The sequence below is a fragment of the Methylobacterium sp. Leaf93 genome (genome assembly GCF_001422345.1).
In the GTDB taxonomy this organism is placed as follows: domain Bacteria; phylum Pseudomonadota; class Alphaproteobacteria; order Rhizobiales; family Beijerinckiaceae; genus Methylobacterium; species Methylobacterium bullatum.
This window is the reverse complement of sequence record NZ_LMMS01000014.1, coordinates 1-41,630: the sequence shown is the minus strand read 5'-3', so window position 1 is coordinate 41,630 and position 41,630 is coordinate 1. Positions and strand designations below refer to the sequence as shown.

Sequence of the window (41,630 nt, the reverse complement as noted above, 5' to 3'; positions counted from 1 at the left end):
CTCAAAGACTTCCGTCGTATCGCCACCCGATACGACAAGCTGGCCCGCAACTATGCCTCCGCCGTCGCACTCGCCGCTGTCATCGCCTTCTGGTGCTGATTGAGTCCAGACCCTAGAGGAAGATCGTGGCGACGAACAGCGCGAGAAACGCCGTCGCTTGGGACCATCCGCTCAAACCGGCATGCCGGGCTCCGTCCGCTGCCATGGTCATTGGTCGAGCCCACTCCGTTTCCGCCTGCCGATTAACGGAAGAGGCCATTAAATTGTGGTTGCTCCGGTAAAGGCGGATCGCTCGCGGACGTCATGATTCGTCATGGACGGTACTCGTCCGACCGGCATGGACGACCGGGGGACAAGCGATTTGGTCGAAGCGTGCGGCCGATCCTTTGCGGAAACCTCGCCCGCGACGTCGAGGTGGATGCCGGTTCGGCGAAAAAGAGCGCGGCACAGCAAAGGCCGGGAGACGTGCCCCGACCCAACGTGGTCGGGCGCAGCTCTCGCCGGACGCACGCTCCGCGCGATTGATCTCAAATGGCCGATACCGCCGTTCGAGGGTGCGCGGAGGCCGGCTCGTGCCAGGACCATTTGCGCCCATATGCGCTGATTGGCGCCTCCACGAGACGCGTCAGAAGCCAGCCTACGGCAACGCAGACCGGCAGGGCCGCGACGGTGACCCCCCATTGCGCCGCCGTTCCGACATCAGGTTTTGTGCCGAGAACAAGCCCGTGCATCAGGCCCAGAACCGGCATGTGCGTCAGGTAGACGGCGTAGGAGGTGGTGCCGAAGAAGCACAGGATCGGCGAACGGAAGCGTATCGCTTCGGGTGCGCCGCGCACGAGGGTCAGTAGAAAGGCAGTGCATCCCAGTGAAACGGCGAGCGGCCCGAAGACTTGGAAAACGATGCCTTGTTCGCTGTCCATCAGCTTCAACAGGCAAGTGACGAGGAGAAGCAGCGGCGCGGCCAGCCGCAGCGGCAATTCCAGGCGTGCGCCCAAGGTTTGCGGCGAAGCTATCGCCAGTGCGCCGAGCACGCCGCAGATGAGTACGTCGGCCCGGGTGGGCAGGAAGACGAGTGTCGCCATCCGCCAGTCCGGCACCAGGAGAAGAATGCCTGCCCGAGCGCACACCGCCGCGAGGATGATGATGCAGAGCACTGCAGCGAGGCGGCGACGCGGCACGAGCAGGCACAAGAGTGGCAGCGCAAGGTAGAAGTGCTCTTCGAGGCCCATCGTCCAGGTCGGACCGAGCCACTCATGTCCAACGTCGTTGCGGGCCGCCATGAACACGTTTTGGCTGAAGGTGAGGTAGGACCAGAGCGGGAAGGTCGTGTCGGCGTGTGCCCAGGGCCGATCGACCAAGCTAACGAGACCGAAGATCGCGAGAACGCACAACATGTAGATCGGCAGCGTGCGGCAGGCCCGACGCACGTAGAAGACGGTCAGAAAGTTCCGCGCGTGGCTCTTGTCGAGGATCAGCTTGCCGACGAGGTAGCCGCTCAGCACAAAGAACATGTCCACCGCAAGCCAGCCCACCATGAAGACGGAAAGGCCCCCCGGCACTTCCCCGAAGTAATGCGAGATCACAACGAAGATCGTCATGAGACCTCGAAGACCGTCGAGAGCGACCACACGTCGATCAGGGCTGAAAGGGCTGGCAGGATCGCGGCGGCTCATCGTGACAGTCGCCATCAGTTCAGTTGGCTGCATGAAGACTGCCTCGGTGATGAGCTATTCTACCGCGGAAGCGTCAACGCAGTCTAAAGGCACTCATTGATGGGCGGGAGCCGGCCGGAGCGTGTCCGGGGGGCTTCAATAATGCGGCGGGGGCGGCTCCGGAGCGCCGGTGCCGGTGCGGGCGCCGGCCTCCTCGACCTGCTCCACGAGCTTGGCCAGATGCCGCGTCAGGGCATCGATCTGGCGCCATTGCGCGGTGATCGTCGCGTTGAGGTCGTCGATGACCACGTCCTGTTCGGTCAACCGCATCTCCAGGGCATCGATGCGGGCGGACAGCGTGTCGTCGTCGGTCATGGCTGGTCCCGCCTCATCGCAACGTTTCGGGATCGTGGTCCGGCCGCTCGACGAGGCCGGGTCCGAGCGCGATGCGGTGGTCGAAGACGAAGCAGTCGCCGCGCCAGCGGCTCTCCGCCTCGGGGATCGTCTCGAGATAGCGCAGGATGCCGCCCTCGAGATGGTGGACGGTTGCGAACCCCTTGGCGCGCATGTAGGCCCCTGCCTTCTCGCAGCGGATGCCGCCGGTGCAGAACATCGCCACCGCCGGATGCGCGGCGGGGTCGAGGCCGTCGACATAGGCCTGGAAATCCGAGAACCGCGACAGGTGTGGGTCGGTCGCCCCCTCGAACGTGCCGAGATTCACCTCGAAGGCGTTGCGGGTGTCGAGGAGGAGCAGGCCCGGCGTATCGAGCAGCGCGTTCCACGCCTCGGGCGGCACGGGAATCCCCGCCTCGCCCGCATCGGTGGCACCGTCGTCGAAGGTCACGATCTCTCGCTTCACCCGGACCTTGAGGTGGCCGAACGGCGCTGCCTCCGCGCTCGAAAGCTTCACGTCGAGATTGTCCAAGCGCCCGCCGAAGAGCGGGCCGTCCCGCATCTCCGACAGGAGCGTGGCCATGCCGGCCTCGCTGCCCGCGATGGTGCCGTTGATCCCCTCCCGCGCCAGGAGGAGCGTGCCGAGGATGCCGAGTTCCGTGCAACGCCGCTCCAACGCGTCGCGCAGGTCTGCGGCGTCGGGCAGGGGGACGAAGCGGTAGAGGGCGGCGACGGTGTAGGGCATCGGCGGCAGGGCCTATCAGGCGTGGTCGTCAGGGGGAACCGCTGGGCGCCCCGGCCTCGATCCGGCGCAGGACGAAGGTGGTGCCGACCTCGGGCTCGCGCCGCCAATGGTTCTCCCCCGCCGGCACCAGCCCCACCACATGGCCGCGCCGTGCCACCAGGGTGAGCCGGCCGGGAGCCGCCAGCCAAGCGGCCGGATCGAAGGTCGTCAGACCGCTGTCGCGGCAACCGTCGAGGACGCGGACCGGGGCGGTCCCGCCACCCTCCGCCGGTTTCAGTTCGAGGCGGCAGACGTCCTGCTCGCGGTAGCGGTCGAGGGCGTAGATGCCGGCCGTCGGCCGCGGGCCGGCAGGCGTCGCTCCGCTCGTCTGCGCACCGGTATTCTGGCCCCCTGCCACCGTGGGATCGTCTCGCTCGAGCTTGAACCCGGCGCCGCCATCCGGCGCCGGCGCGGGAGGGGGTGCCATCGCCACGATCTGGAGCGGGACGAGGCTGTAGACCTCGCCTCCCTCGGTTTTGGCCATGAGGCTGCGCCGGTCGTCCCGCGCCTTGAAGATCAGGACCGGCCGGACGTTCTTGTCCACGAGGCGGACGACGCCGTCCACGAACAGCCAGGCGGCGACCTCGTTCAGGATCGGCAGGGCACGGCGGCACCCGGCGGGAAATGACAGGCGCCGCCCGCTCTCGAAGCTCTGCGACGCGAGAGTCATGACGCAGCGCCGCGTGCTGCCGTCCCGCGACAGGTCCCAGGTGCCGGGAACCCCTTCGATGGTGGGCGGCAGGGTCTCCACGAATCCGGGTGGCGGGCTCGCCGCGACGGGCGTCTCCGAGGGGCCTGGGGCAGCGGGGGGCTCCGTCGGTGTCGGGGCGGCCGGGGCAGGGGGCGCGGCCGGGGCGGGCGTCGCCTGGGGTGCGCCCTGTGCCATCCCTTGTGTCCTGTCCTGGCTCACCCCCTGGGCCTGCGCCGGACCGGCCAGGGCCGCGATAGTCAACAGACCGGCGAGAAGGCCGCCACGGGACCGTGCGAGACAAATCATCGGGCCGCTCCGGTGCCGCGCGCGTTCGCCGGCGTTTCCGGCACCGGCGTCAGCGGGCCCTCGCCGGAGAACCAGGAGAGCAGGTTGTCGACCACGAGCCGGCCCATGGCCTCGCGGGTCTGGACGGAGCCGGAGCCCACATGCGGCAGCAGGACGACCCGTTCCAGGCCGAGGAAGGCCTCCGGCACCTCCGGCTCGGCGGCGAAGACATCGAGCCCCGCGCCGTGGATCGTGCCCGATCGTAGGGCCTCGATCAACGCCGGCTCGTCAATGAGGCTGCCGCGGGCGACGTTGACGACGATCCCGTCGGGGCCGAGGGCATCCAGGATCTCGGCATCGACGATCCCGTTCGTCTCCGGGCCGCCGGGCGCCACGATCATGAGGACGTCCACCGCCCGCGCCATGTCCAGCAGGGTAGGGTGGAAGGCATAGGCCACGTCCTCCTGCCGGCGGCGGCCGTGATAGGACAGGGTCACGCCGAAACCTTCGAGGCGGCGCGCGATGGCCCGCCCGATCCGGCCGAGGCCGAGGATGCCCACATGCCGGCCGCGCAGGGTCGCGGTGAGCGGGTAGGTCCGTGTCGGCCAGTGCCCGGCGCGCAGGTGGCGGTCCGCCTGCGGGATCTCCCGCACGGTCGCGAGCAACAGCCCGAGGGCGAGGTCGGCCACCTCGTCGGAGAGCACGTCGGGCGTGTTGGTCACGACGATGCCCCGCTCCGCCGCAGCGCCCACATCGATCGTATCGTAGCCGACGCCGTAACTCGCCACGATCTCGAGATGGGGCAGCCGCTCGAAGAGGGCGCGGTCGACGGGGGCCTGCGCCCCGATCGCCATGGCGCGGATGCGCGGCCCGATCTCGCGATAGAACGCGTCGGGATCGGGGGCGGTGTCGGCGCGGTGGAGGGTGAAGGCGCCGGCCAGCGCCTCCATCACGCTGGGCTGCATCGGCTTCAGGAGCAACAGGTCGGCAGGCTGCATGTCGCGCTCGTCATCCGTCCCCGGAACCGGCCACGAAGAGGAGTGGGCCTGGGAGGATACGGCTGTAATCCGCCGTCCGGGCAGGGTCCAGCCATCGCGGCGGGCCTGGACCCGCCAAGGTCGCCATGCGGCGCGTGGGCGGCAGTCATGAGCCCAATGCGCCGTGTGCGCCGGCCTACTTCCAAGCGGGCCTTTCGAACATTACTAAAGAGGTCGAGAGTCACGCGTTCGCCCGTGATCCGATCAACGATGAAAACCGAAACAGCCACGCCATGACTGCCCCGCGCACCCTCTACGACAAGATCTGGGACGACCACGTGGTCGATGTCGAGCCGGACGGCACCAGCCTCCTCTACATCGACCGCCATCTCGTCCATGAGGTGACGAGCCCTCAGGCCTTCGAGGGGCTGCGCGTGGCCGGACGGCGCGTGCGCCACCCGGAGAAGACCCTGGCCGTGGTGGACCACAACGTCCAGACCTCGGACCGCCGCTTCGGCATCGAGGATCCCGAGAGCCGCCTCCAGCTGGAGACCCTGGCCGAGAATGTGCGCGACTTCGGCATCGAGTTCTACGATGCCCTCGACCGCCGCCAAGGCATCGTCCACGTCATCGGCCCCGAACAGGGCTTCACCCTGCCGGGCCAGACCATCGTCTGCGGCGACAGCCACACCTCGACCCATGGCGCCTTCGGCGCGCTGGCGCATGGCATCGGCACCTCGGAGGTGGAGCACGTGCTCGCCACCCAGACGCTGCTGCAGCGCAAGGCCAAGAACATGCGCGTCACCGTGGACGGCACCCTGCCGCCCGGCGTCACCGCCAAGGACATCATCCTCGCCATCATCGGCGAGATCGGCACCGCCGGCGGCACCGGCTACGTCATCGAATACGCTGGCGAGGCGATCCGCGCCCTCTCGATGGAGGGGCGCATGACGATCTGCAACATGTCGATCGAGGGCGGCGCCCGCGCCGGCCTGGTGGCGCCGGACGCCATCACCTACGCCTATGTCAAGGACCGCCCCAAGGCCCCCAAGGGCGAGGCGTTCGAGCGGGCCCGCGCCTATTGGGACAGCCTCGCCACCGACGAGGGCGCCTTCTTCGACCGCGAGGTCCGCCTCGACGCGGCGAGCCTGCCGCCCCTGGTGAGCTGGGGCACCAGCCCCGAGGACGTGGTCTCGATCTCCGGCTTCGTGCCCGACCCGGCCGTCATCGCCGACGAGAACAAGCGCCAGTCGAAGGCGAAGGCCCTCGATTACATGGGCCTCACGCCGGGCACGAAGATCACCGACATCACCCTCGACCGCGTCTTCATCGGTTCCTGCACCAACGGCCGCATCGAGGATCTGCGCGCCGTGGCCAAGATGGTGGAGGGCCGCAAGGTCCATCCGTCGGTCTCGGCCATGGTGGTGCCGGGCTCCGGCGTGGTGAAGGCCCAGGCGGAAGCGGAAGGCATCGACCTCATCCTCAAGGAGGCCGGGTTCGACTGGCGCGAGCCGGGCTGCTCCATGTGCCTCGGCATGAACGCCGACCGCCTGAGCCCCAACGAGCGCTGCGCCTCCACCTCCAACCGCAACTTCGAAGGCCGCCAGGGCCATCGCGGGCGCACCCACCTCGTCTCCCCCGCCATGGCGGCCGCCGCCGCCGTGGCCGGCCGGTTCGTCGACATCCGCGAGTGGCGCGGCGAGGCCTGAGCGCCGAGCCTGAGCGGAATCCGCGAAACGGGCCGGAATCGCGATTGACGCGGCCGGCCCGTCCGCCTAAACGAACCTCCGCGTCGGCAAACATCTGCCGACCGGCCCAGGTGGCGGAATTGGTAGACGCGCTGGTTTCAGGTACCAGTCTTGCAAGAGGTGAAGGTTCGAGTCCTTTCCTGGGCACCAAGCGACTTTAAGTCGTTGCTCCGTTGATATTATTGGATTTTCTGGGTCAGACCGGTACACAAAACCGGGTCACACTCCTACATGATCCTCACGATGAAACGGCGCTCTACCCGAGCGGATTCGGGTCACATCCAGTTTAAGCTTCGTGTTCCAGCCGACGTGGCCCAACGGGTTCGCGGTCGCATCTGACTATTGAGCTCCCAGCTTCAGGGCGGATCCGACTTGTGCCGTCAGCTTCTGTCTCGGCGAGTTCGCCAAGGTGTCGCTTCGGAGATGCGATGCCGCAATGGCCACTTGCGACCCTTGCGACCGTGTCAAAGCTCTATAGTGCGGTTTGAGCAAGGCCGGTGCCGCTCCGTCAGCGTTAGGTCACGGCCCTCGCCGGGGAATGCCGGCGTCCAGGCCATGTGGCGGCTCTCGAATCTCGAGGGTAGTTCGAGCTTGTACGGTTTGCAGCCGAGATTACTAACATGCCCGTTCCATCCGACGTAGAGGCAATCGCCGGTGTCATGCGGATCCCGACGCTGATGCTATATCGAAATTAAGAAATTTCAGTGTTCCGGGCTGTCTCCACTAAATGAATGGCCAAATAACTAAAACGACTTTCCTTGAGGCTTAATAGAAATATATGGACTTCCAAGAGAGTTGATATTTATACTCAATAGAAATCTCTGCTGTTTACCATTATCGAGGTGGACGACATAACGGCAAGCCGCAGTAAAAAACTCTCCCTGTAGGGCAAAAGAATCTGTTTGGGCGGAGCTCAAATCAATCGCCAAAGGAAGGTCATTTTTTTCCGCAGCGCGATTGAATTCTTCAATGATCAGCTTTCGCACCGGAAGCCTTTCACATCCAGTAGCGGTTCCTGCGGAGGGTGTGTGTCGTACAGGGGGAGGTTGTATTGAGGCAGGGGGGTTAGTAGGTTCTGCTATGGCCTGGTTTTCGTCAGCGACCGTCAACGACGTTTCTTGCTGCTGGCGCTGCGCCTCCATGGCGGCCTTGCTCTGAGCGAGGCGCTGTTCTGCAGCTTGACGGCGCAAGCGAGATGCCTCGGTGGCCTTTTTTATCTCTGAAAGCGCACTTTCTTCAGCTGCAGCTTGGCGCTCTATTTCCAGGGCAACCTCTTCGTCATGTTTTGCGCGTTCCCTCGCAGCACTTATGCGTGCTGAACGCAATTTCTCGGCCGCCTCATTATCTTTCCGCAGATCGCTTTGTCGTTGCCGGTTCGCTTCCGTCTGAGCCGCAAGAGATGCTTCTTCTTCGGCGCGGTTGCGCGCGATTCTTTCTGCCGTTGCCGCTTCGGCCTCAAGTGCTTGTCGTTTCTGCGCCTTTGTAGCTGCATCCTGAGCAAGTATTGCCGAGCGCACTGTTCCAATTGCTAACTGCAGCTCACTGACACGTTTTTCAGTGAACATAAGAACGTTAGGATTTCGGGGATTCGGGGTAATGCCGAATGGTGTATTTGCAATAGCATAACATTCCGCGTAGATGGCCCGAAATTCATTAATATCTCTATCAGACCAGTCTTGAAAACGCTTGCCGAGGAACTCATCACGATTCTGGCGGCCAAAACTTATCGATTGCATCTCAGAAAGAGCAGCCCTGCATCCGCCCTGAGCATCAACCCAATTCTTAACATACGCAACATCTCCTGCGGCTGCACTTGTGGCACAAAGTAAGCTCAGGAAGATTGCTCGGAAATGCATCGAACGTTCTCGTGTCGGTGGTAGGCACAACCATTACAGATGTAGTAAGGCCAAGCTATGCATCTTTGCCACCATAATTTTTCGCTAGGTGCGAGAAAAGACGTTCGTTGAGCATCGATGCGTCTGATCCCGCAATGTGGTGGTACGATTGACCACCATGCGGGGAGGGATGCGCTATGGGATAAATTCTCCATGGCGGCACCCACAGGCTGCCGACGGTCTGTCGCGCACGACAACTACGTCAAGAGAGCGTGAGGGCGGCGACCAAACGCGTCGGCGGCGGAGCATGGTGGCGGCGGGTGAACGCCCGAAGCCGCAGGCCATTGGTGGCCGTCATTCTCCGGCTTCCTCGCCTGGGGCGCGCCGGATCCACACCGTCGCAAAGGGTTCGCCCGGTCGAAGCGCGGTCTCGAGGGCGCCTTTCCGGTGGAGGCCCTCGAGGGCAGGCCCGATCGGCAGGCCCGCCTTTGCGGCGATACGCTCGCTGAAGGCCACCCGTTCGACCCATTCGGCCGGCACGTGTTCGAGCACGGTGCGTTCCTCGTCGGTGAAGACGGGCGGCACGTTGAGCGCATCGATCGCCGCCTCGAGGCTGGCGACCGGCATTCCGTCCACGCACCAGACCCGCTCGAAAGGCAGTCCGGCCGCCTGCCGCGCCGCGCCCGCATAGCCCCGGTCGATGCAGGTCAGCCGCGGGATGGCGCTGTGCTGCATCAGCCAGCCGGAGCCGTTCGGCCCATAATTCATGTGGCCGTCGTCACGGAGTTTGCCGGCCTTCACGTCGTCGAGGGTGATCGTCATGCTGCGGCTCCAAGGTCGAGCGCGTTGGAGCGTGCCGTGCGTGCGAGGCCCGACCGTGACATCCGCCTCGGCCTCTTCGGGCGGGATTCCGGGCCAGCGTTCCCGCCGGGCCAGCGCGGTCCCGGTGCACTCTCCAAGCGCCCCATCGCCGGCCAGGATATCCCGGTGCCCTCGGCAGGCAAGTCGCAGGGCAGCTTTACCGCCCCTTCGCTGGGACACAGGCCCTCGCGCGCCGGGCCGATTCGGACGGTTCACGCACGGCTCCCGGTGACTTGACGCTCCGAGCGTCCGCCGGCCAAGCTCTCGCGGCTTCCGAGCAGGCGTCGGGGCAAGCCCCGCCGACGCCGATGTCCCACTCTCGAGAGACGCTTCCAGAATGGTTCTTTCCCGTTTCCGCCGGGCCACCGGCCGCCTCCTCGCCCTCCTCGGCCTCGTCTCCCCGCTCCTCTCCGTCCCGCTCCTGCCGGCCCTCGCCGCCGAGGCGGTCTTCCCGCCCGCCGGCGGGATCGGTCTGGTTCCGCCCGCCGGGATGACACCCGCCAAGAGCTTCGCCGGTTTCGAGCATCCCTCCGGCGCCTCGATCGTCATCGTCGCGATGCCGGCCGAGGCGTATGGGCAGCTCGCCGAAAAGTTCACCCCCGATGCCCTGCGCGCGACGGGCTTTGCCGCCGTGGGAGCGGCCGAGGCGCTGCCGGTCGCCGGCGGCGAGGGCCGTGTCCTGCGCGGCAGCCAGTCGGCCAGGGGGATCGCCTATACCAAGTGGGTCGCGGTGGTGCGGGGCGGGGACGGCACCGGCCTCGTCACCGTGCAGGTTCCGGAAGCGGCCCGTGCACAGGTGCCGAACCAGGCGGTGGAAGCCGCGCTCGGCACCATCGCCTTCCGCTCCCCCGGCAGCGTCGCCGATCAGATCGCGGCCATGCCCTATGCGGTGGGGGACTTGGCCGGGTTCCGCCCGGTGCGGACGCTGATGGGGAATACCCTCCTGCTCACCGATGGCCCCAAGGACGTCGATCCCGAAGGCACCCAGCCGCTCGTCATCGTGGCGCCCTCCCTGGGCAAGGCCCCGGTCGCGACCGGCCAGCAGAGCGCCTTCGCCCGCAAGGCGCTGGGCACCATCCGGGAGGTGAAGGACATCGCGGTCACCGACGAGAGCCGCACCAGCGAGGGCGGCGCGGTCCTCATCCGCCTGCGCGCCACCGGCAAGGACGTGCGGTCCGGCCGAAAGGTCGGGGTGACCCAGACGATCCGCTTCGAGGGCAAGAGCTACCTGCGCGTCATCGGTCTCGCCGGCGCGGACCAGCCGGACGCCCTCGCACGGGCCGAGCGCGTCGCCGCCTCGGTGGGTCCGCGCTGAGTAGGCGTGGCCTGGTGGAGGGCCGTCCGTCGGCCTTCGCGAAGGTGGAGCATGCCATGAACGCCACGATCCGCTGCGTCTGCGCCCTCGCGGCCCTCGTTCCCATCGCGGCCCCGGCCCAGGATGTCGGAGCGAGCATCCTGCAGGGGCTTCAGCAGCAACAGTTCCAGAGCCTCGACGCGGCCATCGGCGCCGAGTCGGTGGGCGAAACGGCGCGGCAGTCCCGGACGGAGGCCGGCCCGCCGCGGAGGGCGGGCGACCTGTCCTTCACCGCGAGCGCGGAGCTGCGCGCCACGACGGTCGCCCGGTACGTTCGGGAGCTGAGCGCCACCGATCCCGTCGCGGCGCAGGAGGTCGCGCGGGAGATGGCCCGGCACGATTAAGACACGCTCTTTCGCGGCCTCCTCACCAAGACCGACCTGCGCGCGGACGATGCGGGCGACGTGCTCACCACCTTCATCGTTCTCCAATGGATGGTGGCCAACGATACGAACGTCGAGCCGAGCGCCGCCGCCCTCCGGGCCATCCGCCGCCGGATGGTGGAGCCCCTGGCGGGCAAGCCGCCCCTGTCGCGGGCCGCCACGCGCGCCGCCTTCGCCGAACGGGTGAAGCTGCGCGCCGTGCTGCACCATGCCAGCTGGCAGGCCGCCCGGCGCCTCGGGACGGTGCCGGCTTTCGTTGCCGGGCTCTCCAAGGATCTCATTCCCCCCACGGCGCTCCGGGATGTCATGCTCACGAACGACGGGCTGGTTGCGAAGGATCGTCGGAACGGCCCCGGGGCGGGGGGTGGCACGGCGGCAAGGTAGGCGCGTCGGGAGCCGAACCCGCCGCCGGCGCCCCTGCCTCGGCTCGATCCCATCCCGGTGGAGGCGGAGCAGCCACCGCCAAGCGTGCCTGGGCCAAGCGGTCCGCCCTCCATCGGCCGGCGCCCCGAACCGCCTCTCGGATTGCAGCCCCACGGCGATGTCGGAGAGGACACGCCGTTCAAGCCCTGGAGGGTGGCGCCCGGCGCGTTCGTCCCATTCCAGGCCGGCGTTGTCGTGCAGCCGGTCCTCGGATTGCTCGTGTTCGCCAAGGCGCCCTTGATCGCGATCCGGCGCCGGCTCCGTTGCCGACGCGGGAGAGACGGATTCCGGCCGACCTTCGACAGGCGCTCATGGGATTCCTGTCGCCGCCGGTGGGCCGACCTCCGCATGGGTCGGATGATTGGCAAACCCGAGCGATGAGGCATCTCCATCGCAGATGGGGCGGCGCTCACGGCACGTCTTGCAATTATAAATTATGACTATAATTTATAGGCCGAAGCGATCCCCTGAGGGGTGCATCGTGGGAGAGCGTCATGGGCAAGACTGACATCAAGACGGCCATCGTCACCGGAGCGGCGTCCGGCATCGGAAAGGCCACGGCCAAAGCCCTGAAAGCGGCGGGCTACCGCGTCTACGGCACGAGCCGCAGACCCACTCAGGGGCGGGACGGGGACATCACGATGCTGGCCTGCGACGTGACCGACGACGCCTCCGTCGAGGCCCTGGTGAGGACGGTCCACGGCGAGACCGGGCGGATCGATCTGCTCGTCAACAATGCCGGTTTCGGCATCAGCGGCGCGGCCGAGGAATCCACCGTCGAGCAGGCGCAATCGCTTTTCGACGTCAACCTGTTCGGTGTCATTCGCACGATTCGGGCGGTCCTCCCGCTGATGCGGGCGCAGCGGAGCGGGCGCATCGTCAACATCAGCTCCATTCAGGGGCTCATCCCGGCGCCGTACATGGCGCTCTATTCGGCGAGCAAGCACGCGGTGGAAGGCTATTCGGAATCCCTGGACCACGAGGTTCGCGGCCAGGGCATCCGCGTCGTGCTGGTCGAGCCCGCCTATACGCGCACAGCCTTCGACGCGAACCTGGTCTCCCCCGATGCGCCCTTGAGTCTCTACGATTCCGATCGCGCGGGCAGGGCGCGCTTCCTGCGTGAGGTCATGGCCACGGCCGACACGCCCGACATCGTCGCCAAGGTCGTGGTGACGGCAGCGACCGTTGCGGCGCCCCATCTCCGCTACACGGCTGGCTCGATGGCGCGGCAGGCCGGCTTCCTGCGCCGTTTCGTGCCGGCGAAGCAGTTCGACAAGAGCTTCCGCAAGCAGATGCACCTTCCCCCGGTCTCCTGACCTCCGCGCTTCGAGCACCCGGGGGTAGGGCGCGTTCCGCCCGGCTCTCAGCCACGACCGGGATTGACCATCGGGTCGGCCTGGAGCCTTGCCGCCGCCAGATCGATGAAGGCGCGCACCTTGGCCGGCGCGCGCCTTCCCTCCAGGCTCACGATATGGACCGGGAGCGGCACTGCGTCCGGATCGTCGAGGACCAGCCTGAGCCGGCCTTCGGCGACCGACGGCGCCACCTGATAGGACAGCAGGGGTGCGATCCCTTGGCCCGCGATGGCAGCCGCCAGGACCGCGTCGATGGTGTTGCAGATCAACCGACATCGCGTGGCGCCACGCGTCGGCCCTTCGGCCGGGGAATGGCGCTCGAAGGGCAGTCGCGTTCCCATCAGCTCGATGGTCGCGTGGCGGTGCAAATCCCCCATCGATTCCGGTGTCCCGTGCCGGTCGAGATAGTCCGGCGAGGCACACAGAACCCTGCGAACCGTGCCGACCCGGACCGCGACGAGCCCGGAATCGGCGAGGTGCCCGATGCGGATTCCCACATCGGCGCCCTCCTCGATCAGGTTGACCACCCGGTCGAGGAACAGCGCCCGCACGCCGACGGCCGGGTAACGCGCAAGAAATTCGGTGACGGCAGGCAAGACATAAAGCCGGCCGAACTGCACCGGAGCGGTGATCGTCAAGGTTCCGGAAGGTGTCGCGTATGCGCCGGCCGCGAGTGCTTCCGCCTCTTCCATGTCCGATAGGATGCGGCGGCAATCCTCCAGATAGCGTCCGCCCGCCTCGGTGAGCATCAGCGAGCGCGTGGTGCGCGTCAGCAGCCGGGTTCCGATGCGGTTCTCCAGGGCGGCCACCGCGCGGGTCACGGCGGGCGGGCTCATGTTGAGTTGGCGCGCCGCAGCGGCGAAACCGCCGCTTTCCGCCACCCGCACGAAGACCCGCATCGCCTGCCACCGATCCATGCCGGCCTCCCTTGTGCCCGCGGATTATTCCATCAAACGGAATAGTCGATTGTGGAGAATGCCGGTTCACGCGCTCTAGGCAAGGGTCTCTGATGTGCCCGTGGCCGGCGCCTTCGCCCGGTCGTCGCGGAGACACGTCATGAAGCTGTTTCACATGGCCCTGTCCGGGCATGCGCATCGGGCGCGCCTATTCTTGTCGCTGGTGGGCGCGGATTGCGAGATCATCGAGGTCGATCTCGCCGCTGGCGCGCACAGGACACCGGACTTCCTCGCCCTGAACCCGTTCGGACAGGTGCCGGTGCTCGTTGACGGCGACGTGGTGGTTCCGGATTCCAGCGCCATCCTGGTCTACGTGGCGAAAAAGCTCGGGCGCACGGATTGGCTGCCCGAGGATGCTCTCGCGGCGGCGCGGGTACAGCGCTGGCTCTCGGTGGCGGCCGGCCCTATCGCCTTCGGACCCGCCGCCGCCCGGCTGATCACCGTCTTCGGCGCTCGCTTTGACACGGCCGAAGTGATTGCCCGCGCTCATCAAATCCTAGGCCGCATCGAGGCGGAGCTCGCCGGTCGCGCCTGGATCGCCGCCGACCACCCGACCATCGCGGACGTGGCCCTCTACAGCTACGTCGCCGCAGCCCCCGAGGGGAATGTCGACCTCGCCTCCTATGCCGAGATCCGAGCCTGGCTCGGCCGCATCGAAGCGCTGCCCGGCTTCGTGGCCTTTCCGACGACGGCGGCCGGCCTGCGCGCGGCCTGAGACGAAATCCTGCCACGGGAGATCCCCCATGTCCTCATCCGACCCTCACCCCGCCTCGCCCTGGCACCCGGGCGAGATCGCGATCCAGGATCATGCCGGCGTCGCCGAGCGCATGACAGAGATCGGCCCCCGCGTGATCCGCGACCGGATGATCGAGCAGCATCGCGACTTCTTCCGGCACCTGCCCTTCGTGGCGCTCGGGGCGGTGGACCCGGAGGGCGACGTCTGGGCGACGATCCGGACGGGCGAACCGGGATTCCTCGACGCGCCGGATCCCTTCCGGCTGCGCGTGCGGGCAGCCGCCGAACCCGGTGATCCCGCCGAGGCGGGCCTGACGGAGGGAGCGGCGGTGGGGCTGCTCGGGATCGATCTCGCGACGCGGCGGAGGAACCGCCTGAACGGAATCGTGCAGCGCAGGGAGGGCGACGGTTTCGAGGTCCGGGTGCAGCAGAGCTTCGGCAATTGCCCGCAATACATCCACGTCCGGCAGGGGGCGGAGCGCCCGCAAAATCTTGTCGCGGCGGCCCCGGAGACCGGCCATGGCCTCGACGAGAGCGCCCGTGCGCTCATCGCCGGGGCCGATACGGTCTTCGTCGCCACCTATGCGGAGGGGCGGGACGGGGACCGGCAGGTCGACGTCTCCCATCGCGGCGGCCCCAAAGGCTTCGTGCGGATCGGCGAGGACGACGTGCTCACGGTCCCGGATTATTCCGGCAACCGCTTCTTCAACACATTGGGAAACATCCGCGCCAATCCCCGCGCCGGGCTCGCAATCATCGATTTCACCACCGGCGACCTGCTGCAGATGACGGGGCGGGCGGAGGTGCTCCTCGATTCCCCCGAGATCGCGCGCTTCCCGGGCGCCGAGCGGCTCTGGCGCTTCGCACCCCGGACCTTCGTCCGGCGCGCGGGGGCCGTGCCGCTCTGGTGACGGAGAGACCGGCGCCCGTGCCGGGGCCGCCTCAGCGACGGCGGCCCTGGCTTTGGCTCTGGCTCGCGCGGAGCGCCTTGCGGGCCCGGGCCTCGTGGATCGCGGCCACCTTCATCAGGAGGTGGCGGACGACATCCGAAGGCGCGCTCGCGGCACAGTCCCGCAGGGCGATCGCCGTTCGCACATGCATCAGCGCCTGGCCCAGCATCCGATCCCCGCTCTCCGCCCCATCCTTTCCCGGTCTAGCGGCGCGGTGCTTAAGGCATCATCAAGCCGAAGGCGTAAAAGGCCGGTTCGGCGCCGGGGAGGCCGTACGGGGGCCGCCGATCCGCTGCGAGAGTTGACGCCGGCCGTCGGGGCTGCCAACCCGGCCGCATTGCGGGTGCGGCCGATCCCTCGGTCCGCAGGAGTACCGAATCTTCATGTCCGATCTGCTTGAGACGATCCGCAGAACCCTCGTGCCGATCCACAAGGAGGGCTACCCCTTCATCCTGATCGGCATCGTGCTCACCGTGCTGTTCGGCTATTTCGCCCAGTTCGCCGGCTGGATCTTCCTGATCCTCACCCTCTGGGTCTGCTACTTCTTCCGCGATCCCGAGCGTGTGACCCCGGTGGCGGACGGCCTCGTGGTCTCGCCGGCCGACGGCCGGGTGAACCTGATCTCCACCGTGCTGCCGCCGCCCGAGCTCGACCTGCCGCAGGAGCCGATGACACGGATCTCGGTCTTCATGAACGTGTTCGATTGCCACGTGAACCGCGTCCCCGTCACCGGCAAGATCGGCCAGATCGTCTACACGCCCGGCCTGTTCCTCAATGCGGAACTCGACAAGGCCAGCGACGACAACGAGCGCAACGGCCTCGTCATCGAGACCACGCATCGCGGCAGCCCCCTGCGCATCGGCGTCGTGCAGATCGCCGGCTTGGTGGCCCGCCGCATCGTCGGCTGGGTGCAGGCGAACGATACCTTGAACGTGGGCGAGCGCTTCGGCCTGATCCGCTTCGGCTCGCGCGTCGACGTCTACCTGCCGGTCGGCACACGCGTGCTGGTCGGCCTCGGCCAGAAGGCGGTGGCGGGCGAGACCGTGCTCGCCGATCTCGGCGGCGGTCCCGAGCGCAGCTTCCGCCGCATCTGATCTCGCCCGGTCCCGCCCCGGCGGGGTCGCGATCCTTCGCGGACGGTGCCCCATAGGCCCGTTCGCCCGTCTTTCTGAAAAGGCGCGTCATGGACGATCTCTTTCCGCCCTTCGAGCCGGATGCCGACGAGCCGAAGCCGCGCCGCTTCAAGGCGGTGCCGTTCCGGATGATCGCGCCCAACATGATCACCCTGATGGCGGTCTGCCTCGGGCTGACCGCGATCCGTCTCGCGTTCGAGGGCAAGTTCGAGCCCGCCGTCATCGCCATCGTCGCGGCTGCCTTCCTCGACGGGATCGACGGGCGCGTCGCCCGCATGCTCAAGGGGACGTCGCGTTTCGGGGCCGAGCTCGATTCGCTGGCCGATTTCGTCAATTTCGGCTGCGCCCCGGCGCTCATCCTCTACGGCTTCGCCCTGAAGGAGTTGCGCTCGCTCGGCTGGATCGTCGCCCTGATCTTCGCCATCGCCATGGCACTGCGTCTCGCCCGCTTCAACGCGATGCTCGACGATCCCAACCGGCCCGCCTGGAAGAAGGACTTCTTCGTCGGCATGCCGGCGCCGGCCGGAGCGCTGACCGCGATGCTGCCGCTTTATCTCCACTTCCTCGGCCTGCCGTTCGAGCGCTGGGCCGCGCCGGTGGTGCTCGGCTACACGCTCTGCATCGCCCTCCTCGTGGTCTCCACCGTGCCCACCTTCTCCGGCAAGACCATGGGAAAGCGCGTGCCGCGCGAATGGGTACTGCCGATCTTCCTCGTCGTGGTCGCGGCCTTCGGCCTGTTCATCAGCTATCCGTTCGAGGCCATGGTGGTGATGGCGGGCGGCTACCTCGTCACCCTGCCGATCGGGGCCGCGCAGTACCGGCGCCGGGCGAAGATCGAGGAGCGTCTCGACGCAACCGGCCGTGGACAGATCGAGCCGGCGCCTGTCGAAAGCTGATCGGCTCACCTAACGTCTTTGCGGGAAGCCCGTTGGGCTCACGCTTTGGAGGCGACGGTGCTGGAAGAATTCAAGAAATTCGCGCTGCGCGGCAACGTCGTCGACTTGGCGGTGGGCGTGATCATCGGCGCCGCCTTCGGCTCCATCGTCACGTCGGCTGTCCAGGACGTGTTCATGCCGATCATCGGGGCGATCACGGGCGGCCTCGATTTCTCGAACTATTACATCCCGCTCTCGTCGAGCGTGCAGAAGGGCGCCGCCTATGCCGATGCCAAGAAGCAGGGCGCGGTGATCGGCTACGGCCAGTTCATCACCGTAGCGCTCAATTTCATGATCGTCGCCTTCGTGCTGTTCCTCGTCATCCGGGCCATGAACAAGCTTCAGACCCAGGAGGAGGCAAAGCCCCTTCCCGAAACCCCGGCGGACGTGAAGCTGCTGGGCGAGATCCGCGATATCCTCGCGGCCAAACCCAAGGTCTAGGGTCCCGAGGTCCGAGTTCAGATCGTCGTCGCAGGCGGTGCCTTCAGGTCGTCGAGGAGGCCATCCAGAGCCTGCTCGACCGCGCCTGTGCCTTCCTCATGGGTCTTCAGCCGAGTCTCGAGGCGACGCAATTGCGGCGCGAATTCCTCCGGCACGGCAGGTTCGCCGAGGAATTTCGGCGCATCGTCCTGCGTGGTGAAGACGGAGCGCAACTGTTGGCCGAGATGGTCCCGCACCGGCTCGGGCAGAGACGGATCGACATCCGCGGCGCCGGACTGTGCGGAAGCCGATTGATCAATGCGGAGAATCGGATCGTTTGCCATATCGGGTGTCTCCTTCAGTCAAGAGCAATAACCGGCCGGGGCGGAGAGTGTTGCGCGTGCCGACTCACAAATGTTGAGGGTACCCGATTCGACGCCAGTATTTCCGGTGTTTCTCCTGCGAGTCCTGACGATTCGCCCATCCACGAAAAAGCCCCCGGTGCCATGGCACCGGGGGCTCTTGCCGGATGATCAGCGTCGGTCGACGTCGACGATCAGTCGATGACCTCGACGATGCGGCGGCTGCGGTCCACCAGCACCGGGCGATCGTTGACGATGGTGTAGCGCGCGCCACGGGCGTTGTACTCGGAGGGCACGTCGTAATAGGTCACGCCGGTGCCGGGCAGGGTTGCGCCGACGCGGACATCGCCGTCATAGGCGTAGGAGCTGTGACGCTCGCGGGTGACGTACTGGCGGAAACGGGGGCGGTCGTCGACACCCAGAATGCCACCGACGGTTCCGGTCGCAGCGCCGACGGCACCGCCGACGATGGCGCCCAGCGGGCCGGCCGCGTCAGCACCGTCCTGTGCGCCACGCTCGGCGCCGCGCACGAGGCCCTGGGCCTGGGCGGCGAGGGGGAGGGAAAGGGCGATCGCCGAAGCGGCGAGAAGGGTCTTGATGTTCATGATCGAGATCTCCGTATCCGATGACCCGCGAACGGTGACGCTCAGCGGGGTTCGGGGCAGTAACGCCCGATCTCCGGAAAGGGATGCCTCGAAAATCGATTTTGCCGGATTGTCCCAACCATGCCCCCGAACGGGGGACGACGTTCCTTATGCGCCCAGTGTCGCAATACAACCTCGCTCGGTGAGAGCGAAGGAACGCCGATCCCGACTGGTCGGTGGCCGGAATCAGGCGTCCTTCGGCATGGCCGATTGGATCAGCCGGTCCGAGCTCAGGTCTTCCTCGTCGTAGCCGAGCAATTCGGCGAGGCGCCCGCGGGCGCGGCTGACACGGCTCTTCACCGTGCCGACCTTGCAGCCCATGATCGTGGCCGCCTCCTCGTAGGACACGCCCTCGGCGCCCACGAGGACGAGGGCTTCGCGCTGGTCGGGCGGCAGTTTGGCGAGAGCCGTCTGCAGATCCTCCACATCGAGGCGGTCGCCCTGGTGCGGTGCCGTCGCAAGACGCGCCGCGTAGGAGCCGTCCTGGTCCTCCACTTCGCGCACGCGCTTGCGGTGGTCCGAGTAGAAGATGTTGCGCAGGATGGTGAAGAGCCAGGCATTCAGGTTCGTGCCCGGCTGGAACCGAGCGCGATGCTGCCAGCCCTTGAGCAGGGTGTCCTGCACCAAATCGTCCGAGCGGGCCGGATTGCTGGTCAGCGAGAGCGCGAAGGCCCGTAGCGACGGCACCGCCGCGAGCAGACCGTTGCGGAACTCGGGCTCCACCTGCTCGCCGCGCGCTTTGAGGGCAGCTTCCAGCTTCTCGATGAGCTCGGCGAAACGCGTGGATGGCTCGTCCGTGCCGAGGCGATCGTAGACCGTGCGGAGCTGGTCTCCGAGATGGGAGCGAATGGTCGCCGTCAGGCTCGGCCGCCCGTCGCCGTTCGTGTCGCTCAAGCGGTCGGGGCTGGTATCAAGGACGTCGCGTGTCATGGCTCGTCGTATTCTGATCGTTTGGCAGGAAATCGTCCGGTTCGGGCCGGCCGTATCGGATCGGTCCGCCTGACGTCGATGGCGAGCCCGTAGCATGTCACGGGGTTGTAGCGCATCCCACCCGGTCACGCATCCCGCCAAGCTGCGCATATGGCGAAGTACGCCCTTCGCGTCCACATGCGGCGGATGGTGCCGGAGGCAGCGACATCTTTGTCATGTCCCAAAGCGCAGCGGCCTCTGCTGGCGTCGTCGGTGGTCTATATGATCCGGTCATGGCCATCGGGAGGGCATGGCCATCGGGAGGGATCGTCCATGGATCGTCGCGCCTTCACCGCGAGCCTGACCGCGGCTGTCCTGTCTGGTGCGGGTGAGGCCGCTCGCGCGGCGGCGCCCGAGCGGCCGCCCATGCGGATCGCCATGCTGATGTTCCCCGGCATGACGGCGCTCGACCTCGTGGGCCCGCAGGCGATCCTGGCCGGGTTGGTGGGCGATCGGCTCCATCTCGTCTCCCGCCGAGCCGGACCCGTTTCAAGCGATACGGGCCTGACCCTCATTGCCGACACCTCCTTCGAGACCTGCCCCCGCGATATCGACGTGCTCTTCGTGCCGGGCGGTGACGCGACCCCCGCCCAGATGCGCGACGAGGCGACCCTGGCCTTCCTGCGTGACCGGGCGACCAGGGCGTCCTGGATCACAAGCGTCTGCACCGGCTCGCTCATCCTCGGCGCGGCGGGGCTGCTCGACGGCTACCGCGCCACCTCACATTGGTCCGTGCGCGAAACCGTGCTGCCCCACCTCGGCGCCATTCCGGTGAACCAGCGCGTGGTGGTCGATCGCAGCCGGATCACGGCCGCGGGCATTTCCGCAGGCCTCGACTTCGCCCTCGTCCTAGCGGCCCGCCTGCGTGGCGACGACTATGCCAGGACGAGCCAGCTCGTTGCCGAATATGCGCCGGAACCGCCCTTCTCCGCCGGTACGCCCGAGACGGCCGGGCCGGACATCTCCGCCCGCGCCGGAGCGATCCTCAAGGACCTGGCGGATGGCTGTCTCGCGGCAGCCACCCGGTAGACGCTACGCTGCGGGCCGGGGCTTGCCGCCTCGGGCGGCCTCCGCAACCCGCCAGACGGCACGTCATTTTGCCGGAACCTCGTTGAATGGCCAAGGTTTAGCCCTTGGCGGGAAAGCTGCATGGTCGCCATGCGCTGGACGCCGGACCTCCGCGCTCCGACCATGAAGGGCATCGATCCATGGCATCAGGCCTCGCAGGCGATCTCACCCGGACGAAATCCCTCGAGCGACTGAATGCCGACGCCGAAGGGGGTGAGCACAAGCTCGAACGTACCCTCGGCCCCTGGAGCCTCGTCGCCCTCGGCATCGGCGCGGTGATCGGAGCCGGCCTGTTCTCCCTCACCGGCATTGCGGCGGCCGAGCATGCCGGCCCCGCCGTGGTGATCTCCTTCGCCATCGCGTCGATCGCCTGCGCCTTCGCCGGCATGTGCTACAGCGAGCTCGCCGGCATGATCCCCGTGGCGGGTTCGGCCTATACCTACGCCTACGCCACCATGGGCGAGTTCGTGGCCTGGATCATCGGCTGGGATCTCGTCCTCGAATACGCTGTCGGCGCGGCGACCGTTTCGGTGAGCTGGTCGAGCTACGTCACCCGGTTCCTGCGGGACACGCTCGGCATCAACCTGCCGCCCAGCCTCGTCAATTCCCCCTTCGAGACCTACACGGTCGATGGGGTGACGGCGCATGGCATCGTCAATCTGCCGGCCATCCTCATCATCGTCGCCGTCTCGGCCCTGTTGATGATCGGCATCCGCGAATCCGCCCGCGTCAACGCCGTCGTCGTGGCGATCAAGCTCGCGGTGGTGGCGGTCGTGGTGGGCGTCGGCCTGTTCTACATCAAGGCGCAGAACTACGTGCCGTTCATCCCGGAGAACACCGGCACGTTCGGCGAGTACGGCTGGAGCGGCATCATGCGCGGCGCCGGCGTCGTGTTCTTCGCCTATATCGGGTTCGACGCGGTCTCGACGGCGGCGCAGGAGGCCAAGAATCCCCAGCGCAACATGATGATCGGCATCCTCGGCTCGCTGGCCATCTGCACGGTGATCTACATCGCCTTCGCCGGCGTGCTCACCGGCCTCGTCCATTACGACGCCATGAAGGGCGATGCCGCGCCGGTGAATACGGCCATCGCCCAGACCCCGTTCCCCTGGCTGAAGAGCCTCGTGACCCTCGGCGTCATCGCCGGCTTCTCCACCGTGATCCTGGTCCTGCTGCTGGGCCAGAGCCGGGTGTTCTATTCCATGAGCCAGGACCGGCTGCTGCCGGGCTTCTTCTCGAAGATCCACCCGACCTGGAAGACGCCCTACCGCTCGAACCTGTTCTTCATGGTGTTCACCAGCGCGCTCGGCGGGTTCCTGCCGATCAGCCAGCTCGGCCACATGACCAGCATCGGCACCCTGCTCGCCTTCATTCTGGTCTGTGCGGGGGTCATCATCCTGCGCCGGACTCAGCCCGATGCGCGCCGGGACTACCGGACGCCGCTGGTGCCGCTGGTGCCGATCCTCGGCATCGTCAGCTGCCTCGCCATGATGGTGTCCCTCGACGGACAGACCTGGCTGCGATTGCTTGCCTGGCTCGCGGTAGGACTTGTGATCTACTTCGCCTGGAGCCGGCGCAACAGCCGCCTCGGCCGCGACGAGGCCGTCAGGCCGTCTTGATCAGGGACAGGTGCCGGCCGTCGCGGGCCGGCTCCGTCACCTCGCCGACGGCGACCATCTGACGTTCGCGCGCGATGAACGCGGTCGGCATCACGGCCTGCATCTCGGCCTCCACGCTGCGCAACTGCGCATCGCCATGCGACGGATGAAGATGAATGATAGCCAAAGCCTTCGCCCCAGCCGCCCGCGCCAGCTCGACGCCCTTTTCCCAGGTGGAGTGCCCCCAGCCGCAGCAGCGGGGATACTCGGTCTCCGTGAACATGCCGTCGTAGACGAGCAGATCGGCCCCCTCCACGAAACGACGAAGGGCTTCGTCGGGCCAGGGGTCGGAATGCTCGATGTCGCTGATGATGCAAAGGCGCTTGCCCGCATGGTCGAAGCGATAGCCCACAGACCCTTGTGGATGATTGAGCAGGATGGTGTCGACCCGCGCGCCGTCGGCGAAACTCAGCGACTCGCCCGCCTTGAAGCCGTGATGGGAGAATGTGCACGGGATGACATCGAGCGTCACCGGAAACAGCGGCGGCGAGAACAGCCGGTCCAGAGTCGCCTTGGCGCTGTCCCCGTCGAGGTTCCCGCAATAGGTGTTGATCGTTCGCTCTGGGTTGAAGATCACCGGCTTGAAGAACGGCAGCCCAGCGGTGTGGTCGAGATGGAGATGGCTGAACAGGAGATCGATTTCCTTGGGTAGCGCCTCGCGATGATGGAGACCGCAGGCGTTAAGGCCGGACCCGGCATCGACCACGAAGAGGCGCGTGCCGCAGCGGACCTCCATGCAAGGCGTATTGCCCCCGAACTCGGCATAATCCGGCCCGCTGACAGGCGTGGAACCTCGGACGCCCCAGAAGCGTAGGAAGAGGCCGTCCTCAGCCGAGGTCGTGTGCGTCATGGTCATCGTTCGACTACCGATTGCCCGATCCATCTGAGATCCGGTGCCTTTCGGCGCACCGATGCGATCCGTTCCTCGCGAGAGCGGCCACGAGCAGGTTGCCAGGATCGAAGTGGGGTTGACCATGAGGTAGTCAGCCCGTTTCGACATCGATGTGCGGCCACGCACACAGCTTAGAAGACCGCATTCTGCGAAAAGCCGGCTTCGGCTTGACTGTTTTCCTGTCGGGCGACAGCGCCTCGGGCTCATGTTGACGGGCGCTAGATGGCGCGACCCGCACGTCGGGATTGCGCATCGAAACGCCCTTGAGAGGGCGTGCGGGAAGAGAGCTCCACGGCCCTGAGGCGGGTGGTGCTAGGACCGGAAACCGGCCTCGCCGTTCACGTGTTCAATCGGACGGGGAAGGGAAACGCTGCCCGGAGGGCCTTCGTATCGATCGGCGACGGCGGCAGGACACACTTGCGCACTTCGAGCCACTTCAGGTCGGTGAAATGCGGCGGGACGCCGAGGGCGGGATCATCGAGACCGACAGACAGTTTGTAATCCCGCATTTTGAATGAGTCTGCCGCGCCATCCAAGTCGCTCGTCACGCGAAGGGATTGGCAGGGAATGCCGTAGGCATGTGACACAATGAGGCCGTGCAGAGAGGTGGAAACGATCTCCTCGCAGCTCAGGATGTCTCTGATCACAGCTTCGATTTCGTTGAAGGTCACCGATAGTAGAGAGATAACCTTGATGTGATCTACACCAAGCTTCTCGATGGCGGCCCGGAACATCCCTTCCTGCAGCACGTGTGGAATGATGCCGATCTTGTGGGTCTTGGGCACAGTCGGCGCATATACTTCCGGCAGCAGGACAGCGGCGTCACCGTAGATCTCGGGGCATTCTCCACCGTTGGCGAGGATCGCCGAACGCGAGAGCGGACCGCGAACGGCGCTGTAGATGGCGCTCGGGCAGAGTGGGTCGCTGCCACGTGGCATGCCGGTTCCCCACACGCGGGTGCCGTGGCGGGCGAATTTGGCGATGCTCCCGATGCAGAGACCTTCCGCCTTGCTGGAGGCCACCCAGCGCGGCATCACACCAAAGGCGTGCCAGAGGATGTACGGGGTGAGGATGTCGCCAAAATTCCCGGGATAGGGGCTGCGCATCCACCAGACCTTGGGACGGTACTTCTCGTCGAGGCTGGCTTCGGCCGCCAACTCGTCGAACGTGCGCAGGGTGCGGAACGCCGTGACGAAGGCCCCCCATTTCTGCTCAGACTCGGCGAGGAGTTCATTCTCCAGCTTGATGAACGCGTCCATGTTGCCTTTCCGAAGATGGGCGTGGAACGCTTTCGCTGCCGCTTTCTCGGCCTGATTCTCCTGACCTTCGAGCTCTTCCTGGTCCGACACTCGATCTCTCCAAACTTGATCGTCAGCGCAATGCGACAGAGCTTATCGTCTCGGAGACAGTCAGAGTCGAGGCCGTTATCGGAGAACGGCATAAGGGAAAGGCCGATCTGCCGGAACTACCGATTCCTGTTGGGGACGGGCGTATGGGCGGCTTCGCTCAAGACGTCGGCTTACGATGCCTTCAGCTGCTCGGAGACGTCAAGGAAGCAGGTGCAGCGGACTGATAAACTGGAATAGATATAAATCAAATCTGATTGTCTGATGAGTTATGTAAGATTTATACTCTTTCCAACATTCATAAATACGCTTGATTGATCGCGCGGCTTGCTTCTTTATACCCGCTATCGGGGCATTGCGGGATGTGGAGATCGGCCGAAATGGAACGGATGCTGGAACTAATCCGCGGTTATGCACGGCTGGCATGGTGGGATGGTTGCGCCATCGACATGCGTCTGCACCGCATCGCCGATTTCGTCGATTTCCTGACTGCCGCAAAGGAGCCGGGCTTGATGCACAAGCCGGTCCCGATCGCAAAAGGAGAGATCGCGTGAGCGTTGTCCGTTCTTCCCGGCCCTGTACCGAGCCTCCCAAGGAGGGAGGCGAACTGGACGAGGCACTGCGGCGCGCGTTCTGGACCAGTCTGCACCGCCAACCTCTTCCGGCGCTCCAGGCACTGGCGGTGGCGGCGCGTACCATCGGAGCGCTGTATCGACAGATCGCCGAGGCCCATGAAGGTCCAGGCGGCTGCAATTGCGGGTGGGAGCCCGATCCTGATAGCGATCTCATCGTGCTCGAGGCCAATCTGGCGGCAGCCCTGCTCAAGCCGCCGGAAGCCGACCTTGCCCATATGACAATGCTCGGAAGAGCGTGACGGCTTGGCGTGCCAACCTCAGTTGAACGATGGATCGCGATGATCCGGGGGCTCGGCCTTCACTTGCGGCGCCTTTCCGCGAAGTAACACGTGAGGGATTGGTTAACCCACTCCCGCTCATGATCCACTCGACCCTACAGGGTGGAGATGGGAATGGACGTGATCTACCGTGGCATCGAAACCTCGCTTCTCGGCTTGACCCTCGTCCTCGGCATCGCAGCCCTGGCCCTCCCCTCCCTGACGCCCCGGATCCTCGGCGTCCCGGAACTTGCCGTGACCCTGCCGTTGCTCAGTGTCACCGCTGCGCATTGAAGCCACCCCACGGGATTTCGGGCGCGCCGTCGGCGGCGGCAGAGAGGCTTCTCGACGCCCAATCACGATCGTGACGGTGTGATGTCACACAAGCAGTGTGGCAAACCCAACTATTCGCGTGTGGCGCTTCATTGCGCTGCAACCGTTTCGCCCTCCCGCGATTTACAAACCAAGCGCTGCGGTAAGTGCAATGGCTTGGGTCTGGATGGTGCTTCGTAAAACGGAGCGCGGGCAGGGTTGCGATGACGAAACGGTTCAGGCTTTTCAGTGCGATGGGCATTGCGCTCGTCGTCGGCGTGTCCTCTTTTTCCGCTGAGGCAATGCCTGGCACTGAGGGATCCTCGACCGGCACTCCTCACCGGGATGCGGAGCTTGGCAAGGTAGCCCTGACGGTCGAGGCCGAGGACGATACTCTCGCTTGCACCAAATCGCGCAAGCGCTTGTTCGTCGATGGCGAGGGCTGGATCGTCCGCCGTGTCACCACTTGCCGCTGAGGCAATGCCTCCGCTTTCGGATGACGGCATGTGGGCGTCGACTTCGATGCCTTGCAGCTACTTAGGGACTGCCGCACCTCACCCCTCGCCCCTACTATCAGACTTCATCTTGGCACGATCATTCTCGTCGTGCCGGTCTATCGAGGTCCGTCTCGATACAACGAGGTTCGTATGTCGGCCACGCTGAGATGGATGACGCCGGGATGCACCCTGGCGCTTGCCCTCGTGGTGGCGCCAGTTGCTGATGCACAGGACGTCACAGCTTCGGGCTACGGCCATCCCGATACGTTTCGACCGCGGTTCGATGAGAGCTACGCCGGGCCTTATGTCGTTGCAGCCTCTCGTACTGGGTTGTTGCTGCCAATACCCCGCCCAACCGAACTCGTCCCGAGCGCTTGGGGATATGGAACATACGATGTTCCCACCGCCACCGGCATCCGCCCCGCGCCCGTCGGAACGCCCACCTTGTACGTGATCGAAACGCCCACCGAGGCGAGACGCAAGGCCCGAAGCCAAGGTCCGAGGATACTGTCTCGGGGAAGACGGAATCCAGTTTCAACATCCATCAATCCGCCGATGCAGGCCGGAGCGAGGATTGTGACGGTGGCTATCGGGCGACACGCCTCCCGCTGAGAGGGCGGTGTCAGTATTGCGCGCGCATGATCGATTCGGAGACGAGCTTGATGGGTTTTCCGCGCCCCATCATGATCGCCGCTCGTGATTGCTCCGGATCGGATTCGAACCGCGTCCGCAGCCATGAAACGAGGAACTTCAGGTATTCCGAGCCGATGAGCCTCGCCGTTCCGGGGTGCCGCCACCAGCGATCGGCGTCGAAGCCTTCCGCGATCACGGGGTGGGGCAGAACCCGGTCCTTGCCCATCAACGCATGATCGAGCTCCACCAAGGTCCGGGGCATGTGGTAGTTCGAGGTGACCACCGCGACGGTATTGAACCGGTGCTGGCGCATCCAGCGACGGGTTTCGATGGCGTTGCCGATCGTGTTGCGAGCCCGGTAATCGAGATCGACGCAGCACTCGATCCAGTGGCGCTGGGTCGGATTCAGGCGGGCGATCTCGTCGCGGCTCGTCCGCTCGTTGACGCCGGTGATCAGCAGGCGCCGGCCATAACCGCCGGCGAGAAGATCGATTGCGTCGCCGATCCGTTGTGCGCCGCCCGTTAGGACCACGATCCCGTCCGCCCGGCCGTCGAGCGTGCGCTCGTCACGGGCGATGGATTCGGCGAAGATCAGGAACCCGGCAACCAGCGCCAGGGTGGCGATGGCACCGAGGCCGAGAGTGACATAGCCGATACGCTGCAGTGTTGGAGACATCACCCTTGCGATCCGTGCGGGAGGCGCCGACGATTCCGCCCGACCGCGTGGCCAGACCCAACCGAACGCCTCCAGCGGGCGAGTGGTGCCGAGTCCTGACATCCGCGTGGCCATTCTCCGAAGGTAGTGCCGAATGCGGCATCCGCGAGGCGATACTTCCGCCCCTAAGGGTTTACGAATAGTTAACGCGGTTCCGGGAACTCGGAACCCTGTGCGATGTCATGCAGCAAGGGGGCGAAGAGCCCTGTCCCGCAGTCGAAAACCCAGCTTCAGCGCAGGAATCGTCTGACCGTGAGCCGCGAAACGATACCGGTCACCACGGAGGCGATCACGCCGATGAGCAGGACGGCGGCGTAGCCACGCCAACCGATATGGAAGGCGCCGAACAGCGCCTCGATCTCGTCTCCAGCCGGCCCCGATCGCCAGAGCCGGGCGAGCAGTCCCGCTAGCGCGAAGACCGCAAGTGCCAGGCACGAGCCGATGACGCCTCCGCGTAGACCGAGGCCGAAGAAGCGGCGCTGGAAGGCGCGGGCAATGAAATCGTCGTTCGCGCCGACGAAGTGCAGCACCTCCACGACTTCCCGGTTGCCGGCCATGGCGCCGCGCGTGGCGAACACGACCGCGAGCCCGGTGGCGATGAGGACGAGGGCGACGATGCCGACGCCGACACCGACGAAGGTGTTGGCCATGGTCGAGAGCCGCTGAAGCCATAGGGCATGGTCGTCGAGGCTCGCCACCCCCGGCATGGCTTCTCCGAGCGCGCTCCGGAGTCCTTTCAGATCCGGGGCGGGGGAATCCGCGAGTTTCAGAGTCACGAGCCGCGGAACCGGCAGATCGGAGAGATCGAGGCCGCTGCCGAGCCAGGGCTCGAGAAGGCGTTCGGCTTCCGCCTTCGAAAAGATCCGCGTCGTGGCGATTCCAGGCGTCGCCTTTGCCAGCGCATCGGCCTTGGCCACGTCGGCATCGATATCGCGACCGGCGCTCGGCCTCACCTGGATCGTCACCTCCTGCGCAACGCTGCCCTGCCACTGATCGGCGCTTGAGGCGACGATCTCGGCCGCCCCGGCGCAAAGAGCCGCCAGGAAAGTCAGGATCGCGATAACGGCCGCGAGCGCCCGGCTCGCGGCCGAGTCGGTGGGGACGAGGGGAGCGTTGCGTCGCAGGGTCGCCGGAAGCGCTTCTTGGTCGGTAGCGACGGGCATCGAGGGATGCGGCGGTGGGCTTGCCTGACGACCCATCACTTTTCGATCTGCAGCCGGCCCTGACCCAGGACGAGCCGGGGGGCGTCGACGAGGTCCATCAGGGCGAAGTCGTGGGTGGCGATCAGGACGGAGGTTCCGAGCCGATTGAGTTCGATGAATAACCGCAGCAGCCGCCGGCCGAGACCGGGATCGACGTTGCCGGTCGGTTCATCGGCGAGGAGAAGGTCCGGCCGCGCGATGAGCGCCCGGGCGATCGCCGCGCGCTGCTTTTCGCCGCCCGACAGAAGCGGCGGCAGGACGTGCATGCGCTCGCCGAGACCGACCCAGCGCAGGAGTTCGACCACCTCGGCACGGTAGCTCGTCTCCGACCTGCCTTGGACGCGCAACGGCAGTGCGACGTTCTCGTAAGTAGTGAGGTGGTCGAGCAGCCGGAAATCCTGGAATACGATGCCCATCCGCCGGCGCAAACCGGTGAGCGCCTCGTTGGAGATGTCGCTGACTTCCTCTCCGAACACCGAGACCAGCCCGCGCGTGGGCCGGACCGAGAGAAGGATCAGGCGCAGCAGAGTGGTCTTTCCCGCGCCGGAGGGGCCGGTGAGAAACTGGAACGAGCGCGGGGCGATCTGGAAGCTCACGTCGCTCAGCACTTCCGGCCCGAGGCCGTAGCGCATGCCGACGTTTTCGAACTGGACCACGGGCTCCTCGACGCCCGACAGGAGGCTGTCAGCGGTCACGCGAGATGCCCGGATCCGTTGATGCCTGATTCTGCTGACAAGCCTGTGCTCCCATTCTGCCGCTTCACGGAGGATTAACCGCTCTTGGCGATGATGGTGTGAGTCTTTTTCACCGAACCGGCAACCGCCGATCGAGAATTCGAGGCGTCGATTCGCCATGCTGATCGTCTGCCCGTCCTGCGCAAGCGAATACGACATCGCCACCGACAGGGTCGGCGTCGAAGGCCGCTCGGTGCGCTGCGCCGCCTGTCGCGAGACCTGGTTCATCTCACCCGACGAGGTCGCCGCCGCCCTCGCGGAGGAGATGGCCGAGATTCAGGCGGCGATGGGCTCGGTGGAGGGGCGCGGCGAAGCGCAGGCCGATCTCGATGCATGGGAAGCGGCGCTGGCCGAGGAGGCCCAAGCCGCAGCGGTGGATCCGATGCCGGAGGAGAAGCCGGTCCGTAAGCCCCGCGGACGCACGCCCCCTCCAAAACGATGGGGCGCTCCGTCGCCGGTCGCCGCCTTCGGGCTCGCCCTGCTGGCAGGCGTACCGCTGGCGCTACTTGCGCGCAGTACCGTGGTGCGGGCCATGCCCCAGAGCGCCGCGCTCTATGCTCGGATCGGCATGCCGGTGAACCTGCGCGGCATCGAGATCCGCGATCTTTCAGCCTATCAGACCCAGGGCGAGGGCGCCGCGTCTCAACTCGTTGTCGAGGGCGACGTGGTCGGCGTGGCGGGCACCCCCGTCCCGGTGCCGCCGATCGAGGTCGAGGTGCGCGATGCGCAGGACCAGACCATCTACCGCTGGACCGTGGCGCCGCCGCGCTCCAGCCTCGAGGATCGCGAGACGGCCCGGTTCAGGGCGAGCTTGTCGGCGCCTCCGATGCAGGGGCGCACAATCAAGGTCGGCTTCGCACCGGAGCGCGGTGTGCCGGACACGGATCTCGGTCATTGACACCAGACATTGCCTCTCGCGCAGGGCAAAAAACGGTGCCACCCGCGCCCGCTCGTGGTAAAGAGATCGTATGACCAGCCCGACCCGACGCGTGCGCGTCCTCTTCGACGAAACCGCCATCGCGAACCGCAACGAGGAGTTGGCCGCGGCCATCGTCGCCGCCAAGCCCGAGAACCTCCTCGTCGTGGCGGTTCTCAAGGGAAGCTTCATGTTCGCAGCCGACCTGCTGAGGGCGCTGCACCGGTCCGGCCTGTCTCCGCAGGTCGAGTTCGTCCACCTGTCGAGCTATCGCAGCGGCACGGTTTCCTCAGGGCAGGTAGAGATCCTGCGCGACGTCGAGAGTGAGGTTCGCGGCCGCGACGTCCTCCTGGTGGACGACATCTTGGAATCCGGACGTACCGTCGTCTTCGCCAAGGACCTGCTCATGGCGCGTGGCGCCAAGCGGGTCCTGACCGCCGTCCTGCTCGAGAAGCCGGGCAAGCGGGCGGTGACCATCGATGCCGATTTCGTCGGATTCACCTGCCCGGATGTCTTCGTGGTCGGCTACGGCATGGATGTCGCCCACGAATATCGTCAACTCCCCTTCGTCGGCCTAGTCGACCACGTGAGCAGCGAGCCAGACCTGTTCGGCGGCACCTGAGCCCGTCCTGCAGGCACGCGAAGCTGACGATCAGGCACACCCGTGGCTTTAGGGCGACAATTGCGCGCGGTCGGGTCAAGTAGAACATTTGCATATCATTTGATGCAAAGCGGCCCTTGACATCGAAGCTGAGTAAAAGCGCAGTCTGGGCGATCCAGCAGAGACAAAGAGTTGATGGCACGAATCCTCCTCGTTGACGATGAAGAGCCCGTGCGCGGCTTCCTGAAACGGGGCCTGGAAATCGACGGGCATTCCGTCGTGACGGCGTCGGATGGAAGCGACGGGCTCGATCGGCTGATCGAAGCGGATGGCGGGTTCGATCTGATGCTCACCGATATCCGCATGCCGCTGATGGACGGGATCGCCCTCGCTCTCGCAGCCAAGCGCGATTTTCCCGACCTGACCATCCTTCTGATGACGGGGTTCGCAGACCAGCGCGAGCGGGCCCGTGGCCTCGACGCCATCGTCACCGATGTGTTGACGAAGCCCTTCTCCCTGGCCGACCTGCGCTCGACGGTGAAACGCGCGCTCGCCGCCTGAACGGGCCGCACGTCCGCGAAATTTCGATGAAGCTTGGCCGCCGGTCACTGCGTTGCCGAAGGGAGCGATTCCTCCCTTCCTCGCGACGAGTGCCCTATGATGTCATCGACGACGACCCGCGCCGCCCTGGCCGTAGCGCTCCTTTCCGGCACGATCGTATCCGGGGCCGCCGCGGCTGAAGCCCTGATCAGTCCTGCCGCCGGCACACTCACCAAGGTCGCCAGCTTCGAGCATCAGGTCACCGGCGTCACCGTCTCCAAGGATGGCCGCGTCTTCGTGAACTTTCCGCGCTGGACCGAGGACAGCGCCGTCTCCGTCGCCGAGGTGAAGGACGGCCGGATCACCCCTTTCCCCGATGCCGAGTGGAATTCCTGGCGCAACGCGCGCAAGGACGAGGTTTCGGCGGGTGACCATTGGATCTGCGTCCAGAGCGTGGTGGCGAGCCCGGACGGCAATCTCTGGGTGCTCGATCCGGCCGCGCCCGCCATGGCGGCGGTGGTGAAGAATGGGCCGAAGCTCGTGGAGATCGACCTCAAGACCAACAGGCCCGCCCGCACCATCGCCTTCGACGAGGCCGTGGCACCGCAGGGTTCCTACCTCAACGACGTCCGCTTCTCGCCGGATGGACAGACCGCCTACCTCACCGATTCGGGCGCAAGTGGCGCCCTCGTCGTGGTCGATCTCGCCAGCGGCAAGGCCCGCCGCCTCCTCGACGGCGATCCGACGACCCAGCCAGACAAGACGGTGACCGTGACCTACGAGGGTAAGCCCCTGCGGCGCCCCGATGGGCGCGGCGTGGAATTCGCCGCCGACGGCATCGCCCTCTCGCCCGATGGGGGCACCCTCTACTGGCAGGCGATCAAGGGGCGGACCCTCTATAGCCTGCCGACCTCCGCGCTCACTGGCTGGATGACGTCGGCGCTCGTGCCGGAGGCACTTAGCGACAGGAGCCTGTCGGGCAAGGTGGAGACGGTGGGCGAGAACGGCCCTGCGGACGGCCTCATCATCTCGCGCAAGGATGGGCGGATGTACGTCACCTCGCCCCAGGATGACTCGATCAAGGTCCGCGACCTGTCCGCCAAGGGCTCCGCCCTCACCACCCTGATCCAGGACAAACGCCTGCGCTGGCCCGACACTTTCGCCGAGGGACCGGACGGCACCCTCTACGTGACGACCTCTCGCATCCAGGATTCGGCCTTCTACAAGCCCGACGCACCGGCGGCCCTGCCCACCGACCTGTGGAGCATCAAGCCCTCGGCGGGCGACGCCACCGGCTCGACGGCGAGCCCATCCGCCCGCTGAGACCGAAGGCCCGATCGGTCGGCGAGACCGGCCGGGCATTCCCGCCCTCCCCTGCGAGCTTTCCCATGCGCCGACGCGACATCCTCTGCGGCCTCGCCGCATCCGGTCTCTGGAGCGGGCACGCTTCGGCGGCTCCGATCCTCCGGTCAGACGATCCCCGGTTCGCCGAACTGGTCGATCCGTCCGCCCGGCCGGTGACCCTCTACCGCGAGGGTCGGTGGTGCGAAGGCCTGTGCTGGGCACCGCATCTCGGGGGGCTCATCGTCAGCGACGTGCGGTCGAACCGCATGCTGGTCATCGGCGAGGATGGCGGAGTGAAGCCGTTTCGCGATCCCTCGAACAACGCCAACGGCAACATTCTCGATTCGAAGGGGCGCCTCGTCACCTGCGAGCACCGGACCCGTCGCGTCGTCCGCCGCGAACCCGACGGGACGATGACCGTGCTGGCGGATTTTTACGGCGGCAAGCCCCTGAACTCGCCCAACGACGCGGCGCTCGCGCCGGACGGAGCGATCTGGTTCACCGACCCCGTCTTCGGCATCACCGTGCCGGATGAAGGCATTCAGGCGGTGCCGGCCCAATCCGCGAGGCGGGTCTACCGGATCGATCCGGCCGGTGAGGTCCAAGGTATGACAGACGCCGTCGGCCAGCCCAACGGCATCGCCTTCGCGCCGGACGGCCACACGCTCTACGTCACCGAGACCAGCGCCGCCCTCGACAATGCGGAGGGCGCGCGCGCCATCCTCGCCTTCCCGGTGAAGGACCGGCGCCTTGGCGAGCCACGGGTGGTCGCCGCGCTCAATGCCGGCGCCCCGGACGGTCTCGCCATCGACGAAGCCGGACGGATCTATGCGGCCTGTGCCGACGGCGTGCGCATCTACCTACCCGACGGGACGCTGCTCGGCCGGATCGCCACGGCGACGCCGGCCTCCAACGTCGAGTTCGGTGGGGCGGACGGGCATCGCCTCTTCATCTCGGCCGGCTCCGTGGTGGCCGCCATCGATCTCAAGGTCCGGGGCGCGGCGAAAGCCAGCTGACCAACGTCATTTCTTTCAGGATTGCAGCATCAATGACTTTCGCACGACGTGACATGCTGGCGGCCGGCCTCGCCGGATTTGCCTGCCTGAGCAGCCAGGCCTCTGCAGCTAAGGGAGGCTCCCCCCCTACGGCATCCGGCAAGACGGTCGCCAGCGATCCAGGGGTGCCGGGACTTGAACTCGCCATGGCGGCGGATGCGCCCTCGAACCCCACTGGCCTCACTCTGTCGCGGAGCGGCCGCATCTTCGTGATGATGCCGCGCTTCAACGCGAAGGTGCCCTTCACCCTCGGCGAAGTCATGCCGGATGGGAGCGTGACGCCCTATCCCGACGAGACCACCAACCAGCCCGATGCCAAACACGCCCAGACCCGCCTGCTGCATGTCCCCAACGGGGTGATGGACCGGGACGACAAGCTCTGGGTTCTCGATGCCGGGCTGCCGGACGGCGCTGGGCCGCCCATGCCGGGAGGGGCCAAGCTCGTTCAGTTCGATCTGGCGACCAACCGGATCGTTAGAATGGTCCCGCTGGAGGCCGGCGTCACCGCGACCTCCTCGCTCAACGACCTGCGGGTCGATATCCGCGACGGCCGGGCGGTGGCCTTCATCACCGACCAGGGCCAGGACGGGCACGGCGCGATCCTGGCGGTGGATCTCGCCAGCGGCCGCGTCGTCCGGCGCCTCGCCGAGCATGCCAGCACCGAATCCCAGAAGGGCATCGTCAAGATCGTCGAGAACCGCCAGATCCTCCAGCGCAAGGCCGAGGGGCCGCCCCGCCCGGTGCAGGGTGGCGCCAACGGCATCGCCCTCAGCCCCGACGGTCGCCGTCTCTACTATGCGCCGCTCATGGGCCGGCGCCTCTACGCGGTGGAGACCGCACTTCTCCTCGACCCGGCGGTGTCCGATGCAGAGGTCGCCGCCGCCGTCGAGGATCTCGGCGAGAAGGGCATGACCGGCGGCCTCATCGCGGATTCGAAGGACCGCGTGTATCTCGCCCTGCAGGAGCACAATGCGGTCGGCCGGCGCGAAACGGACGGCACCGTCACCATCCTCGCCACCGATCCCCGGCTGATCTGGGCCGACACGTTCTGGATCACCCCCGACCGCTGGCTCTACATCACCGCCGCGCAGGTCAATCGGAGCCCGGACTACAACAACGGCCGCGACATGCGGCAGCCGCCCTACGCCATCCTCCGAATGCGTATCGACGCCGACCCGGCCTGATGTCGCGTCCCCGCCCGGTCGTATGATCAGGCGAGCATGTGCGTGAGGAGGGCGCGCAGCTGCGCCGGCTTGATCGGTTTGTGCATCAATTCGGCGCCGATCATCGCCACGTCCGCCTCGATCCCGGGCGAATGGTCCGCGGTGGTCACGATGACCGGCAGGGCCGAACGGGTTACGCCGCGCAGGTAGCTCGCGACATCGAGGCCGCAGGCGCCGTGATCGAGGTGAAAATCCAGGATCAGTACGTCCGGCGGGGTCTGCCCGGCGGCGACGCGCTCCGCCACACCCGCAAGGTCGCGATGGACACTGACCTCCGCGTCCCAGTTCTGCAGCAGACGCCTCAGCGCATCGGCGGTGGCCGGGTCGTTCTCGACAATGAGGACGCGTGCCCCGGTCAACCGCGTGGCGATGGGCGCGGGGCCGGCCATGGTCTCGGTCGGGGAGGCGCCGATGGGGACGGACAGGCTGACCCGGGTGCCGTGGCGGAGCCGCGAATCGAGGACGAGGGCATGGTCGAGGGCCGTGGCCATGCGCTGGACGATGGAGAGTCCGAGGCCAAGTCCCGGCTCGCCCTCGTCACCCGCTCCGCCGCCCCGGTAGAATTCCTCGAAGACGAGATGGCGCTCGCTCTCCGCGATGCCGCAGCCGGTATCGATCACCTCAATGCGGCACAGCCGACCACGCCGGCGCGCGGCGATCAGTACGCCGCCCCGGCCAGTATATCGGATCGCGTTGGAAACGAGGTTCTGCAGGATGCGCCGAAGGAGGACCGGGTCGCTGTCCACCCGGATCTCCGGGCAGCGGACCGCGAGGCGCAGGCCCTTGCGCTCGGCCATCGGCATGAAGCTCGCCGCGATCCCGTCGAGCAGATCGCCGAGAGCCACCGGCCGGATGACCGGGCGGACGATGCCGGCATCGAGCTTGGAGATGTCGAGAAGAGTCTTGATCAGGTCCTCGATGGTCTGCAGCCCCCGTTCGACCTGCGCCGACATCGCCAGGGCTTCCGAGCCGAGTGGCATGTCCGACAGGGCGGAGGCCGAGAGGCGCGCTGCGTTCAGCGGCTGCAGCAGGTCGTGCCCGGCGGCGGCGAGGAAACGGGTCTTCGAGCGGTTGGCGGTCTCGGCCTCCTCCTTGGCCGCGACCAACGCGGCGTTGGAGCGCTCCAGGCTGTGCATCAGGCCAGTGAGTTCCTCGGTGCGGGAGCGGACGCGACCCTCGAGCATGATCGCAGTCTGGAACAGCGAATAGGCGCCCCCCTGCTGGTCCATGGTGCGCTCCACATGCGCCATGAGCGCCGCGTTGATACGCTCCAGCTTGGCGATACGGCGGCTGGCCTCTTCGTCGCCGACGCTGGGAGAGCCGGCTGTCATGAAGCGGCCAGCCGGCCGATGGCGATGCCGGTAAAGGTCTGGTTGAGGTGCATCGCCCGGTACTGCTCGCCATAGGTCTCGAACCCCACCACGTCATAGCGGCGATAGAGGTCGCAGATGCCCTGGCGGACCTGCCGGCTCTCAGCATCGAGACGGCGCAGGATGCAATCGAAGCCGATGATGAGATCGATCCCCCCGAGTGCCGCTTCGAGACGGGTCAGTTCGCTCCGGGTGGTCTCCACGATGTCGCGCGGCTGGGCCAGTGTGAGGACGACGCCCTCGTCGATGGCGCAGAAGAAGCTCAGGGAGCCATCGGCGTTCATGCGCCGGATCGAGCGGCAGAAGTACTCGCCCCCGACCTTCACCGCGAGGGGATAGGCGGCGAAGCTCATCGGCGTCAGCGCTTCCGGGTCGAGCCCCACCGCCATGGCGTATTCGCGGGCGGCAGGCTCGGCATTCAACTCGTGGACGATGCGCTGCTCGTCGTCGGAGGCCGTGACCACGAACTTCGTGGTCGTCGGCTCGAAATGATCGCTCTTGAAGATCTGGAACGGATAATCCGTCTCCACCAGGACCACCACCGCCGCCCGGCGATGGATCGAGCCTTGGTGGAGCAGCACCGTCTCGCGGAAATTCAGGTCGTCGCCGGCGGATCCGCCGACCAGGGGGATGCCATCGAGCGCCCATGCGATGGCCGAGACCACCGTCTCCTCCGCATTGGCGAGGCCATCGATGAAGGACAGGGCGAAGCGCCGGTTCGGTGCGGCATCGGGGGATTCCGTCTCCAGGATCCGCCGCAGGGCACGGACGAACGAGGCGGTGCGCGCCACGTCGAGATGGTCGATGGCATCGAGGATCGCGGAGACGACGCGAAACCCCTTTTCGGGGAAAGCGACCACCACGAGGCCGCGATCCAGCCCGCCCGCCGGGCAGATGCCGCCCGACATGGTACATCCGGTGATGGGTATGCCGGGGAAAGCGCCCGCGAGGGCGGTGTTCAATTCATCGACGACGTAATCGGGAGAGAAGAAGGCCAGCAGATGCGAGAGACGGGATGAACCGATGCCGGCGGTGACGTCCGTCACTGCCTCGGCCGCCGTCGCGGCGACCGTCCAGGCTGTCCTGATCCCGCACAGATGCCCACGCATCCGCGTGCCCTCCTTCACCGTCCCGTCCCCTCGGCATCGTGCGTCGGCTTTGCGCCTCGACGTCATGTGGGAGGAGTATGTCGGTGCGTCGGGCCGGGCGCAATGGCGGCGCTCGCAAGCGCCGCCCCTTGGGCTCAATCCACCGTCTTAAGGTCTTTCACCGACACGTCGCCCTGGCGGGACGAGAAGGTCGGCGCGGAGCCGTTGCTTTGGGAAACGCCGCTGATCTGGTGATCGCCGGTATCGTAGGTCGTGCGCTTGCCATCCGTGTCGATGACGAGCCGGCGCGCATCGGGGAAGAACGCGTAGCGCATCCCGTTCTGGCCTCCGCTGGTGGAGGGCTGGCCCAGTTCCTGGGGCCACCAGGCCTCGCCACCGGACATGGGTTTCATCGGCTCCATGGGCTTCATGGGTTCCATCGGCTTCATCGGTTCCATCATCGTGGTCCTCGAACGTGGTGATTCAGACACGGCTACGCCCGAGACCGGACAAGGTTGCATGAACCGGGCGCCTGCCCCCGGCGGCTGCATGCCGGACCCGACTTCTACTTGCCGATATTGAATTTCCCCGCCGCAGGGGTCATATCGCGCACCGTTCGATCCCCGGAGGCAAACCCTTGAGCGATACCCTGGAACGGCACGAATTCGGTGCCGAGGTCGGCCGGCTGTTGGACCTCGTGGTCCACGCCCTCTATTCCGACCGCGAAATCTTCTTGCGCGAACTGGTGGCCAACGCCGCCGACGCCATGGACCGGCGCCGCTTCGAGGCGCTGACGCAATCGGTCTCTGCCCCGCCCGCCGACGCGAAGGTCACGATCACCCCCGAGAAGACCGCGCGCACGCTGACGATCTCCGATCCCGGTATCGGCATGACCAAGGCCGAACTGGCGCAGAATCTCGGCACCATCGCCCGCTCCGGCACCCGCGCCTTCAGCCAGTCGCTCGGAGACGCGAAGGCCGAGGACAAACCCAGCCTGATCGGCCAGTTCGGCGTCGGCTTCTACTCCGCCTTCATGGTAGCCGACCGGGTGACCGTCACCTCGCGCCGCGCCGGCTCCGACGAAGCCTGGACCTGGGCCTCGGAGGGCCAGGGCAGCTACACCCTGGAACAGTCGACACGCGACGAGCCCGGCACCGACATCGTTCTCCATCTCAAGGAGGACGCCGACGAGTATCTGGAGAGCTACCGCCTCGATCACGTCGTGCGCAAATGGGCCGACCACATCACCGTCCCGGTGGCCATCGTCTCCGAGGGCAAGACCGAGACTGCGAACCAGGGCACGGCCCTGTGGCGCAAGTCGAAGTCCGAGGTCACTCCGGAGCAGTACACCGAGCTCTACCGTCATGTCGGCATGAACTTCGACGAGCCCTGGGCGACACTGCATTGGCGGGCGGAGGGGGCGCTCGAATTCTCGGCCCTGCTGTTCATCCCCGGCATGAAGCCGTTCCAGGCGGTGGAGGGTGAGCGCGCGAGCAAGGTCCGGCTCCACGTCCGGCGCATGTTCATCACCGATGAGGCCGAATTGCTGCCGACCTGGCTGCGCTTCGTTCAGGGTGTGGTCGACACCGAGGACCTGCCCCTCAACGTGTCCCGCGAGATGCTGCAGGCGACTCCGGTCCTCACCAAAATCCGTCGCGCGGTTACCGGCCGTGTCCTCTCCGAACTCGGCAACCGCGCCAAGGACGCGGAGGGCTACCAGTCCTTCTGGGAGAATTTCGGCCCCGTCCTCAAAGAGGGCATCTACGAGGATTACGAGCGCCGGGGCGAGATCGCTCCGCTCCTGCGCTTCCGCTCCTCGGCGGTGGAAGGCTGGACCTCCCTGCCCGATTACGTCTCGCGCATGAAGGACGGCCAGGAGGCGATCTATTACCTCGTGGCCGACGATGCCGACGCCCTGGCCTTCTCGCCGCAACTTGAGGGGTTCCGCGCCCGCGGCGTCGAGGTGCTGCTGCTCTCCGACCATGTCGACGCGTTCTGGCCGGAGCAGCTCGGCCGGTTCGAGGAGAAGCCCCTGCGGTCGGTGACCCAGGGCGGCCTGGACCTCTCGAAGATCGCCGCCGCGGAAGAGGCCGGCGAAGCGCCGGCCCCGGTCGATGCCCTCGTCGCCGCCCTCAAGACGGCGCTCGCGAAGGACGTCGCCGAAGTGCGAACCACCGACCGGCTGGTGGAGAGCGCCGTGGTGCTCTCGGCCTCCGGTAGTGGACCCGACCTGCAGATGCAGCGCCTTCTGCGCCGGGCCGGGCGTGGAGCCGGCGGATTACCGATCCTCGAGATCAACCCGCGCCACCCGCTGATCGCCTCCCTCGGCGCCAAGGCGGAAGCCGGGGAGGATGTGGCGGAGGCCGCCGGCACCCTCGTCGATCTCGCCCGCATTCAGGACGGCGACACCCCGCGCGACCCCGTGGCCTTCGCCCGCAAGGTCGCCGCGGCCCTGGCCTCCGGCGCCTGAACCCGCGACGTTCGACGGGAGCGCATTCTTTGTGCGCTCCCGACTTGTGATCTCGACCGAACTCGTGTTAACGAGCCTCCGTCTCATCGAGGCGCCCCGCGGAGAGGTGGCAGAGCGGTTGATTGTACCGCACTCGAAATGCGGCATGGGTGCAAGCCCATCGGGGGTTCGAATCCCCCCCTCTCCGCCACTTTCCCTCGATAAGTGATTGGCTTCGCTATGAAATTCCGTTTGGCGCTGGGTCGTCGCCCTCAATTTGCCTCACATTTTGTATCGGCTTGTGTCGGCTAAAGCTGTATCTTGCCGGACTTCGCCGCGCGCGCGAGGCCGAGCGTTTGAGGTGCCTGGCAGCGTTTTGATCAACGCGACTATTTGGCTCGCAAGCGCTGATCCCTACCGAGGCGGATGAGTTCGAATGGTGGCCAACCACTCAAGGCACGCGGCGACGTCGGATTCGGATGGCTACCTTCTTCACTGCTGACACGCACTTCAGAGATGCTCACGTCCTGCGTCAGAGAGGAGAGGTGGCCGGAATCAATCGATGATCACGACGCGGCTTTGATCGAGGGTTGGAACGACGTTGTCAGCGCCGACGATGACGTCTGGCATCTCGGCGATTTCGCCGCCGGAGCGAGCCGGGTGCGCTGCGCGGATCTCTTTGAGGTCCTGAAAGGCCGAAGGCGGCTGATCCGCGGCAATCACGACACCAATCGGGTTCTCGAATTGCCGTGGGTGACACCGCCGCAGGAAAGTGCGGGGATCATCGTTAGCGATGCTGATGGTGGGGAATGGCGGCTAATTTCGCACATTACGCGCATCAGGCCTAGCCCGGCCTCTGGCGCGGGACGCGGCATCTGTATGGCCATACCCATGGATCACTGCCTGATACCCGCTTCTCATGCGATGTCAGCGCCGATGCATGGGGCTACCGACCCGTCGGTGTCGCGCCGAACTCATAACCTGCTAAAATCTCGCTCATGCTTTCCCGGAAGAGCGTCAACAGCAGAATAAGACTCGGACTGCATGTTGAGCGCCGACGCTGACGTCTCGGCACGACAAATCGCATGTCCGCTCCTTACGGACGCACGGCGTTTGTGGATGTGCCAACCGTTGAGGGTTAGGCCATCGGCTAAGAGCGCCTAACAGAACCGTTTGATCTGGTTGAGAGTGATGAGGCTGGTCGCGAGGCTCGTGAAGGCCTCGTAGATGTCTGCACGTCGCTCGTAGCG

General features: G+C 66.4%; 44 protein-coding genes, 2 tRNA genes and 2 pseudogenes. 26 read left to right on the top strand and 22 right to left on the bottom strand.

Annotated elements, in window-relative coordinates; all coding sequences use genetic code 11:
- Positions 1 to 99, top strand: a pseudogene (locus ASF26_RS11355) (IS5/IS1182 family transposase); the annotation flags it as partial.
- 428 nt (positions 100 to 527) lie between these two features.
- Here ASF26_RS11355 and ASF26_RS11350 read toward each other — a convergent pair.
- The 5 genes from ASF26_RS11350 to ASF26_RS11330 form a co-directional block, all read right to left on the bottom strand.
- Positions 528 to 1,673: an acyltransferase gene (locus ASF26_RS11350; RefSeq protein ID WP_280136352.1), complete on the bottom strand. Its 1,146-nt coding sequence runs from the start codon at positions 1,671 to 1,673 to the stop codon at positions 528 to 530.
- A gap of 135 nt (positions 1,674 to 1,808) precedes the next feature.
- On the bottom strand, positions 1,809 to 2,027 hold the full coding sequence (locus ASF26_RS11345) for a SlyX family protein (RefSeq protein WP_018045441.1): 219 nt from the start codon (positions 2,025 to 2,027) through the stop codon (positions 1,809 to 1,811).
- A 13-nt stretch (positions 2,028 to 2,040) separates the two neighbouring features.
- Complete coding sequence (locus ASF26_RS11340) at positions 2,041 to 2,790, bottom strand: rhodanese-like domain-containing protein (protein WP_056253677.1); 750 nt, start codon at positions 2,788 to 2,790, stop codon at positions 2,041 to 2,043.
- 28 nt (positions 2,791 to 2,818) lie between these two features.
- The gene (locus ASF26_RS11335; protein ID WP_056253674.1) at positions 2,819 to 3,826 is read right to left on the bottom strand and encodes an AprI/Inh family metalloprotease inhibitor; all 1,008 of its coding nucleotides are present in this window, start codon (positions 3,824 to 3,826) and stop codon (positions 2,819 to 2,821) included.
- Positions 3,823 to 4,803: a 2-hydroxyacid dehydrogenase gene (locus ASF26_RS11330; protein WP_056253671.1), complete on the bottom strand. Its 981-nt coding sequence runs from the start codon at positions 4,801 to 4,803 to the stop codon at positions 3,823 to 3,825. The genes ASF26_RS11335 and ASF26_RS11330 overlap by 4 nt, the downstream gene beginning before the upstream one ends.
- Before the next feature lie 272 nt (positions 4,804 to 5,075).
- Between ASF26_RS11330 and leuC the strand changes: the two genes are divergently transcribed.
- Entirely contained in the window at positions 5,076 to 6,491 is a 1,416-nt protein-coding gene (leuC, locus tag ASF26_RS11325) for a 3-isopropylmalate dehydratase large subunit (protein WP_056253667.1), read from the top strand.
- A gap of 104 nt (positions 6,492 to 6,595) precedes the next feature.
- Positions 6,596 to 6,680, top strand: a tRNA-Leu gene (locus ASF26_RS11320).
- A gap of 593 nt (positions 6,681 to 7,273) precedes the next feature.
- On the opposite strand, the gene ASF26_RS22680 is transcribed toward ASF26_RS11320, so the two are convergent.
- Together ASF26_RS22680 and ASF26_RS11315 are read right to left on the bottom strand one after the other, a co-directional pair.
- Positions 7,274 to 8,386 (bottom strand): DUF2992 family protein, encoded by a 1,113-nt coding sequence (locus ASF26_RS22680; RefSeq protein WP_156462959.1) that lies wholly within the window; start codon positions 8,384 to 8,386, stop codon positions 7,274 to 7,276.
- 333 nt (positions 8,387 to 8,719) lie between these two features.
- A complete protein-coding gene (locus ASF26_RS11315; protein WP_056253664.1) occupies positions 8,720 to 9,187 on the bottom strand; it encodes a hypothetical protein in 468 nt (155 codons plus the stop codon).
- A 376-nt stretch (positions 9,188 to 9,563) separates the two neighbouring features.
- On the opposite strand from ASF26_RS11315, the gene ASF26_RS11310 reads away from it, so the two are divergent.
- The 4 genes from ASF26_RS11310 (at position 9,564) to ASF26_RS11290 (ending at position 12,702) form a co-directional block, all read left to right on the top strand.
- Positions 9,564 to 10,541 carry a hypothetical protein gene (locus tag ASF26_RS11310; RefSeq protein ID WP_056253660.1) on the top strand — a complete coding sequence of 326 codons (978 nt, stop codon included), beginning with the start codon at positions 9,564 to 9,566 and terminating at the stop codon, positions 10,539 to 10,541.
- Between the two features lie 56 nt (positions 10,542 to 10,597).
- Positions 10,598 to 10,924 carry a hypothetical protein gene (locus tag ASF26_RS11305; protein WP_156462958.1) on the top strand — a complete coding sequence of 109 codons (327 nt, stop codon included), beginning with the start codon at positions 10,598 to 10,600 and terminating at the stop codon, positions 10,922 to 10,924.
- Between the two features lie 60 nt (positions 10,925 to 10,984).
- Positions 10,985 to 11,347, top strand: a complete 363-nt coding sequence (locus tag ASF26_RS11300; protein WP_056253653.1) for a hypothetical protein — start codon at positions 10,985 to 10,987, stop codon at positions 11,345 to 11,347.
- A gap of 533 nt (positions 11,348 to 11,880) precedes the next feature.
- Positions 11,881 to 12,702, top strand: a complete 822-nt coding sequence (locus ASF26_RS11290; RefSeq protein ID WP_056253645.1) for an oxidoreductase — start codon at positions 11,881 to 11,883, stop codon at positions 12,700 to 12,702.
- Between the two features lie 47 nt (positions 12,703 to 12,749).
- On the opposite strand, the gene ASF26_RS11285 is transcribed toward ASF26_RS11290, so the two are convergent.
- Positions 12,750 to 13,658, bottom strand: coding sequence for a LysR family transcriptional regulator (locus ASF26_RS11285; protein WP_056253642.1), 909 nt, complete (start codon positions 13,656 to 13,658; stop codon positions 12,750 to 12,752).
- A 139-nt stretch (positions 13,659 to 13,797) separates the two neighbouring features.
- Between ASF26_RS11285 and ASF26_RS11280 the strand changes: the two genes are divergently transcribed.
- A complete protein-coding gene (locus ASF26_RS11280; protein WP_056253640.1) occupies positions 13,798 to 14,412 on the top strand; it encodes a glutathione S-transferase in 615 nt (204 codons plus the stop codon).
- A gap of 28 nt (positions 14,413 to 14,440) precedes the next feature.
- Positions 14,441 to 15,343 (top strand): pyridoxamine 5'-phosphate oxidase family protein, encoded by a 903-nt coding sequence (locus ASF26_RS11275; RefSeq protein ID WP_056253638.1) that lies wholly within the window; start codon positions 14,441 to 14,443, stop codon positions 15,341 to 15,343.
- A 31-nt stretch (positions 15,344 to 15,374) separates the two neighbouring features.
- On the opposite strand, the gene ASF26_RS23110 is transcribed toward ASF26_RS11275, so the two are convergent.
- Positions 15,375 to 15,551: a hypothetical protein gene (locus ASF26_RS23110; protein ID WP_200925913.1), complete on the bottom strand. Its 177-nt coding sequence runs from the start codon at positions 15,549 to 15,551 to the stop codon at positions 15,375 to 15,377.
- A 214-nt stretch (positions 15,552 to 15,765) separates the two neighbouring features.
- Here ASF26_RS23110 and ASF26_RS11270 point away from each other — a divergent pair, with 214 nt between their 5' ends.
- The 3 genes from ASF26_RS11270 to mscL all read left to right on the top strand — a co-directional run bounded on the left by ASF26_RS11270 (position 15,766) and on the right by mscL (position 17,891).
- Positions 15,766 to 16,476 carry a phosphatidylserine decarboxylase gene (locus ASF26_RS11270; RefSeq protein WP_056253636.1) on the top strand — a complete coding sequence of 237 codons (711 nt, stop codon included), beginning with the start codon at positions 15,766 to 15,768 and terminating at the stop codon, positions 16,474 to 16,476.
- Between the two features lie 89 nt (positions 16,477 to 16,565).
- The gene (locus tag ASF26_RS11265) at positions 16,566 to 17,411 is read left to right on the top strand and encodes a phosphatidylcholine/phosphatidylserine synthase (protein WP_056253633.1); all 846 of its coding nucleotides are present in this window, start codon (positions 16,566 to 16,568) and stop codon (positions 17,409 to 17,411) included.
- 57 nt (positions 17,412 to 17,468) lie between these two features.
- Entirely contained in the window at positions 17,469 to 17,891 is a 423-nt protein-coding gene (gene mscL / locus ASF26_RS11260) for a large conductance mechanosensitive channel protein MscL (RefSeq protein ID WP_056253697.1), read from the top strand.
- 17 nt (positions 17,892 to 17,908) lie between these two features.
- On the opposite strand, the gene ASF26_RS11255 is transcribed toward mscL, so the two are convergent.
- The 3 genes from ASF26_RS11255 to ASF26_RS11245 form a co-directional block, all read right to left on the bottom strand.
- Positions 17,909 to 18,214, bottom strand: coding sequence for a hypothetical protein (locus ASF26_RS11255; RefSeq protein ID WP_056253630.1), 306 nt, complete (start codon positions 18,212 to 18,214; stop codon positions 17,909 to 17,911).
- A 212-nt stretch (positions 18,215 to 18,426) separates the two neighbouring features.
- A complete protein-coding gene (locus ASF26_RS11250) occupies positions 18,427 to 18,837 on the bottom strand; it encodes a DUF1236 domain-containing protein (RefSeq protein WP_018045463.1) in 411 nt (136 codons plus the stop codon).
- Positions 18,838 to 19,062: 225 nt separating this feature from the next.
- Positions 19,063 to 19,806: a sigma-70 family RNA polymerase sigma factor gene (locus ASF26_RS11245; RefSeq protein ID WP_018045464.1), complete on the bottom strand. Its 744-nt coding sequence runs from the start codon at positions 19,804 to 19,806 to the stop codon at positions 19,063 to 19,065.
- A 312-nt stretch (positions 19,807 to 20,118) separates the two neighbouring features.
- Here ASF26_RS11245 and ASF26_RS11240 point away from each other — a divergent pair, with 312 nt between their 5' ends.
- Positions 20,119 to 20,874: a DJ-1/PfpI family protein gene (locus ASF26_RS11240; RefSeq protein ID WP_244475899.1), complete on the top strand. Its 756-nt coding sequence runs from the start codon at positions 20,119 to 20,121 to the stop codon at positions 20,872 to 20,874.
- Between the two features lie 179 nt (positions 20,875 to 21,053).
- Positions 21,054 to 22,532: an amino acid permease gene (locus ASF26_RS11235; RefSeq protein WP_056253627.1), complete on the top strand. Its 1,479-nt coding sequence runs from the start codon at positions 21,054 to 21,056 to the stop codon at positions 22,530 to 22,532.
- Here ASF26_RS11235 and ASF26_RS11230 read toward each other — a convergent pair.
- Both ASF26_RS11230 and ASF26_RS11225 read right to left on the bottom strand, forming a co-directional pair.
- On the bottom strand, positions 22,519 to 23,427 hold the full coding sequence (locus ASF26_RS11230; protein WP_056253624.1) for an MBL fold metallo-hydrolase: 909 nt from the start codon (positions 23,425 to 23,427) through the stop codon (positions 22,519 to 22,521). The genes ASF26_RS11235 and ASF26_RS11230 overlap by 14 nt on opposite strands.
- A 374-nt stretch (positions 23,428 to 23,801) precedes the next feature.
- Positions 23,802 to 24,812 (bottom strand): polysaccharide pyruvyl transferase family protein, encoded by a 1,011-nt coding sequence (locus ASF26_RS11225; RefSeq protein WP_056253620.1) that lies wholly within the window; start codon positions 24,810 to 24,812, stop codon positions 23,802 to 23,804.
- A gap of 377 nt (positions 24,813 to 25,189) precedes the next feature.
- Here ASF26_RS11225 and ASF26_RS23105 point away from each other — a divergent pair, with 377 nt between their 5' ends.
- The 4 genes from ASF26_RS23105 to ASF26_RS11215 all read left to right on the top strand — a co-directional run bounded on the left by ASF26_RS23105 (position 25,190) and on the right by ASF26_RS11215 (position 26,489).
- A complete protein-coding gene (locus ASF26_RS23105; protein ID WP_200925912.1) occupies positions 25,190 to 25,363 on the top strand; it encodes a hypothetical protein in 174 nt (57 codons plus the stop codon).
- Positions 25,360 to 25,683, top strand: a complete 324-nt coding sequence (locus ASF26_RS11220; RefSeq protein ID WP_056253617.1) for a hypothetical protein — start codon at positions 25,360 to 25,362, stop codon at positions 25,681 to 25,683. The genes ASF26_RS23105 and ASF26_RS11220 overlap by 4 nt, the downstream gene beginning before the upstream one ends.
- Positions 25,684 to 25,836: 153 nt before the next feature.
- Positions 25,837 to 25,995, top strand: a complete 159-nt coding sequence (locus tag ASF26_RS23100; RefSeq protein ID WP_200925911.1) for a hypothetical protein — start codon at positions 25,837 to 25,839, stop codon at positions 25,993 to 25,995.
- Between the two features lie 242 nt (positions 25,996 to 26,237).
- Positions 26,238 to 26,489 carry a hypothetical protein gene (locus tag ASF26_RS11215; RefSeq protein ID WP_056140953.1) on the top strand — a complete coding sequence of 84 codons (252 nt, stop codon included), beginning with the start codon at positions 26,238 to 26,240 and terminating at the stop codon, positions 26,487 to 26,489.
- A 643-nt stretch (positions 26,490 to 27,132) separates the two neighbouring features.
- On the opposite strand, the gene ASF26_RS11210 is transcribed toward ASF26_RS11215, so the two are convergent.
- The 3 genes from ASF26_RS11210 to ftsE all read right to left on the bottom strand — a co-directional run bounded on the left by ASF26_RS11210 (position 27,133) and on the right by ftsE (position 29,755).
- Positions 27,133 to 27,819 (bottom strand): YdcF family protein, encoded by a 687-nt coding sequence (locus tag ASF26_RS11210; RefSeq protein WP_056140955.1) that lies wholly within the window; start codon positions 27,817 to 27,819, stop codon positions 27,133 to 27,135.
- Between the two features lie 269 nt (positions 27,820 to 28,088).
- Positions 28,089 to 29,021 carry an ABC transporter permease gene (locus ASF26_RS11205; protein ID WP_056253615.1) on the bottom strand — a complete coding sequence of 311 codons (933 nt, stop codon included), beginning with the start codon at positions 29,019 to 29,021 and terminating at the stop codon, positions 28,089 to 28,091.
- Positions 29,022 to 29,056: 35 nt separating this feature from the next.
- A complete protein-coding gene (gene ftsE, locus ASF26_RS11200) occupies positions 29,057 to 29,755 on the bottom strand; it encodes a cell division ATP-binding protein FtsE (protein WP_156462961.1) in 699 nt (232 codons plus the stop codon).
- Between the two features lie 157 nt (positions 29,756 to 29,912).
- Here ftsE and ASF26_RS11195 point away from each other — a divergent pair, with 157 nt between their 5' ends.
- The 6 genes from ASF26_RS11195 to ASF26_RS11170 all read left to right on the top strand — a co-directional run bounded on the left by ASF26_RS11195 (position 29,913) and on the right by ASF26_RS11170 (position 35,434).
- Positions 29,913 to 30,692 carry a DUF3426 domain-containing protein gene (locus tag ASF26_RS11195; protein WP_056253612.1) on the top strand — a complete coding sequence of 260 codons (780 nt, stop codon included), beginning with the start codon at positions 29,913 to 29,915 and terminating at the stop codon, positions 30,690 to 30,692.
- A gap of 70 nt (positions 30,693 to 30,762) precedes the next feature.
- Complete coding sequence (hpt, locus tag ASF26_RS11190; protein ID WP_056140962.1) at positions 30,763 to 31,332, top strand: hypoxanthine phosphoribosyltransferase; 570 nt, start codon at positions 30,763 to 30,765, stop codon at positions 31,330 to 31,332.
- Positions 31,333 to 31,506: 174 nt separating this feature from the next.
- A complete protein-coding gene (locus ASF26_RS11185; RefSeq protein ID WP_018045478.1) occupies positions 31,507 to 31,872 on the top strand; it encodes a response regulator in 366 nt (121 codons plus the stop codon).
- A 96-nt stretch (positions 31,873 to 31,968) separates the two neighbouring features.
- Complete coding sequence (locus ASF26_RS11180) at positions 31,969 to 33,174, top strand: L-dopachrome tautomerase-related protein (protein ID WP_056253608.1); 1,206 nt, start codon at positions 31,969 to 31,971, stop codon at positions 33,172 to 33,174.
- Positions 33,175 to 33,239: 65 nt separating this feature from the next.
- Positions 33,240 to 34,211: an SMP-30/gluconolactonase/LRE family protein gene (locus tag ASF26_RS11175; RefSeq protein ID WP_056253687.1), complete on the top strand. Its 972-nt coding sequence runs from the start codon at positions 33,240 to 33,242 to the stop codon at positions 34,209 to 34,211.
- A 32-nt stretch (positions 34,212 to 34,243) separates the two neighbouring features.
- Positions 34,244 to 35,434, top strand: a complete 1,191-nt coding sequence (locus ASF26_RS11170) for an L-dopachrome tautomerase-related protein (protein ID WP_056253605.1) — start codon at positions 34,244 to 34,246, stop codon at positions 35,432 to 35,434.
- 26 nt (positions 35,435 to 35,460) lie between these two features.
- Here ASF26_RS11170 and ASF26_RS11165 read toward each other — a convergent pair whose 3' ends face one another.
- The 3 genes from ASF26_RS11165 to ASF26_RS11155 all read right to left on the bottom strand — a co-directional run bounded on the left by ASF26_RS11165 (position 35,461) and on the right by ASF26_RS11155 (position 38,392).
- The gene (locus ASF26_RS11165) at positions 35,461 to 36,804 is read right to left on the bottom strand and encodes a hybrid sensor histidine kinase/response regulator (RefSeq protein WP_056253602.1); all 1,344 of its coding nucleotides are present in this window, start codon (positions 36,802 to 36,804) and stop codon (positions 35,461 to 35,463) included.
- Positions 36,801 to 37,952, bottom strand: a complete 1,152-nt coding sequence (locus ASF26_RS11160) for an FIST N-terminal domain-containing protein (protein WP_056253683.1) — start codon at positions 37,950 to 37,952, stop codon at positions 36,801 to 36,803. Before ASF26_RS11160 ends, ASF26_RS11165 begins: the two co-directional genes overlap by 4 nt.
- A gap of 134 nt (positions 37,953 to 38,086) precedes the next feature.
- Entirely contained in the window at positions 38,087 to 38,392 is a 306-nt protein-coding gene (locus ASF26_RS11155; protein WP_348271085.1) for a hypothetical protein, read from the bottom strand.
- Positions 38,393 to 38,568: 176 nt separating this feature from the next.
- On the opposite strand from ASF26_RS11155, the gene htpG reads away from it, so the two are divergent.
- Positions 38,569 to 40,401, top strand: coding sequence for a molecular chaperone HtpG (htpG, locus tag ASF26_RS11150; protein ID WP_056253597.1), 1,833 nt, complete (start codon positions 38,569 to 38,571; stop codon positions 40,399 to 40,401).
- A gap of 100 nt (positions 40,402 to 40,501) precedes the next feature.
- A tRNA-Ser gene (locus tag ASF26_RS11145) sits at positions 40,502 to 40,591 on the top strand.
- 344 nt (positions 40,592 to 40,935) lie between these two features.
- On the opposite strand, the gene ASF26_RS22675 is transcribed toward ASF26_RS11145, so the two are convergent.
- Positions 40,936 to 41,103, bottom strand: a complete 168-nt coding sequence (locus tag ASF26_RS22675) for a hypothetical protein (RefSeq protein WP_156462956.1) — start codon at positions 41,101 to 41,103, stop codon at positions 40,936 to 40,938.
- A gap of 437 nt (positions 41,104 to 41,540) precedes the next feature.
- Positions 41,541 to 41,630 (bottom strand): annotated as a pseudogene (locus ASF26_RS22670) (IS5/IS1182 family transposase); the annotation flags it as partial.

Excerpts from the sequence above, each read along its gene's own strand:
- ASF26_RS11270 (WP_056253636.1), top strand. The coding sequence starts at position 15,766 with ATGTCCGATCTGCTTGAGACGATCCGCAGAACCCTCGTGCCGATCCAC.
- ASF26_RS23110 (WP_200925913.1), bottom strand. The coding sequence starts at position 15,551 with ATGCTGGGCCAGGCGCTGATGCATGTGCGAACGGCGATCGCCCTGCGG.
- hpt (WP_056140962.1), top strand. The coding sequence starts at position 30,763 with ATGACCAGCCCGACCCGACGCGTGCGCGTCCTCTTCGACGAAACCGCC.
- ASF26_RS11240 (WP_244475899.1), top strand. The coding sequence starts at position 20,119 with ATGGATCGTCGCGCCTTCACCGCGAGCCTGACCGCGGCTGTCCTGTCT.
- ASF26_RS11250 (WP_018045463.1), bottom strand. The coding sequence starts at position 18,837 with ATGAACATCAAGACCCTTCTCGCCGCTTCGGCGATCGCCCTTTCCCTC.
- ASF26_RS11265 (WP_056253633.1), top strand. The coding sequence starts at position 16,566 with ATGGACGATCTCTTTCCGCCCTTCGAGCCGGATGCCGACGAGCCGAAG.
- ASF26_RS11255 (WP_056253630.1), bottom strand. The coding sequence starts at position 18,214 with ATGGCAAACGATCCGATTCTCCGCATTGATCAATCGGCTTCCGCACAG.
- ASF26_RS11155 (WP_348271085.1), bottom strand. The coding sequence starts at position 38,392 with ATGATGGAACCGATGAAGCCGATGGAACCCATGAAGCCCATGGAGCCG.
- ASF26_RS11350 (WP_280136352.1), bottom strand. The coding sequence starts at position 1,673 with ATGAGCCGCCGCGATCCTGCCAGCCCTTTCAGCCCTGATCGACGTGTG.
- ASF26_RS22680 (WP_156462959.1), bottom strand. The coding sequence starts at position 8,386 with ATGCATTTCCGAGCAATCTTCCTGAGCTTACTTTGTGCCACAAGTGCA.
- ASF26_RS11345 (WP_018045441.1), bottom strand. The coding sequence starts at position 2,027 with ATGACCGACGACGACACGCTGTCCGCCCGCATCGATGCCCTGGAGATG.
- ASF26_RS11235 (WP_056253627.1), top strand. The coding sequence starts at position 21,054 with ATGGCATCAGGCCTCGCAGGCGATCTCACCCGGACGAAATCCCTCGAG.
- ASF26_RS11285 (WP_056253642.1), bottom strand. The coding sequence starts at position 13,658 with ATGGATCGGTGGCAGGCGATGCGGGTCTTCGTGCGGGTGGCGGAAAGC.
- ASF26_RS11195 (WP_056253612.1), top strand. The coding sequence starts at position 29,913 with ATGCTGATCGTCTGCCCGTCCTGCGCAAGCGAATACGACATCGCCACC.
- ASF26_RS11180 (WP_056253608.1), top strand. The coding sequence starts at position 31,969 with ATGATGTCATCGACGACGACCCGCGCCGCCCTGGCCGTAGCGCTCCTT.
- ASF26_RS11170 (WP_056253605.1), top strand. The coding sequence starts at position 34,244 with ATGACTTTCGCACGACGTGACATGCTGGCGGCCGGCCTCGCCGGATTT.
- ASF26_RS11175 (WP_056253687.1), top strand. The coding sequence starts at position 33,240 with ATGCGCCGACGCGACATCCTCTGCGGCCTCGCCGCATCCGGTCTCTGG.
- ASF26_RS11165 (WP_056253602.1), bottom strand. The coding sequence starts at position 36,804 with ATGACAGCCGGCTCTCCCAGCGTCGGCGACGAAGAGGCCAGCCGCCGT.
- ASF26_RS23100 (WP_200925911.1), top strand. The coding sequence starts at position 25,837 with ATGGACGTGATCTACCGTGGCATCGAAACCTCGCTTCTCGGCTTGACC.
- ASF26_RS11290 (WP_056253645.1), top strand. The coding sequence starts at position 11,881 with ATGGGCAAGACTGACATCAAGACGGCCATCGTCACCGGAGCGGCGTCC.
- ASF26_RS11305 (WP_156462958.1), top strand. The coding sequence starts at position 10,598 with ATGAACGCCACGATCCGCTGCGTCTGCGCCCTCGCGGCCCTCGTTCCC.
- ASF26_RS11205 (WP_056253615.1), bottom strand. The coding sequence starts at position 29,021 with ATGCCCGTCGCTACCGACCAAGAAGCGCTTCCGGCGACCCTGCGACGC.
- ASF26_RS11330 (WP_056253671.1), bottom strand. The coding sequence starts at position 4,803 with ATGCAGCCTGCCGACCTGTTGCTCCTGAAGCCGATGCAGCCCAGCGTG.
- ASF26_RS11340 (WP_056253677.1), bottom strand. The coding sequence starts at position 2,790 with ATGCCCTACACCGTCGCCGCCCTCTACCGCTTCGTCCCCCTGCCCGAC.
- ASF26_RS11210 (WP_056140955.1), bottom strand. The coding sequence starts at position 27,819 with ATGTCTCCAACACTGCAGCGTATCGGCTATGTCACTCTCGGCCTCGGT.
- ASF26_RS11160 (WP_056253683.1), bottom strand. The coding sequence starts at position 37,952 with ATGCGTGGGCATCTGTGCGGGATCAGGACAGCCTGGACGGTCGCCGCG.
- ASF26_RS11230 (WP_056253624.1), bottom strand. The coding sequence starts at position 23,427 with ATGACCATGACGCACACGACCTCGGCTGAGGACGGCCTCTTCCTACGC.
- ASF26_RS11275 (WP_056253638.1), top strand. The coding sequence starts at position 14,441 with ATGTCCTCATCCGACCCTCACCCCGCCTCGCCCTGGCACCCGGGCGAG.
- ASF26_RS11335 (WP_056253674.1), bottom strand. The coding sequence starts at position 3,826 with ATGATTTGTCTCGCACGGTCCCGTGGCGGCCTTCTCGCCGGTCTGTTG.
- ASF26_RS11245 (WP_018045464.1), bottom strand. The coding sequence starts at position 19,806 with ATGACACGCGACGTCCTTGATACCAGCCCCGACCGCTTGAGCGACACG.
- ASF26_RS11215 (WP_056140953.1), top strand. The coding sequence starts at position 26,238 with ATGACGAAACGGTTCAGGCTTTTCAGTGCGATGGGCATTGCGCTCGTC.
- ASF26_RS11315 (WP_056253664.1), bottom strand. The coding sequence starts at position 9,187 with ATGACGATCACCCTCGACGACGTGAAGGCCGGCAAACTCCGTGACGAC.
- ASF26_RS11185 (WP_018045478.1), top strand. The coding sequence starts at position 31,507 with ATGGCACGAATCCTCCTCGTTGACGATGAAGAGCCCGTGCGCGGCTTC.
- ASF26_RS11310 (WP_056253660.1), top strand. The coding sequence starts at position 9,564 with ATGGTTCTTTCCCGTTTCCGCCGGGCCACCGGCCGCCTCCTCGCCCTC.
- ASF26_RS11280 (WP_056253640.1), top strand. The coding sequence starts at position 13,798 with ATGAAGCTGTTTCACATGGCCCTGTCCGGGCATGCGCATCGGGCGCGC.
- ASF26_RS23105 (WP_200925912.1), top strand. The coding sequence starts at position 25,190 with ATGGAACGGATGCTGGAACTAATCCGCGGTTATGCACGGCTGGCATGG.
- leuC (WP_056253667.1), top strand. The coding sequence starts at position 5,076 with ATGACTGCCCCGCGCACCCTCTACGACAAGATCTGGGACGACCACGTG.